Source organism: Maricaulis sp., assembly GCF_039978735.1.
In the GTDB taxonomy this organism is placed as follows: domain Bacteria; phylum Pseudomonadota; class Alphaproteobacteria; order Caulobacterales; family Maricaulaceae; genus Maricaulis.
On record NZ_JBDWAS010000057.1, the window covers coordinates 55,074 to 110,135 of the forward strand.

General features: G+C 64.9%; 60 protein-coding genes and 1 other RNA gene (2 of these 61 running past the window's edge). 21 read left to right on the forward strand and 40 right to left on the reverse strand.

The window, feature by feature from the left end; all coding sequences use genetic code 11:
- Both ABJO18_RS17085 and ABJO18_RS17090 read left to right on the forward strand, forming a co-directional pair.
- Positions 1-777 carry the end of a bifunctional aspartate kinase/diaminopimelate decarboxylase gene (locus tag ABJO18_RS17085; RefSeq protein ID WP_348509359.1) on the forward strand. It extends 1,797 nt beyond the left edge of the window, so only the last 777 of its 2,574 coding nucleotides appear in the window; its start codon lies off the left edge, out of view; its stop codon occupies positions 775-777.
- A 97-nt stretch (positions 778-874) separates the two neighbouring features.
- A complete protein-coding gene (locus tag ABJO18_RS17090; protein ID WP_348509360.1) occupies positions 875-1,456 on the forward strand; it encodes a nucleotidyltransferase family protein in 582 nt (193 codons plus the stop codon).
- A gap of 14 nt (positions 1,457-1,470) precedes the next feature.
- On the opposite strand, the gene ABJO18_RS17095 is transcribed toward ABJO18_RS17090, so the two are convergent.
- From ABJO18_RS17095 to ABJO18_RS17105, 3 genes are read right to left on the reverse strand one after another with little or no spacing between them, the layout of a single operon-like run.
- Positions 1,471-2,778 carry a serine hydrolase domain-containing protein gene (locus tag ABJO18_RS17095; protein ID WP_348509361.1) on the reverse strand — a complete coding sequence of 436 codons (1,308 nt, stop codon included), beginning with the start codon at positions 2,776-2,778 and terminating at the stop codon, positions 1,471-1,473.
- On the reverse strand, positions 2,775-2,987 hold the full coding sequence (locus ABJO18_RS17100; protein ID WP_271186325.1) for a helix-turn-helix transcriptional regulator: 213 nt from the start codon (positions 2,985-2,987) through the stop codon (positions 2,775-2,777). Before ABJO18_RS17100 ends, ABJO18_RS17095 begins: the two co-directional genes overlap by 4 nt.
- Positions 2,987-3,607, reverse strand: a complete 621-nt coding sequence (locus ABJO18_RS17105; RefSeq protein WP_348509362.1) for a hypothetical protein — start codon at positions 3,605-3,607, stop codon at positions 2,987-2,989. Before ABJO18_RS17105 ends, ABJO18_RS17100 begins: the two co-directional genes overlap by 1 nt.
- 165 nt (positions 3,608-3,772) lie before the next feature.
- Between ABJO18_RS17105 and ABJO18_RS17110 the strand changes: the two genes are divergently transcribed.
- On the forward strand, positions 3,773-4,078 hold the full coding sequence (locus ABJO18_RS17110; RefSeq protein ID WP_348509363.1) for a putative quinol monooxygenase: 306 nt from the start codon (positions 3,773-3,775) through the stop codon (positions 4,076-4,078).
- A 110-nt stretch (positions 4,079-4,188) separates the two neighbouring features.
- Here ABJO18_RS17110 and ABJO18_RS17115 read toward each other — a convergent pair whose 3' ends face one another.
- Positions 4,189-4,635 carry a DUF4396 domain-containing protein gene (locus tag ABJO18_RS17115; protein ID WP_348509364.1) on the reverse strand — a complete coding sequence of 149 codons (447 nt, stop codon included), beginning with the start codon at positions 4,633-4,635 and terminating at the stop codon, positions 4,189-4,191.
- A gap of 77 nt (positions 4,636-4,712) precedes the next feature.
- Here ABJO18_RS17115 and cueR point away from each other — a divergent pair, with 77 nt between their 5' ends.
- Positions 4,713-5,096 carry a Cu(I)-responsive transcriptional regulator gene (cueR, locus tag ABJO18_RS17120; protein WP_348509365.1) on the forward strand — a complete coding sequence of 128 codons (384 nt, stop codon included), beginning with the start codon at positions 4,713-4,715 and terminating at the stop codon, positions 5,094-5,096.
- A 338-nt stretch (positions 5,097-5,434) separates the two neighbouring features.
- Here the strand turns inward: cueR and ABJO18_RS17125 are convergent, their stop codons facing one another.
- From ABJO18_RS17125 to ybgC, 11 genes are all read right to left on the reverse strand, one after another.
- On the reverse strand, positions 5,435-5,935 hold the full coding sequence (locus tag ABJO18_RS17125) for a hypothetical protein (protein ID WP_348509366.1): 501 nt from the start codon (positions 5,933-5,935) through the stop codon (positions 5,435-5,437).
- A gap of 121 nt (positions 5,936-6,056) precedes the next feature.
- Positions 6,057-7,970, reverse strand: a complete 1,914-nt coding sequence (gene ftsH, locus ABJO18_RS17130) for an ATP-dependent zinc metalloprotease FtsH (protein ID WP_348509367.1) — start codon at positions 7,968-7,970, stop codon at positions 6,057-6,059.
- Positions 7,971-8,102: 132 nt separating this feature from the next.
- Complete coding sequence (gene tilS, locus ABJO18_RS17135) at positions 8,103-9,431, reverse strand: tRNA lysidine(34) synthetase TilS (RefSeq protein ID WP_348509368.1); 1,329 nt, start codon at positions 9,429-9,431, stop codon at positions 8,103-8,105.
- Positions 9,432-9,437: 6 nt separating this feature from the next.
- Positions 9,438-10,382, reverse strand: coding sequence for a tol-pal system protein YbgF (ybgF, locus tag ABJO18_RS17140; RefSeq protein WP_348509369.1), 945 nt, complete (start codon positions 10,380-10,382; stop codon positions 9,438-9,440).
- A gap of 126 nt (positions 10,383-10,508) precedes the next feature.
- The gene (gene pal / locus ABJO18_RS17145; protein ID WP_348509370.1) at positions 10,509-11,033 is read right to left on the reverse strand and encodes a peptidoglycan-associated lipoprotein Pal; all 525 of its coding nucleotides are present in this window, start codon (positions 11,031-11,033) and stop codon (positions 10,509-10,511) included.
- 131 nt (positions 11,034-11,164) lie between these two features.
- Complete coding sequence (gene tolB / locus ABJO18_RS17150; protein WP_348509371.1) at positions 11,165-12,520, reverse strand: Tol-Pal system beta propeller repeat protein TolB; 1,356 nt, start codon at positions 12,518-12,520, stop codon at positions 11,165-11,167.
- 24 nt (positions 12,521-12,544) lie between these two features.
- Positions 12,545-13,390, reverse strand: coding sequence for a hypothetical protein (locus tag ABJO18_RS17155; protein ID WP_348509372.1), 846 nt, complete (start codon positions 13,388-13,390; stop codon positions 12,545-12,547).
- 11 nt (positions 13,391-13,401) lie between these two features.
- On the reverse strand, positions 13,402-13,836 hold the full coding sequence (locus tag ABJO18_RS17160; RefSeq protein WP_271186314.1) for a biopolymer transporter ExbD: 435 nt from the start codon (positions 13,834-13,836) through the stop codon (positions 13,402-13,404).
- Positions 13,837-13,839: 3 nt separating this feature from the next.
- Positions 13,840-14,508: a protein TolQ gene (gene tolQ / locus ABJO18_RS17165; RefSeq protein WP_348509373.1), complete on the reverse strand. Its 669-nt coding sequence runs from the start codon at positions 14,506-14,508 to the stop codon at positions 13,840-13,842.
- Between the two features lie 163 nt (positions 14,509-14,671).
- Entirely contained in the window at positions 14,672-15,289 is a 618-nt protein-coding gene (locus ABJO18_RS17170) for a nuclear transport factor 2 family protein (RefSeq protein ID WP_348509374.1), read from the reverse strand.
- A 102-nt stretch (positions 15,290-15,391) separates the two neighbouring features.
- Entirely contained in the window at positions 15,392-15,865 is a 474-nt protein-coding gene (gene ybgC / locus ABJO18_RS17175; RefSeq protein ID WP_348509375.1) for a tol-pal system-associated acyl-CoA thioesterase, read from the reverse strand.
- Positions 15,866-15,945: 80 nt separating this feature from the next.
- Here ybgC and ABJO18_RS17180 point away from each other — a divergent pair, with 80 nt between their 5' ends.
- The gene (locus ABJO18_RS17180; RefSeq protein WP_348509376.1) at positions 15,946-17,733 is read left to right on the forward strand and encodes an ATP-binding protein; all 1,788 of its coding nucleotides are present in this window, start codon (positions 15,946-15,948) and stop codon (positions 17,731-17,733) included.
- 12 nt (positions 17,734-17,745) lie between these two features.
- Here ABJO18_RS17180 and ruvB read toward each other — a convergent pair whose 3' ends face one another.
- The 4 genes from ruvB to ruvC are packed head-to-tail and all read right to left on the reverse strand — an operon-like array spanning position 17,746 to position 20,744.
- Entirely contained in the window at positions 17,746-18,801 is a 1,056-nt protein-coding gene (gene ruvB, locus ABJO18_RS17185; RefSeq protein ID WP_348516027.1) for a Holliday junction branch migration DNA helicase RuvB, read from the reverse strand.
- Positions 18,794-19,597: an MBL fold metallo-hydrolase gene (locus ABJO18_RS17190; protein ID WP_348506418.1), complete on the reverse strand. Its 804-nt coding sequence runs from the start codon at positions 19,595-19,597 to the stop codon at positions 18,794-18,796. Before ABJO18_RS17190 ends, ruvB begins: the two co-directional genes overlap by 8 nt.
- Entirely contained in the window at positions 19,597-20,247 is a 651-nt protein-coding gene (gene ruvA, locus ABJO18_RS17195) for a Holliday junction branch migration protein RuvA (RefSeq protein ID WP_348506414.1), read from the reverse strand. Before ruvA ends, ABJO18_RS17190 begins: the two co-directional genes overlap by 1 nt.
- Positions 20,244-20,744, reverse strand: coding sequence for a crossover junction endodeoxyribonuclease RuvC (gene ruvC, locus ABJO18_RS17200; RefSeq protein ID WP_271186307.1), 501 nt, complete (start codon positions 20,742-20,744; stop codon positions 20,244-20,246). The genes ruvA and ruvC overlap by 4 nt, the downstream gene beginning before the upstream one ends.
- A gap of 405 nt (positions 20,745-21,149) precedes the next feature.
- On the opposite strand from ruvC, the gene ABJO18_RS17205 reads away from it, so the two are divergent.
- The 4 genes from ABJO18_RS17205 to ABJO18_RS17220 all read left to right on the forward strand — a co-directional run bounded on the left by ABJO18_RS17205 (position 21,150) and on the right by ABJO18_RS17220 (position 24,691).
- A complete protein-coding gene (locus tag ABJO18_RS17205; RefSeq protein ID WP_348506412.1) occupies positions 21,150-21,599 on the forward strand; it encodes a hypothetical protein in 450 nt (149 codons plus the stop codon).
- A gap of 16 nt (positions 21,600-21,615) precedes the next feature.
- Positions 21,616-22,164, forward strand: a complete 549-nt coding sequence (locus ABJO18_RS17210; RefSeq protein ID WP_348506410.1) for a hypothetical protein — start codon at positions 21,616-21,618, stop codon at positions 22,162-22,164.
- A 60-nt stretch (positions 22,165-22,224) separates the two neighbouring features.
- Positions 22,225-23,415 (forward strand): cupin domain-containing protein, encoded by a 1,191-nt coding sequence (locus ABJO18_RS17215; RefSeq protein ID WP_348506408.1) that lies wholly within the window; start codon positions 22,225-22,227, stop codon positions 23,413-23,415.
- A gap of 127 nt (positions 23,416-23,542) precedes the next feature.
- Positions 23,543-24,691 (forward strand): SMP-30/gluconolactonase/LRE family protein, encoded by a 1,149-nt coding sequence (locus ABJO18_RS17220; protein ID WP_348506406.1) that lies wholly within the window; start codon positions 23,543-23,545, stop codon positions 24,689-24,691.
- Between the two features lie 23 nt (positions 24,692-24,714).
- On the opposite strand, the gene tkt is transcribed toward ABJO18_RS17220, so the two are convergent.
- From tkt to ABJO18_RS17255, 7 genes are all read right to left on the reverse strand, one after another.
- Entirely contained in the window at positions 24,715-26,697 is a 1,983-nt protein-coding gene (tkt, locus tag ABJO18_RS17225) for a transketolase (protein ID WP_348516028.1), read from the reverse strand.
- Between the two features lie 52 nt (positions 26,698-26,749).
- Complete coding sequence (pgi, locus tag ABJO18_RS17230; protein ID WP_348508218.1) at positions 26,750-28,306, reverse strand: glucose-6-phosphate isomerase; 1,557 nt, start codon at positions 28,304-28,306, stop codon at positions 26,750-26,752.
- A 69-nt stretch (positions 28,307-28,375) separates the two neighbouring features.
- Positions 28,376-29,479, reverse strand: coding sequence for an AGE family epimerase/isomerase (locus ABJO18_RS17235; RefSeq protein ID WP_348516029.1), 1,104 nt, complete (start codon positions 29,477-29,479; stop codon positions 28,376-28,378).
- A gap of 37 nt (positions 29,480-29,516) precedes the next feature.
- Complete coding sequence (locus ABJO18_RS17240) at positions 29,517-30,278, reverse strand: YebC/PmpR family DNA-binding transcriptional regulator (protein ID WP_348509205.1); 762 nt, start codon at positions 30,276-30,278, stop codon at positions 29,517-29,519.
- A gap of 113 nt (positions 30,279-30,391) precedes the next feature.
- Positions 30,392-31,474, reverse strand: coding sequence for a mannose-1-phosphate guanylyltransferase/mannose-6-phosphate isomerase (locus ABJO18_RS17245; protein WP_348509206.1), 1,083 nt, complete (start codon positions 31,472-31,474; stop codon positions 30,392-30,394).
- Between the two features lie 94 nt (positions 31,475-31,568).
- Positions 31,569-31,844, reverse strand: coding sequence for a hypothetical protein (locus ABJO18_RS17250; protein ID WP_348509207.1), 276 nt, complete (start codon positions 31,842-31,844; stop codon positions 31,569-31,571).
- A gap of 261 nt (positions 31,845-32,105) precedes the next feature.
- A complete protein-coding gene (locus ABJO18_RS17255) occupies positions 32,106-32,921 on the reverse strand; it encodes a TIGR00282 family metallophosphoesterase (RefSeq protein ID WP_348509208.1) in 816 nt (271 codons plus the stop codon).
- On the opposite strand from ABJO18_RS17255, the gene ABJO18_RS17260 reads away from it, so the two are divergent.
- Genes ABJO18_RS17260 through ABJO18_RS17275 form a run of 4 tightly spaced genes read left to right on the forward strand, consistent with a single transcriptional unit; the run spans position 32,859 to position 35,354 of the window.
- Positions 32,859-33,005: a hypothetical protein gene (locus ABJO18_RS17260; RefSeq protein WP_348509218.1), complete on the forward strand. Its 147-nt coding sequence runs from the start codon at positions 32,859-32,861 to the stop codon at positions 33,003-33,005. The two genes, ABJO18_RS17255 and ABJO18_RS17260, sit on opposite strands and share 63 nt — an antisense overlap.
- Positions 33,006-33,035: 30 nt before the next feature.
- Positions 33,036-34,070: a glycosyltransferase family 2 protein gene (locus ABJO18_RS17265; RefSeq protein WP_348509209.1), complete on the forward strand. Its 1,035-nt coding sequence runs from the start codon at positions 33,036-33,038 to the stop codon at positions 34,068-34,070.
- On the forward strand, positions 34,067-34,924 hold the full coding sequence (locus tag ABJO18_RS17270; RefSeq protein WP_348509210.1) for a hypothetical protein: 858 nt from the start codon (positions 34,067-34,069) through the stop codon (positions 34,922-34,924). The genes ABJO18_RS17265 and ABJO18_RS17270 overlap by 4 nt, the downstream gene beginning before the upstream one ends.
- Before the next feature lies 1 nt (position 34,925).
- Positions 34,926-35,354 (forward strand): GtrA family protein, encoded by a 429-nt coding sequence (locus ABJO18_RS17275; RefSeq protein ID WP_348509211.1) that lies wholly within the window; start codon positions 34,926-34,928, stop codon positions 35,352-35,354.
- Between the two features lie 8 nt (positions 35,355-35,362).
- Here ABJO18_RS17275 and ABJO18_RS17280 read toward each other — a convergent pair whose 3' ends face one another.
- The 5 genes from ABJO18_RS17280 to metF all read right to left on the reverse strand — a co-directional run bounded on the left by ABJO18_RS17280 (position 35,363) and on the right by metF (position 42,698).
- Entirely contained in the window at positions 35,363-36,844 is a 1,482-nt protein-coding gene (locus tag ABJO18_RS17280) for a hypothetical protein (protein WP_348509212.1), read from the reverse strand.
- Positions 36,837-37,988 carry a dTDP-4-amino-4,6-dideoxygalactose transaminase gene (gene rffA, locus ABJO18_RS17285; protein WP_348509213.1) on the reverse strand — a complete coding sequence of 384 codons (1,152 nt, stop codon included), beginning with the start codon at positions 37,986-37,988 and terminating at the stop codon, positions 36,837-36,839. The genes ABJO18_RS17280 and rffA overlap by 8 nt, the downstream gene beginning before the upstream one ends.
- Before the next feature lie 72 nt (positions 37,989-38,060).
- Positions 38,061-40,721: a methionine synthase gene (gene metH, locus ABJO18_RS17290; RefSeq protein ID WP_348516030.1), complete on the reverse strand. Its 2,661-nt coding sequence runs from the start codon at positions 40,719-40,721 to the stop codon at positions 38,061-38,063.
- Positions 40,722-40,734: 13 nt separating this feature from the next.
- Positions 40,735-41,793 (reverse strand): homocysteine S-methyltransferase family protein, encoded by a 1,059-nt coding sequence (locus tag ABJO18_RS17295; RefSeq protein WP_348509215.1) that lies wholly within the window; start codon positions 41,791-41,793, stop codon positions 40,735-40,737.
- Positions 41,793-42,698, reverse strand: a complete 906-nt coding sequence (gene metF / locus ABJO18_RS17300; protein WP_348509216.1) for a methylenetetrahydrofolate reductase [NAD(P)H] — start codon at positions 42,696-42,698, stop codon at positions 41,793-41,795. The genes ABJO18_RS17295 and metF overlap by 1 nt, the downstream gene beginning before the upstream one ends.
- A gap of 241 nt (positions 42,699-42,939) precedes the next feature.
- On the opposite strand from metF, the gene metK reads away from it, so the two are divergent.
- On the forward strand, positions 42,940-44,106 hold the full coding sequence (gene metK, locus ABJO18_RS17305; RefSeq protein ID WP_348516031.1) for a methionine adenosyltransferase: 1,167 nt from the start codon (positions 42,940-42,942) through the stop codon (positions 44,104-44,106).
- A 114-nt stretch (positions 44,107-44,220) separates the two neighbouring features.
- Positions 44,221-45,648, forward strand: a complete 1,428-nt coding sequence (gene ahcY / locus ABJO18_RS17310; protein WP_348516032.1) for an adenosylhomocysteinase — start codon at positions 44,221-44,223, stop codon at positions 45,646-45,648.
- 66 nt (positions 45,649-45,714) lie between these two features.
- On the opposite strand, the gene ABJO18_RS17315 is transcribed toward ahcY, so the two are convergent.
- The 4 genes from ABJO18_RS17315 to ABJO18_RS17330 all read right to left on the reverse strand — a co-directional run bounded on the left by ABJO18_RS17315 (position 45,715) and on the right by ABJO18_RS17330 (position 47,227).
- Positions 45,715-46,290 carry a 5-formyltetrahydrofolate cyclo-ligase gene (locus tag ABJO18_RS17315; RefSeq protein ID WP_348508005.1) on the reverse strand — a complete coding sequence of 192 codons (576 nt, stop codon included), beginning with the start codon at positions 46,288-46,290 and terminating at the stop codon, positions 45,715-45,717.
- Between the two features lie 22 nt (positions 46,291-46,312).
- Positions 46,313-46,472: non-coding RNA, 6S RNA (ssrS, locus tag ABJO18_RS17320), on the reverse strand.
- 36 nt (positions 46,473-46,508) lie between these two features.
- Positions 46,509-46,931 carry a cell division protein ZapA gene (zapA, locus tag ABJO18_RS17325; protein WP_348508004.1) on the reverse strand — a complete coding sequence of 141 codons (423 nt, stop codon included), beginning with the start codon at positions 46,929-46,931 and terminating at the stop codon, positions 46,509-46,511.
- Positions 46,932-46,936: 5 nt separating this feature from the next.
- Positions 46,937-47,227, reverse strand: coding sequence for a DUF4164 family protein (locus tag ABJO18_RS17330; RefSeq protein WP_348508003.1), 291 nt, complete (start codon positions 47,225-47,227; stop codon positions 46,937-46,939).
- Positions 47,228-47,433: 206 nt separating this feature from the next.
- On the opposite strand from ABJO18_RS17330, the gene ABJO18_RS17335 reads away from it, so the two are divergent.
- The gene (locus tag ABJO18_RS17335; RefSeq protein ID WP_348508002.1) at positions 47,434-48,015 is read left to right on the forward strand and encodes a hypothetical protein; all 582 of its coding nucleotides are present in this window, start codon (positions 47,434-47,436) and stop codon (positions 48,013-48,015) included.
- A gap of 7 nt (positions 48,016-48,022) precedes the next feature.
- Here the strand turns inward: ABJO18_RS17335 and ABJO18_RS17340 are convergent, their stop codons facing one another.
- On the reverse strand, positions 48,023-49,018 hold the full coding sequence (locus tag ABJO18_RS17340; protein WP_348508001.1) for a glycosyltransferase family 2 protein: 996 nt from the start codon (positions 49,016-49,018) through the stop codon (positions 48,023-48,025).
- Positions 49,019-49,143: 125 nt separating this feature from the next.
- Between ABJO18_RS17340 and cysQ the strand changes: the two genes are divergently transcribed.
- Both cysQ and ABJO18_RS17350 read left to right on the forward strand, forming a co-directional pair.
- Positions 49,144-49,956, forward strand: a complete 813-nt coding sequence (cysQ, locus tag ABJO18_RS17345) for a 3'(2'),5'-bisphosphate nucleotidase CysQ (RefSeq protein ID WP_348508000.1) — start codon at positions 49,144-49,146, stop codon at positions 49,954-49,956.
- 94 nt (positions 49,957-50,050) lie between these two features.
- Entirely contained in the window at positions 50,051-51,370 is a 1,320-nt protein-coding gene (locus ABJO18_RS17350; protein ID WP_348507999.1) for a HAMP domain-containing methyl-accepting chemotaxis protein, read from the forward strand.
- An 11-nt stretch (positions 51,371-51,381) separates the two neighbouring features.
- On the opposite strand, the gene ABJO18_RS17355 is transcribed toward ABJO18_RS17350, so the two are convergent.
- Both ABJO18_RS17355 and ABJO18_RS17360 read right to left on the reverse strand, forming a co-directional pair.
- Positions 51,382-51,873 (reverse strand): GNAT family N-acetyltransferase, encoded by a 492-nt coding sequence (locus ABJO18_RS17355; protein ID WP_348507998.1) that lies wholly within the window; start codon positions 51,871-51,873, stop codon positions 51,382-51,384.
- Positions 51,866-52,417: a hypothetical protein gene (locus ABJO18_RS17360; RefSeq protein WP_348507997.1), complete on the reverse strand. Its 552-nt coding sequence runs from the start codon at positions 52,415-52,417 to the stop codon at positions 51,866-51,868. The genes ABJO18_RS17355 and ABJO18_RS17360 overlap by 8 nt, the downstream gene beginning before the upstream one ends.
- 174 nt (positions 52,418-52,591) lie before the next feature.
- On the opposite strand from ABJO18_RS17360, the gene ABJO18_RS17365 reads away from it, so the two are divergent.
- From ABJO18_RS17365 to ABJO18_RS17375, 3 genes are all read left to right on the forward strand, one after another.
- Positions 52,592-53,233: a MarC family protein gene (locus tag ABJO18_RS17365; RefSeq protein WP_348507996.1), complete on the forward strand. Its 642-nt coding sequence runs from the start codon at positions 52,592-52,594 to the stop codon at positions 53,231-53,233.
- Positions 53,234-53,434: 201 nt separating this feature from the next.
- Positions 53,435-53,692, forward strand: coding sequence for a YjhX family toxin (locus ABJO18_RS17370; RefSeq protein WP_348507995.1), 258 nt, complete (start codon positions 53,435-53,437; stop codon positions 53,690-53,692).
- Between the two features lie 119 nt (positions 53,693-53,811).
- Positions 53,812-54,000, forward strand: a complete 189-nt coding sequence (locus tag ABJO18_RS17375; protein WP_348507994.1) for a hypothetical protein — start codon at positions 53,812-53,814, stop codon at positions 53,998-54,000.
- Positions 54,001-54,058: 58 nt separating this feature from the next.
- Here the strand turns inward: ABJO18_RS17375 and aguB are convergent, their stop codons facing one another.
- Entirely contained in the window at positions 54,059-54,913 is an 855-nt protein-coding gene (gene aguB / locus ABJO18_RS17380; protein ID WP_348507993.1) for an N-carbamoylputrescine amidase, read from the reverse strand.
- 4 nt (positions 54,914-54,917) lie between these two features.
- Positions 54,918-55,062: the final stretch of a serine hydrolase domain-containing protein gene (locus tag ABJO18_RS17385; RefSeq protein WP_348508007.1), read on the reverse strand. 1,025 nt of this gene lie beyond the right edge of the window; 145 of the gene's 1,170 nt are visible here — the last part of the coding sequence; its start codon lies beyond the right edge, outside the window; its stop codon occupies positions 54,918-54,920.

Consider the following 55,062-nt stretch of genomic DNA (forward strand, 5'->3'; position numbering starts at 1 on the left):
CTGCACCCGCTGCGCGCCTGGCCGGAGATCTTCAAGGGCCGCAAGATCACGCTGCGGATCAATCCGCAGCGCCCGGAAGGCCATCACAAGCATGTCCGCACGGCCGGGCCGGAAGCCAAGTTCGGCCTGCATGCCGACGAGCTGGACGAGGCGCGCACCCTCGCCGCCCAGGCCGGCGCGATCGTCAACGGCCTGCACGTGCATTCCGGTTCGGGCATTTCCGACCCGGATCACTGGCGCCGGGTCGGCCTCTTCCTGGTGGAGACGGCACGCACGATGCCGGACGTGGAGATCCTCGATCTGGGCGGCGGCCTGTCGGTCGACGAGGCCTCGGGTGTGCGCCGTATCGACATGGTGGCGCTCGATGCGGTGCTGGGCGATCTCAAGACCGCCCATCCGCAATACCAGCTGTGGATCGAGCCGGGCCGCTATATCTCGGCGGAAGCCGGCGTTCTGCTCGCCCGGGTGACCCAGCTCAAACACACCCCGGATGCGCGCTTCATCGGCCTCAATACCGGCATGAACTCGCTGATCCGCCCGGCGCTCTACGGTGCGCGGCACGAGATCGTCAATCTCACCCGGCTCGACGAGGACGCCGCCTGGATCGCCGATATTGTCGGTCCGATCTGCGAAACCGCCGACCGTCTGGGCGCCCAGCGCCTGATGCCGGAAACGCAGGAAGGCGATGTCATGCTGATCGCCAATGGCGGCGCCTATGGCCGCGTCATGTCGTCCAGCTACAACATGCGCGAACCGGCGGGCGAGGTGGCGATCTAGCAATCGGGACCACGGGCGGCCGGCGTAGAAGCGCGCTGGCCGCCCGCCTGCCTTGCGGGCTGTCGAATCGCCTGTGGGCGCCTAGGCTCTCATTGCCATGACCCCGGACACCCTGCTCGATATCGCGGCATCGCTTCCCGCGAATGCCACACTGCTCGCAACGCTGCCGGAACTGGGCCTGCCGCAGGCCCATCTGACCGCCGGCTGCCTGTTCCAGCCCGTCTGGAATCACCGTTCCGGACGCGAGCCGGGCTGGGGCATCAAGGATTTCGACGTCTTCTATTTCGACAACTCCGACCTCTCCTGGGAGGCCGAGAACGCCGTGATCGAGCGGGCCAATGCCCTGCTCGGGCCGCTCGCGCCGCAGGTCGAGATCCGCAATCAGGCGCGCGTTCACCTTTGGTATGAGCAGCGTTTCGGACGGGCCATTGCGCCGCTGACATCGGCGCGCGACGGTATCGACCGTTTCCTGATCCCCTGCACATCGATCGGTGTGGAAGTGGCAACAGGCGAGGTCTATGCCCCCAACGGGCTGGATGAGACCTGGGCCGGCATCCTGCGACCCAATCCCCTGCTCGACGAGACGGAGCTGTTTCTCGCCAAGGCGGAAAGCTACCGCTCCCGCTGGCCCTGGCTGACCCTCGAAACCGGCACGCCGCACGCGTGCGCGCCGGTCTGAGATGGCGCGCGCTCCTACTCGCTGCGCACCAGTTCGTAGCGGTCTTCACCAACCAGAAGTTCGGCAGCGCCCGCATCGCCGAACCGGATTCCGGCGGGGATGCCGCGGATCCGGAACAGGCCGGGTTCGCGCTCGACAAGGCCGGTGCGGCGGACAAGCGTGCCGTCCGGCGCCGTTTCGACATAGATCAGGTCTGCCCCGCTCACCTCGATCCGGATGCGGTTGCCGTCCGGTTCGCTGGCAAAGCGATACTCGCCTTCATACTGCGCCAGCCCCTCTGCTGCGCCACCCGAGCCGAAGACCGGCAGCGGAACGGACGGATCGAGCAGATGCAGGGCGATCTGCTGCAGCCCGTCATCGGCCGAGGCATTGCTCAGCAGCACCACACCGGTCGCCGTGTCCTGACGGAAGCCGACAAAGACCTGATAGCCATTGGCATCGCCGCTGTGATGGAAGACCCGGCGCTGACCATTGTCATGCACCTGCCAACCCAGTGGCACGCCATCCGTGCCGTCGAGCGCCAGACTGACGATTGCAGCGGCGTCTCCTTCAGGTGCCAGATGCGCTTCGACCAGCCGCGCGAGATCCCGCGCCGTCGAATAAAGACCGCCCGTGCCGTGAGCGACGCTCACCGTCTGCGGGCGGCTGTCCGAGATATCGCGGCCGCCTGCATGAGGATGCGCCAGGCGCTCCGGCTGATCGATTTCGTAGACCGTGTCGGCCAGGCCAAGCGGCCCGGTCACCGCGACCGCCAGATTGCCGGCGATGCTCCGGCCGGTCGCTTCCGTCAGGGCAAGCGCGAGCAGGGCCATGCCCGTATTGGAGTAGGCCGGCGTGTCCGACGGCGCAGCCGACCGGGCCACTTCGATCAGCGCGTTGGCACCATTGGCAGACAGAACCTCGCCAGGGACTTGCCGCGGCAGGCCGGCGCGGTGTGTCGCCAGCTGGGCCAGCGTCACCGGATTGCCGGCCAGGCGGTCCGGCCAGATGGCCGAAAGGGGCGTGTCCGGCGATACGTCGCCCTGTACCGCCAGGCCGGCGAGGGTTTCAGCGGTGAAGAGCTTGGTGACGGAACCGAGCTCGAAAACCGTGTCGGGGCCGATGGCGGGAGATGCCGGATTGCCCGTGCGGCCATATGCGAGAAAGACGCTCTGCCCGTCGCGGACATAGCCGAGCACGACGCCAGGCCGCCCGCCCTGCTCGACCGCCGCCTCCAGGCTGGCAGCCACGGCCGGCGGGACGGCGTCCTCGGCGGTCGCCGGTGCACAGGCGACGCAAACACTCGCGGCCAGGATGGCCCACATGGAAGGCGTGCGGTTCATTCTTCGTCCTCTTCGATATCCAGAATGTCGCCGGGCCGGCAATCCAGCGCGCGGCAGATGCCCAGGAGCGTATTGAAGCGCACGCCGCGGACGTGCCCGTTCTTGAGCAGGGAAAGATTGGTGGTCGACACGCCGACTTCGGCCGCCAGCTGGTTCAGCGACATCTTGCGGCGGGCCATCATCTCGTCGATCCGCACGACAATCCGCATCACACGATCTCGTCGCTGTCGCGCTGCACTTCGGCACCGACGCGGAAAGCCTGGGCGACGACGAGCAGGACGAGGCCCGCGACCAGGAGACCGGCATCGATGTCCGGCATCATGCGCAGGGCACCGCCTTCCGGCACGCGAGCGAATGTGTGGATCAGGATCGTGTCTGACGGGGCGTGTGGCAGCAGGATGACCTGCCAGACCAGCGCGCGCACGGCCTGCCAGGCCGGAACCAGCAGGATCAGGATACCGGCAAGGATCAGCCCCTGTGCCGTGGCCGGCGCAAAGGGACGCCGGGTGGCGACCTGGCGGCAGACCCGGCGCAGCATCCAGATCGCCGCGATCCACAGCGCGCCGGTGATCAACACATCAGCCGCACGAAACAGGTCTGCAACCAGGCCTGCCCCGGTGACGATCAGGCTGCCCTGGCGAATGTCAGCATGGGCGCCGCCGGCGTCGGACTGAACGGCCGGAGCCCCTTCCAGACGCACACTGTAGCCCGCGTCCAGCGGCTGGCCCGCAAGCGGCGCGATGATGACGAATGCGAGGGCGATCACACTCGCCGCCACGGCGAGCATGAGAACGGCCGTCAGCAGCCAGTCGAGAATTCGGGCGGTCATGGGCAACTCCTTCGCCGCCCGGATCGCATTTCAGATTATGTTTTTCAAGAAAAATATTATGTTTTACGTAAAAATTTGACTCGGGTTTTCCCATCGCTTGCGCATGGAATTCCTGCCGGAGCCTTGCTAGCCTCGCGAGTCACGGGACACGCACAGGGGACACGCATGTACGGGCTGATCGGGAAATTCATCGCGGCGGAGGGGCAGCGTGATGCGCTGGTCGATATCCTGCTGGAGGGCATGGCCAGCATGCCGGGCTGTTTCAGCTATGTCGTCGCACGCGATCCGCAGGATGCCAGCGCGATCTGGATCACCGAGGTCTGGGACAATGCGGAAAGCCACCGCGCATCGCTGGAACTGCCCTCGGTGCAGCAGGCGATCGCCCGCGGCCGGCCCCTGATTGCAGGCATGGAGCGGATCGCCGAAACCGCGCCCGCAGGCGGGCACGGTCTGGCCAAGGAGCCGCTCTAGTTCACGCGCCTGGAGCGTGATCAGGTGAAGTGGAAGCCGGTTCATCGGTTCGATCACGCGACCACTCAGGACCATGGAGCAGGGACGTTTCCGCAGGAAACGATCCTGCTCTAGTGGCAGCTCTTCCCCAGCGCGGCGAGGCGCCAGTAATTATAGGGCAGGGGCGCCAGGAAGCCGGCCAGCAGCATGATGGGCAGCACCCACCAGGTCAGCTTGGCGCCACCGGTCAGCAGAACATCCACCGAATTCATCACCGCCTCCATGGCGATCATGGAGATGAAGGACATGCCGATGGCGGTCCGGAACGCGGTCTTCAGGGCCATCTGACGCGACAGGATGAAGGTCTCCAGCGCGATGGAGGTGAGCAGGCCGTTGACGATGGCCAGGCTCATGATCGCCATCGTCGGCCAGGGAATGCCTGTGGCCTGGAAGAAGGCGATCGTGCCGAAATCGCCGATGGAACAGCCCAGCAGGCACCAGGCGGTATTCTTCGAGGCCCGGCCCCACAGGGGCGCGCGTTGCCAGAAACCCGGCCGGGCAAGGGAGGTCGCAGTCATGATGATGGTCTCCGGTTTACATCAACTGCCGCACTACCTAATCTTTCCTGTAGCTGGAGAGTCAAGGATATCGCCGCATGAATATCGGAAGCGCTGCCAGGGCCGCCGGACTGCCCGTGAAAACCGTGCGCTATTATGCTGATATCGGCTTGGTCGAAGCGCCGGACCGGACGCAGACCGGCTATCGGCGCTATGACGAAGCGGCGGTCCGCAAGCTCGCCTTCGTGCGCCGCGCCCGCGATTTCGGCTTCTCCATCGAGGAATGCCGCGAGCTCCTGAGCCTGTACGAGGACAAGAGCCGGTCGAGTGCCGATGTCCGCGCCATAGCGGCGGCGCATCTCGAGGAGATCGAGGAGAAGCAGCGCCAGCTGGCCGCCCTGCGTGACGAGCTGGCCCTTCTGGTCACCGCCTGCCGCGGCGACGACCGGCCGGACTGTCCGATCCTCGACCGTCTGGCCTGAAGCATTTTCAGCAGAAGTGGAAACCGGTTCTGCGGTTCGAAAATGGGCCGCCCACGAAGGCCGGACCCCGGCACCCCGGGGATATCCAGCATCTTATCCCCGCCCCCTCAGCCTCGCCTATACTGCCTCCACGGTCCGGCGATGCCGGTGCACAGGCGGGCAGGACCGGGTGGCGCTGACGCGGGAAGCGATCGTCCCGCGGCTTAATCCGCTTCACCGGGTTGCAGACGATCCTCCGGGACTTCGCGTGCCCATATCAAGTACCAGATACCCCCGGCGGGTCGTCTGCAATGCCCGAACCTCCGGCGCCCGGCGCGTGCGGAGCCGTTGGCGCGATGTCAGTCCACCGCCGGCTGCGAACTCACATCGATCGTGAAGGTGGAGTAGATCTCGCCAGCGTCCTGCCCGAGATGCACGGTGGCGGTCTCGCCCATGGCAACACGCAGTTCCGGCGCGGCGGCAAGACCGAACGGGGTCTCCCCGGTGTCCTCCTGGAAAGCGAGATGGACGCGGTAGAGAACCTCACCCGTCTCCAGCAGCGAGGGCTGCACGCCGACCATCAGTGTCCGCTGCACGTCGCTGTCCATCTCAGACAAGTCGAAAAAGCCTGCGGGCACGTCCTCGAAAAAGGTGAAGAAGACCTCGTCGCTGCCGATTGCCGTGCGGAATTCGGTCTCGTGCCGGCGGGTCAGACGCTCCCCCTCGAACTGGGCCTCGAGGCCCACAGCATACGAGGTGAGAATTACAGCGGGCGCGGCCGCCGCCGTTTGTTCGTCCACATGTGAACATGCCGCCAGGAGCGATGCGCTCGCGCCGATTGCCAGAATACCGATCCGCATGATGCGCCCTCCGGTCGAAGCCATTCCGTGAACGACTTATGCGTGATTTCCCGGTTCGGGCAAGAAAAAGCCCGGAACCTTGCGGGGCCGGGCTTTCCGTTTTTCGTTCACACAGTAGCGATCAGGCGCCCTGCGGTTCCGGTCCGGTTTCCGGACCTTCATCCGTCGTCGGCACGGCGCTGGTCGGCGCGCTCGGCGGCGGGGTCGGATCGTCTTCCGGGCGGCTCGGCGGCTTGCCGTTCAGCAGGTCGTTGATCTCGGCACCGGAGAGGGTCTCGTACTCCAGCAGGCCTTCGGACAGGGTCTCCCAGTCCTTGCGCTTCTCGGTCAGGATGCGGCGCGCCTCATCCATGCCGGCCTGGACCAGACCGCGAACCTCTTCCTCGATCTTGCGGGCCGTGGTGCCGGAGACGGACTTGCTCTGTACCAGCTGCTGGCCCAGGAAGACCTCGCCCTGATTGTCGGCATAGTCGATCGGACCCAGCTCGTCGGAGAAGCCCCACTGGGTGACCATGGCCTTGGCCAGACGGGTCGCCTGCTGGATGTCGGACGCCGCACCGGACGTCACTTTCTCCTTGCCGAACTTCATTTCCTCGGCAACGCGGCCGCCCATCATGATGGCGAGACGCGAGGTCATCTCCTCGTGCGTCATCGACATCTTGTCGCCTTCCGGCAACTGCATGACCATGCCCAGCGCGCGACCGCGCGGAATGATCGTCGCCTTGTGGACCGGGTCGGCCGCCGGCACGTTCAGCGCCACGATGGCGTGACCGGACTCGTGGTAGGCAGTGAGCTGCTTTTCCTTCTCGGACATGACCATGGAGCGGCGTTCCGGCCCCATCATGACCTTGTCCTTGGCGTCCTCGAATTCCTGCATGGAGACAAGGCGCTTGTTGCGGCGCGCAGCCAGCAGCGCGGCCTCGTTCACCAGATTGGCGAGGTCGGCGCCGGAGAAGCCCGGCGTACCGCGCGCGATCACCTTGGGATCCACATCGGAAGCCAGCGGCACGTCGCGCATGTGGACTTTCACGATCTTCTCGCGGCCGGTGATGTCCGGATTGGGCACCACGACCTGGCGGTCGAAACGGCCCGGACGCAGCAGCGCCGGATCCAGCACGTCGGGACGGTTGGTCGCGGCGATCAGGATGATGCCCTCATTCGACTCGAACCCGTCCATCTCGACCAGGAGCTGGTTCAGCGTCTGCTCGCGCTCGTCATTGCCACCGCCCAGGCCGGCGCCACGCGAACGGCCGACAGCGTCGATCTCGTCGATGAAGATGATGCAGGGCGCGTTCTTCTTGGCCTGCTCGAACATGTCGCGCACGCGGGACGCGCCGACACCGACGAACATTTCCACGAAGTCCGAACCGGAAATGGTGAAGAAGGGCACATTGGCTTCGCCGGCGACAGCGCGGGCGAGCAGCGTCTTACCGGTACCCGGAGGGCCGACCAGCAGCGCGCCTTTGGGAATCTTGCCGCCCAGGCGCTGGAATTTCGACGGGTCCTTCAGGTATTCGACGACTTCCTGCAGCTCGTCCTTCGCCTCATCGACACCGGCGACATCGTCGAAGGTCTTGCGGCCGTGATGCTCGGTCAGAAGGCGCGCCTTGGACTTTCCGAAGCCCATGGCGCCGCCGCGTCCACCGCCCTGCATCTGGCGCATGAAGAAGATCCACACCCCGATCAGCAGCAGGAAGGGGAACCAGTTGATCAGCATCGTCACCAGGAAATTGCCGTCCCGGTTCTCTTCCTGAACGCGGATATCGACATCGTTCTCGCGCAGGATGCGGACGGTGTCATTGTCCTGCGGCGGCAGGGTGGCGATGATCGTCTGTCCGGTCGCGGTCTGCGCCCGGATCGTGTCGCCCTGGATGGTCGCCTGGGAAATCTCGTCGCGTTCCACACGGTTGAGGAATTGCGAATAGGTGACCTCGCTGGAAGGCGTCGCGGGGTCGGAGGAATTCTGCAGCAGCTGGAACAGCGCCAGCAGCAGCACGAAGACCAGGGCCCAGATCGCGAGATTTCTCATTTGCATGCGTCAGTTCCGTTCAAGTTTCGGCCGTACACGACCGATATATGGGCATTGCGGAGCCATCTTGCCAGCCGGTGCCGCGGTGGAAAAGCGCGATCGGTCCGGAGCCTGAAGGCCGGGTAACCCGCCGCTGCGTCAATCTGTATCAAACCATACCGCCGGAGCGGCCGATAGAAGCCGGGTGCAAAATCTGTGCGCCTGCAGCGGCTCGATCTGCACTCGGCTGTCCTGGCTGCCCGGCACGCCTGCCAGCGCGACGACGTTACCCTCTTCACGCCCGCCTTCGCGCACGGCCAGAAGGCCCGGCCGGGCAAAGCCGGGAATTGCGTCGAGTATATCACGGCGATCAAGGCCATCATATGTCCGGCCCAGAGGTCCGGCGTCGAGGCCGGCGCCCAGCCCCGTGACAGCGAAACGGCCGTCCCAGACACCGTCGGTGTCGAGACTGCCAATGCCCGGCCGGTCGACCCGGCCGGTAACGGCGCCCGGATCGCGCACCAGCCAGGTGCGGCCCTGCCAGGGCGCCAGCATGACCCCGCCCGCTGTCGCCCGTTTTCCCGCGGCCAGCGCCGTGGACAGCCGGACAATCGCGTGCCGGCCCGGCAGGCTTTCCCGCCCGGAGACGGCCAGCACGGCGGCTTCCAGCACGGCGCGGCGGATCACCGGTGCCGCTGCGTTGAGGGCATCGGGATCGATCCTCATCCCGCCCCAGGGCAGAAGCTCGCAGGCTTGCGCCGCGAGACGGGCCGCGGTTCGCAGTTCGGCATCGCGCAGGGCGGCAAGGTCGCCCGCCAGCTGCGCCAGCCGGGGGATGTCGAGACTGGCAGCTTCCAGAGCCGCAAGATGCTGGCGGATGCGTACGCGCGTGTAGCGGGTGTCGGCATTGGAGGGATCGTCGATCCAGCGCTCACCCTGCCCGGTCAGCCAGTCTCTCAGCGCCTGCCGGCGCATCGTGAGCAGCGGGCGGCACAGAATGACATCCCGTCCGTCCGGCCAGACCGGTGACGGGGCCACCGGGCGCATGGCCGCAGCCCCGCGCCAGCCGCCACCGGCCGCAAGCCGCATGGCGAGGGTCTCGATCTGGTCGTCGAGCGTATGGGCGAGGAGGAGCCCCCTCGCCCCGGCATCCCTGCAGGCCCGGGCCAGAAGATGATGGCGGGCTTGGCGGGCAGCTTGCTGGAGGCCGCTGGCCGGTTTGGGTCCGGTCCAGACGAGACAATGCGCTTCATGCCCCAGCGCTTCGGCGCGGCGGATGACGAAGGCGGCCTCACCGGCGCTTTCGCGGCGCAGGCCATGATCGACCGTCAGGACGTGAAGCGTGCGTCCGGCACGCCCTGCCCAGCGGCTCGCCGCCAGCAGGAGGGCCAGCGAGTCACTGCCGCCGGAACAGGCGATGGCCAGCGGCCCGGGCGGCGCATGCCGGTCGAGCCAGTCGCCGACAGCCGCCGCCGGATCGCCCGCCATGCGGGATCAGCAGCCGGCGCGAACCGCCTCGCGGGAGGCCCGGGCGCGCGAGGCCGCAGATGCGTTGGGGAATTGGCTGTCGAACCGCTCCAGCGTGCCGCAGGCATCCGCCCGCCGGCCCATACCGTTCAGCGAGGCGGCCAGACGCACCAGGGCGTCAGGCGCCTTTTCGCCATTCGGCTCGGTCCGCAGCGCCGCGATATAGGCGTCGGCTGCGCCGGTGAAGTCGGAACGCACGAAGAAGGTCTCGCCCAGCCAGTACCAGGCCTCGCCGGTGCGGGCATGATCGGGATAGGCGTTCACGAACTGCTCGAAATCGACCTGGGCACCACCGAAATCGCCTTCCAGAAGCTTGTCGCGGGCATCGCCATAGAGGGTTTCCGGATCCGGCGCGGCAGGTGCACGCGTGTCGCTGGACGGCTCGTCAACCGGACGGCGCGACGGAGCCCCCAGCACGCCCGTCGCTTCGGCACGGGCCTCGGCATAGGGATCGTCGGGATCGACCACGGCAATGTCGCGGCCGCTTTGACCGGCCTCGTCCAGGCCTTCGCTCATCCAGGCAACAGCGTCTTCGTCGAGATCGCCGCGGTCGACGCCCTCGGCGCCCGCAGCGTCAGGACCGCCATCCATGCCGTCATAGCCGCCGGTAGAGCGGCCGCGGCGGTCGAGCTGGGCCTGCAACGCTTCCACCTGGCTGCGCAGCTGGCGGTTCTCGAAGTTCAGCCGTTCGGTTTCGCTGGTCAGCTCGCGCATCTGGTAGTCCAGCTCGTCGAGCCGGCGCAGGAGCGTTTCGGCGACCGGGTCGCCGGCCATCGACGAGGTCTCGACCTCGGCGATCCGGGCTTCAACGGCATCGAGCCGTTCGGCCAGTTCGCGGCGGGACTGGGAATGGGCGGGCGCCGCAACCAGAAGGGCGGCAGACAGGGCGGACAGGCAGAGTGTCTTGATCATGGAAGGCACCATAATGACGAGCGCGGCAAAATTACGGCGTCCGGTGCGGTCTGCCGCCCCCGGACAAGCAGACGCCCGCGACATGATCTGCCGCGGGCGCCGGAATGCTTGCGGTCAGCGCGTCACCTAATTGGTGTAGCTGCTGCCGACGATGGAGGTGGTCGCATTACGGTTGATCGCCCAGCAACGTTCGCCCGACTGCGTGCAGCTCGGACGTTCCTTGCCGTAGGAGGTCGTGGAAATGCGGGACGGATCGACGCCCTGGCTGACCAGATAGGACCGGGCTGCATTGGCGCGACGGGCGCCGAGAGCCAGGTTGTACTCGCGCGTGCCGCGCTCGTCGCAATTGCCGGCGATCAGGATGCGGGCATCCGGATAGCTGGCAAGCCAGGCAGCCTGGCGGCGCAGGGTCTCGCGGCCTTCAGCCGTCAGATCATTGCGGTCCAGGTCGAAGAAGACGCGGTCGCCCGCAGCCTGTACGAAATGCTCCGGCGTGCCCGGAACCGGGCCGGCGGGCTGGTTGGACCCGGTATCGGCCGGCTCGACCGAGCGCGGCGGCTCGACCGGCGTGGTATCGTCCGCCGGCGGGGTCGATGCGCAAGCGGTCGCGAAAGCGCCCAGCGCTGCAATGGCAAGCAGTTTGATTTTCATGATGTTACACCCTCATCCGGCCAGCCCCGAAATGGGCACTGGCCTACTCTCTTCACGACACGCGTGACACGGTTTGCGCCTGCGGCTCCCCCAACTGGCGCCGCTCGGCGAAGACGTTAAGCGGAAACCGATTACTCGATCAAGGGCGACCACGCCGGGTCGGAGGCCATTCCGCCCGTTGCCAGCCGCCGCAGATTGAATCCCGCCAGATCGATACTCCAGATTTCGTAACGCGTACCGTCCGAGCGCGGTTCCCCCCGCGTGAACAGCAGGACACGCCCGTTCGGCGACCAGGCCGGCGTATCGACGAAATAGCCCTCGAACAGGATGCGCTCGATACCCGAACCGTCAGCGCGCACCACACCCAGCGAGAAGGTCCCGCCGCTCTGCTTGGTGAAGGCGATCAGATCGCCCCGCGGCGACCAGACCGGTGTCGTGTAGATGCCGTCACCGAAGGTAATGCGCTGCACATCCGTGCCGTTGACATTCATGGTGTAGAGCTGGGACCCGCCGCCGCGCGACGAGGAGAACACGATCCGCTCGCCATCGGGCGCAAAGGAGGGTTCCACATCGTCGGCCGGATGCTGGGTCAGCTGGGTGAGATTGCGCGTGCGCAGGTCGAACAGGTGGACATCATGGCCCGACCGCCCCTGGATCGACACAGCGAGCCGCTCGCCGTCCGGCGAAAAACGGGCCGACAGGCTCTGCCCGTCCGGATTGAGGCCTGCCTGGCGCATGGCCGAGGAGAAGAGCGCCTCCTGGCGGCCGGTCTCGAGATCGTAGAGATAGGTCGTCGCCTGCCCGTCCAGGAAGGAGACGTAGGTGATTTCCTGCGAGTTTGGCGAATAGTTCGGCAGGAGCGCCATGTAGGAACGGTCGGTCAGGAAGGACGGGTTGGCACCGTCCTGGTCCATCCAGGCCAGCTGGCGCAGCGGTTCGCCATCGGAGCCGCGGCCTTCGGACACATAAACGATGCGCGTATTGAAATAGCCTTCCTCACCGGTCAGGCGCTCATAGACCTCGTCGGCGACGCGGTGCGCCACGCGGCGCCAGTTTTCCGGTGCCGTGCGGTATTGCAGGCCCAGCAGCTGTTCTTCCAGACGCGTGTCCCAGAGACGGAAAGCGACAACCAGCCGGCCATCCTCCTGGATCGTCACACTGCCGACCAGGAGGGCCGATGCGTCGATCACCCGCCAGTCGGAAAAGCGCGGGCGCAGATCGATATTCTCGATATCCTCGATATAGGCCGCCTGATCGACCGGCGCGAACAGACCCGAAGAGGCCAGGTCATTCGTCACCACACGGGTGATATCCGCGCCACGCGCGGCCGCTTCGTCGCTCGAACCGACAAAGTCCGGCAGCGCGATCGGCAGGGGATCGAGATTGCCGCGGGTCACATCGACGCGCAGCGGCTCCTGGGCCACAGCCAGTCCCGCGAACGCCAGGCTGGCGAGAGCGGCGGTGAAGACGGCGATTAGTCGGCTCATGCGGCAAAACTCCAGTCTGATCGATCAGCGGCTGTATAAGGACGGCGCGAAATTGACCTCAATTTGACGCCATTGCGAATAATGCTCCGGAGGCAACGGATAGGGCGCACATTGGTTCGCGGCCCGCAAGGCCCGTTCGCCCGCGACGCGGAGATAGGGGTTGGGCGAGTTGAGCACGCGCGCCTGGTCGACCAGGCGCGGCGGGCTCGTCAGCTCGCCATTGCGGTCGAGGCTGAACACGATGCGCACGGCCAGCTCGTCCGGATCCGGCGCGTCGAGCGAATTGCGCCAGCAGCGCGCCAGATGGCTTTGCAGCATATCCTGCAGCGTTGCTGTCATACGCTCGCCATCACCGGCCGAGCGACGGCGCTCGCCGGTGTCGGGCGTGCCCTGGTCGCGGCTTTGGGCAACCTGGCGCTCGATATTGCCCAGCATGTCTTCCAGAGACGGCTCGGCGGGCCGCGGCGGCTCACGGCGCACGGGTTCCGGTTCAGGCTGCGGCTCGGGTTCCGGCTCGGGCTCTTCCTCAACGGGGGCTTCTTCAACCGGTTCCGGCTCAGGCGCCGGTTCGGCTTCAGCCTCGGGTTCCGGAGCGATGGGTTCCGGTTCAGGCTCGGGCTCCGGTTCAGGCTCCGGAGCGGGCGGCGGAGTCTCGATCGCGTCCTCGACGGTCTCCTCCTCGGCCGGTTCCTCTTCCACCGGTTCCGGCTCGGGCGCCTCGGCGCGCACATTGGTCACGTCGGACACGGTGACCAGTTCGATCGGCACGATCGGCGTGTTCTCGAACACCTGCGCCGCACGGGGCAGATAGACCAGCCCCGCCGCCAGAATGCCGGCATGTACAAGGAGGGAGAGAACAAGACCTCGCACGGATGGCTCCGCTACCGCTCGATCGGGTCCGTCACCAGGCCCAGATTGGTGAAGCCGGCCGCGTTGATGTTCGCCATCACGCGCGCAACTTCACCGTAAGCCGCGCCATCGTCGGCACGGATATAGATGCGGCTCTCATAGCCGGTACCCGCAATGGCGCGCAGGCGCGGCGCCAGCTCTGCGAGCTCGACTTCGGTTTCCTGCAGGAAGATGCCGCCTTCGGCCGTGATGGTGATGGTCAGCGGCTCCTCGCCCGACGGCAGGTTGCGCGCTTCGGTTTCCGGCAGATCGACCGGCACGCCGACGGTCAGCAACGGTGCCGTGATCATGAAGACGATCAGCAGCACCAGCATCACATCGACGAAGGGCGTGACGTTGATCTCCGCCTTGGGCTTCCAGCGGGCACGGCCGCGACCGGATCCGCCGCTGTCGAGGGAAACGGCCATGATCTAGTTCCCGTCCCGCTCGGCCAGCGCCGACAGCTCGTCGACGAACCCGTCCAGCCGGGCGCCGTATTTGGCGAGATTGGCGGACAGGGCGTTGAAGAAAATCACGGCCGGCACGGCCGCCAGAAGGCCCAGCGCGGTCGCGAACAGGGCTTCGGCGATACCGGGCGCAACCACGGCAAGATTGGTGTCCTGCGAGGCGGCAATCGAGCGGAAGGCGTTCATGATGCCCCAGACCGTACCGAACAGGCCGATGAAGGGCGCCGCCGAGGCGATCGTCGCCAGAATGCCCAGCCCGCCCTCGGTATTCGTCATCTGCCGGCCGGCTTCGGCACCGGCTGCCTTCGAGACACGGCCGCCGGCATTGTCGCCATTCCATTCACGCAGCCCCGCCGCGAAAACGCGCGAGAAGGGTTCCTTGGGGTTCTTTGCAAACTGGTCGGTCAGCGCGTCGAGCGAACGGCCGGCCCAGAATTCGCGCTCGAAATGGCGCGCCTTGGCGTGCAGACCGCGCAAATGAAAGGCCTTGTCGATGGCGATGGCCCAGGACCAGACGGACATGAAGGCAAGAATGCCCATCACGCTTTTCACCACCCAGTCGGCGCGCATGAAGAGCGCATAGAAGCTGAACCCTTCGACGGCCTGCGCAACCTCGACGACACTCGATTCCATGAACCTACCCTCTGGATCGGCCGCTCCGTTCCGACGCGGCCAGACTAAACCGGTATGACACCATGCATATTGAGTGCCTGACGGCTACCCGGTCCTGCGGTCCGGCCCGCTATGCACAGCGAATAAGGCGAATTTCGGGAGGGATAGCACATCCGCACGGCGATCAGGACTCGTCGTTGTGAGCCACCGTGTGCGAGGCGACCGGCTGGATCGCGTCCCAGTGTTCCACGATCATCCCGTCTGCCAGACGGAACATATCGCAGGCTCTGAAATTCTGGCCCGCATCGTCGAAACACGAAAAGACCGCGACGAAATCCCCTTCCGCGATCAGATCGTCGATCCCGTGATAGCGCACACCGTCGCGCGGTCCGCGCCGGGCAATGAGCTGATCCAGCCTTTCGCGCTCGCCGCTCGGCCCGGTTCGCAGAAGATCGAAGGCGACGCGATCGATAAAGGGTTCGAGCGTTGCCCGGTCCGCACCGGCCATCACGGCGTCGATAAACCCGCGCACCTGGGTCCGGCTGGTCTCGGTATTCTCGGGCGGCCCGTTCGGAATGGCATAGGCTGCCATCGACGAAACAATCCGCTCCTCACAGACCGGACTTACGGAAATCTGCCGGCGCACCGACATCAGACCGCTGTCATCGGTCCGGATCAGGCTCATCGTCAGCCAGGCCTCGGCACCGCCTTCCGGCTCATGAACGGCTTTCACGAAAGTATCCGGCCCGTCCTGCAGAACGCGGGTGACGGAAAAGCCGAAATTGGGCGGGCGACCAGACATGTCTGCCTGTTTGTCCTGTCCTTCGTCCAACCGAGGCTCCCTTTTGCCCAAGGGTAACCACCGATGTTGCTTTGCGGCAAGCCCCTGCGGAAACGAAGGAATTCAAACCGCCGGCCAGTCCGCGTCTGCCGGGAGGACAAATGACGCCCAACGCTCCGCCATCGACCGCGGCGGCCGCTTGGCCCGGCCTGTCCCGTCAATGCAGACCGCCTGCACCTGCGCACCGGCGATCGTTTCCTGACCGCGGCGGATCCTCTGGTCGATCATCAGGCGCGCGCCCTTCTGCGGCCGATAAAGCGTCTCCACGACAAGAACGTCATCCACCCGTGCCGCCTTTTCGAATTCGACATTCATCCGCCGGACCGCGAAGGCGAGCGGCTCGTCTGCAGCGGCCAGTTCGGAGTGGTGAATACCGATGGCGCGCAGGCTTTCCGTACGCCCGCGCTCGAAGAAGTGCAGATACCGTGCATGGTAGACGATGCCGGAGAAATCCGTGTCCTCGTAATACACGCGCACCGGCAGCCGGTGAATGCGGTCCGGCCCGAAACTGCCGGAGGCGGGCATCAAGTCTGTCATCGTTAATCCATTTTCAGCGTCCTGCCGCCAGAATGCGCAACGGGACGAGACAGGGATAGTCGGCAAGGGGGCCGGATGTCATGAGAAAGCTGTGGGAACTGGCATGGCCGCCGGTCCGCGACGGTGACATCCTGCGCGCGGCGCGCGAGCGGATGCTCAACATCATGGCGATCACGGTCGCTGTCCTTGGCGGCATTGCCGGCGCCCTCAATCTGTCGGCCAACATCCATACCTATCCGGTCCAGGCAATCGCCGGCCTCGTCATCCCCCTGAGCGCTATAAGCATTCCGGTGATCGCGCGCGATCCCCGGCTGGTCAAGCCGGCCGGAATTGCCCTCTGCATTGTCCTTTATGGTCTTGTTGCAGGCATGATCGGCACGATCGGCGGCATGTATCATCCGGCAGCCATCTATTTTGTGGGGCTGCCTGTTCCCGCGGCATTCCTGATCGGACATCGCGCCGGCCTGATCACGGCCGGCCTGTGCTGTCTGACCATGCTCGGCTTCTACTTTTTCGGAGGCGCGATCGAGAATCCGTTCCTCGGTCTCATTTCGGCCTATCAGGTCGGATGGATCACGATTGTCCTGTTCATCCTGACACTTGGCGTCGGCATCGCTGCGTCCGTCTTCCAGCACGAGCTGGAAGGCGCCGGACGCGCGCTCGACCGGGCGCGTCAGAGCGCCAACGCTGCCAATCGCGCCAAGTCGGATTTCCTGGCCGGCATGAGCCACGAAATCCGCACGCCCATGAATGCGGTGCTCGGCATGGCGCAAGCACTGGAACAGGCCGACATCCCCGAAGCACACAAGCGTCAGGCCGAAACCCTGGCGCGGTCCGGCCGGCTGTTGCTGCGCCTGGTCAATGATGTGCTGGATCTGTCGAAGATCGAAGCCGGCAAGCTGGAGATCGAGGCCACCCGTTTCAATCTCGCCGATGTCGCGGGAACCGTGGAAGCGCTCTACGGCCCGGCGGCCCGGGAAAAGGGGGTCGGTTTCTCCATCGCGCTGAGCGAGGGGGCCCAGGAGGACCTGATCGGAGACCCGGTGCGGATCAGCCAGATCCTGAACAATCTGGTATCCAACGCCATCAAGTTCACCGCCGAGGGCGAAGTTCGCGTCGAAATCGACTGCGAGCGCGCTCCCGGCTCGCCGGACCGGGACATCCGGATCACCGTGCGCGACACCGGGATCGGCATCGCCGCGCCGGAGGTTGAACGCCTCTTCCAGCCCTTCACCCAGGCCGAGCCGGGAACGGCGCGTACTTTCGGCGGCACGGGGCTTGGACTGGCGATCTGCCGGCGTCTGTGCGAACTGATGAGCGGCGAGATCGAGGTCGACAGCACACCGGGCGCCGGCTCGACCTTCAGTGTCCGGCTGCGTGTGGATCCGGCCGACACGGCGGCGCCCGTGCTGGATTGCGGCTGCCCGTCAGTCCTGTGCGACACCGCCCTGCGCGGCCGGCGCCTGCGCGTACTTGCAGCGGACGACAATCTGACCAACCGCATGGTGCTGAAAGCCCTGCTGGCCGATGTTACCGAGACTCTCGTGATGGTGGAGGACGGCCAGCAGGCCCTCGACGCACTCGCAAACGGCGATTTCGATCTGGTCCTGATGGACTCCCAGATGCCCGTTCTCGACGGGATCACCGCAACCCGGCAGCTGCGCGAACGGGAAGCGGCTGCAGGACGCACACCGGTACCGGTCTATGCCGTGACGGCCAATGTGATGCAGGCCCATGTCAATGAGTATGTATCCGCAGGAATGACCGGCGTGATCGCAAAGCCGATTTCGCGGGAAGCCCTGCTGGAAGTCCTCGGCCAGCATACACATAACGCCGTCTCACCGGCTGAGTTAAGACACAGCGCCTGACGGGACTGCGGTCTACTTGCCGAACAGGCCGGTCTGACCCGTGTTGCCGCTCTGCGGCGGCGCCAGCCCCAGATGTTCCCATGCACGCGCGGCCGCCAGACGCCCGCGTGGCGTGCGCTGGATAAAGCCCTGCTGGATGAGGAAGGGCTCGACCACGTCTTCCAGCGCATCGCGCGCTTCGGCGAGTGCTGCGGCGAGCGTTTCGACCCCGACGGGTCCCCCGCCAAAGCTCTCGGTCAGTGCCTTGAGATAGCGGCGGTCCAGACTGTCCAGCCCCAGCGCATCGACTTCCAGGCGTTTCAGTGCCCGGTCGGCGACCGGCGCCGATATCTCGGTTGCCCCCTCGGCCTCCGCGAAGTCCCGAACCCGGCGTAGCAGACGGCCGGCCACGCGCGGCGTGCCGCGGGCCCGGCGCGCGATCTCGCGAGCCCCGTCCGGCGTCGCGTCGATACCGAACTTGCTGGCTGCACGGGAAACGATGAAACCGAGTTCGGCCTCGTCGTAGAATTCCAGCCGCACGGGCACACCGAACCGGTCACGCAGCGGCGTCGCCAGCAGGCCGGCCCGCGTGGTCGCGCCGACCAGCGTGAAGGGCGGCAGTTCGATCCGGACCGTGCGGGCTGAAGGCCCCTCGCCGATCACGAGATCAAGACAGAAGTCCTCCATGGCGGGGTAGAGGATTTCCTCGACCGCGGGGGCAAGCCGGTGAATCTCGTCGATGAAGAGAACGTCGCGCGGTTCCAGATTGGTCAGGATGGCGGCGAGATCGCCGGCCTTGGCAATGACCGGCCCCGAGGTCGCCCGGAAGCCAACCCCCATCTCCCGCGCCACGATCTGGGCCAACGTCGTCTTGCCAAGACCGGGCGGGCCGGACAGCAGGACATGGTCCAGCGCCTCCTCGCGGCGGCGGGCCGCTTCGACGAAGACCTTGAGATTGGCGATCGCCGCCTTCTGGCCGACGAAGTCGGAGAAGCTGAGCGGGCGCAGCGCGCGGTCCCGTCCATCGCCGGTCTGCGGGCTCTGGTCGACAAGGCGGTCTGCGCCGGAGGTTTCTGGGGCGTCAGTCATGATCGCCCGGGTTTATCGTGATCCGCTCTCCGGGGTCCACGAGGACATGCCCCTCGCCGAATTTGGCGATGGCCTGCTCCCGATCAATCACCGCCGGTACATGCAGTGCGATGTGCCGCGCCTCGGCCCAACGCTCCTGAAGCACGGTCCGGCCGGCCTCGGAGTCCGCAAACCAGAAGTTATGCAGGACCACATCGATACCGACATCGTCCCAGACCGAAAAATCAGCATACCGCGGGTCAGCGTCGCCGAGATGCAGGATCGTGGTTCCGCCAAAGGTGACCGCGTAACTGAGATTTTCGTCCGTGTGATTGTGAAAGAGCGGTCGCGCCTCGATGGAGAATCCGCACTCTGCGTCATCGCCGCACAAGCGCGCCAGACTATCGGCGGCTTCGCCGGGAGCGGGTTCAGCGATCCAGTCCGCATCGGCGCTCGACGCCCGGAGTTCGGCACGGACCTGATCGGGTCCCAGTACGGGTATCGGCGCAGGCCCCCGCAACAGCGCGCCGACTTCGTCTGCATTGAAATGATCGGCATGCCGGTGCGTAACCAGCAAGGCATCCACGCCCTCGAACGCACCCGTTCCGTTGAGAATGGCATCCCGGTCCTGCGCCGATGGTTCGCGGAACACGCCCCGTTCGACGTCGGCGAACAGCGCATCGATCAGCACCTTGCTTTCGCCCTGGCTGACGAGCACGCCCATGTTGGCGACTAGCCGGATCTCGACGGGATCGTCGACGCCGGTCTGTGCCAGCAGGACGCCCGCAAGCATGGTTGAGAGGGCTGCGGAATGCATCACGGCGCCAGCTCCTTCAGCGAGAGGCGAATGACGTCATTCAGCGATGCCTCCTCACCCTTGTCCCGCAGAACGGTGGCGACAGCCTGACGGGCGAGGCTCTCATGATAGCCCAGATTGGTCAGGGCCGAGACCGCGTCCTCGCGCGAGGCGCCATTGACGGGCTTCACCGGCTTGTCCGGCGCGGCCCCGCCTGCTGCCCCCGTTTCCGGTGCGTGCGGCGCCAGTCCGATCGAGAAGCTGCGCCCCTGCGGCGGCGCCTTGTCCTTCAGCTCGGTCGCAATACGCGTCGCCAGTTTCGGCCCGACACCCTTTGCGCGGGCAAAGGTCGACTTGTCGCCCAGCGCCGCGGCATTGGCGATCTCGGAGACCGGAACCGTGTCGAGGATCGCAAAGGCCGCCTTGGCCCCGACGCCCTGGATATTCTGCAGGTGAACGAACCAGGCCCGCTCGATATCCTCAAGGAAGCCGAACAGACGGAAGGCGTCTTCGCGGACATGGGTTTCAATGTGCAGCGTGACTTGCTGGCCCGGCTCGAGCCGGGAGAGCGTGCGCGAGGCGCAGCCCACCAGATAGCCCACGCCGTTGACGTCGATCACCGCTTCGTCGGCGCCGACGGCCTCGACGATACCCTTGAGCATGCCGATCATGCTGCGCTCCCGATGCTGGCGGCCTTGCGATGATGGGCGTGACAGATGGCGACCGCCAGCGCGTCGGCCGCATCGGCCTTTGCTTTCGTGCCCGGCAGGAGCACACCGACCATCGCCGCCACCTGATCCTTGCCGGCCCCGCCGGTTCCCACGACGCTCTTCTTCACGAGCCGCGCCGCATACTCGCTGACCGGTAGCCCCGCGCGAGCCGGTGCGAGCAGTGCCGCAGCCCGGGCATGACCCAGCTTCAGCGCCGACGCCGCGTTTGCCGCCATGAAGGCTTCCTCGATCGCCGATTCATCCGGCCGGTACTCGGCGACAAGATCTGTCACGGCCTGGAAAATGTGATCGAGCCGCACCGAGAGCGCCGCCTCGGTCGGCGGTGTCACGACACCGTGCGCGACCGCGCTCAGCCGCGTGCCGTCCGCACGGATGATGCCCCATCCCATCCGGCGCAATCCGGGATCGATACCGAGAATAGTGACCGCTGCTGACATTCCGCCCCCTGTTCGCACCAGACTTAGCACCATCCGGCAAACCGGAACAAGCCGTGAACGCAAGCCGCACGATCTGCAAATGAGACGCACAAATGATCGCGAGTGAAAATTAATAGCAATTATTTTGCGATGCGTTCTCATTAAAGCTGATAAATTCCTGATTTATATAGAAAAATAATTGGCGCATTTCGTTTGACCAGATCAACGTGGCGGAGGAAGATTGAGTGATCGCATTGCGCACGCAGGACAGTCTGTGTGGCGATTGCGATAATGATGAGCAGACGGGACGAACACCCGGCCTTTGTTTGGCAGGACTTCGGTTTCGTCGACACATCAGCTCCGCGCAGGCGGACAGAGGGACAGGGCGGCCCCTGGGGAGGGACCGCAAAAGGCAGGGGAGCCGACATGGCCAAAAAAGGAAAGCTGAGCCGCCGTTCATTCCTGGCGCGCGTCGCCGGTGCTGCAGCAATGACAGGCGCCGCCTCGATCGTGACGGGTGGCGCACAGGCCCAGAACTATACCGGCCGTACGGACAGCGACACCGGCAGCTATGCCGACCGTGCCGGCTATGGCCGCACCGGCCTGACCGACAGCGATACCGGACCGAATGCAGACCGCGCGGGCTATGGCCGCGGCGGCTCGCGCACATCGGGCATCACCGACAGCGACACAGGCACCTACGCCGACCCGGCCGGCAATGGTCGCGGCTCGTCCGGCAACAGCTGGACCGATGCCGACAGCGGATCCTGCGCCGACCCGGGCGGACGCGGGCGCGGTCCGGTGCGTAACGGCACGACCGACAGCGACACCGGTTCTTGCGCCGACTCCGTGGGACGCGGCCGTCCCGGTTACTGATCGGAGGACCTGAACCATGGCCAAGCGCGGTAAACTCAGCCGGCGCTCCTTTCTGACCCGTGTTGCGGGCGCGGCGGTTTCCGTCGGCGCTGTCGGTACGATCACGGGCTGCGCAACGACCGGCTATACCGACAGCGACCCCTATGACCCCGTTGGTGGCGGCCGCGGCCACCGCGGCGGCGGCATCACCGACAGCGATACCGGCCGATACGCTGACCCCGCAGGTCAGGGACGCGGCGGGGGCATCACCGACCGCGATACCGGGCGCTATGCGGATCCGGTCGGACGAGGGCGCGGCGGCGGCGTGACCGATAGCGATACCGGCAATTATGCCGATCCGCCGGGTGCCGGACGTGGCAGTACCGGCGTGACCGACAGTGACACCGGCAGTTATGCCGACCCGGTCGGCCGGGGCCGTGGCGGCTATGGCTCGGGAATCACGGACAGCGATTCGGGACGGTATGCCGATCCGCCGGGCAATGGCCGTGGCGGCTACAATTCCGGCTGCACCGACAGCGACACCGGCAACTATGCCGACCCTGTCGGCAATGGCCGGTATTGCTGACCCCCGACGCTCCACAAGACACCCGCGCCCTTGATCGCACCAGACAGCGAGCCCTTCCCCATGTCCCGACCTGCCTGGCTGGACGACCCGATCGCCAGCCTCATTGCTCCGTTCGACGCCGAAACCTTTTTTCGTGAGTATCATGAGCGCAAGGCGCTGATCGTCCATCGCGATGAACCGGCGCGCTATGAAGGTCTGCTGTCCATCGAGCGTATCGACGCGATGATTGCCTCACGCGACCTTCGTGCCGGATCGCTGGACATGGCGCGTTCCGAACCGCCCGTGCAGCCGGAGGACTTCACGTTCGAGACCGGCTATATCGACCCGGGCGGTGTGGCCGACCAGTATCGCCGCGGCGCGACGATCATTCTGCCGCAACTCCACATGAGCGATCCGGTGCTCGGCGAGTTCTGCCGGGCGATGGAGGCGTTGCTCTCCTGCCATGTGCAGACCAATATCTATCTCACGCCACCGCACAATCAGGGCTTCCGCACGCATTACGACGACCATGACGTCTTCGTGCTGCAGGTCTCCGGCGAGAAGTACTGGCGCCTCTACGACACGCCCGTCGAGAATCCCTATCGCGGCGAAAGCTTCCGCCCGGACGATCACAAGGTCGGAGAACCGGTGGAGGAATTTGTCCTGAAGGCCGGTGAATGCGCCTATGTCCCGCGCGGTCTGATGCACGACGCCTCGACCCATGGCGACGAGCCCTCCCTGCACATTACACTCGGACTGATCGTAAAGACCTGGGCCGATCTGATGCTGGAAGCGGTGTCCGAAGTGGCGCTGCGTCACCCCGCTTTTCGCCGCTCCCTTCCCGTCGGCTATGCCCGCCCGGACTTCGATCGCGCCGAAGCCCAGGCCCATTTCGCCAGCCTGGCTGAAACCCTGGCCAGCGAGGCCAGGCTGGACGAGGCGATGGACCTGTTTGCCGACAGCTTCATCCGCTCGCGCATGCCCGATGTCCGCGGCACGATTTCCGGCTTCGCCGCGCCGTCCGAACCGGGACGCAACTTCCGCCTTCGCCCCTTCGTACCCTGGCGCCTGGCTGGCGACGGCGATGATGTCGTGATCGTGACGGCGGGCGGAGAGGTGCGCTTCCCGGCGGCGGCCGAGCCGGGCCTGCACACCCTGCTGGATGGCGGAACGATTTCGCTGGAGACATTTTCCGGCCTGGATCCGGATGCCGCGCGCGACGCGCTGGGCAAGCTGCACGCCTTCGGCCTGATCGTCCCGGACGCTGTCTGACACCTCTGGTCATAATTCAGTACCGGAGTTCGCCTTGCAGGGGATACAGCTCTAACTCTACATGCGCCCCCTGCGCACGGACCGCGACTGTCGGGACGTGCGATTCCTGTGACGAACCGGCGAGCGCATGCGTCTGAGACTGACCCTCATCCTGATCGGCTGCCTGGCCGCGTTTACCCTGTTATGGTCGATGTGGCCCTCGCCCATCAGCCCGACCTACTGGGACGAACCGCTTGCGCCGGAAATGACCGGCGCCCTGGAACCCGATGGCGCGCTGGCTGATGCCGTCGCCATTGACGTCGGCCTGCCGGGAAGCGGTGAAGGCATCGCCATATCCGATACCGGCGCGATCTATTTCGGCACCGCCGACGGCCGCGTCATGCGGCTTTCCGCTCACGAGGGCGTTGGCGAACCGGTCATCGAGGAAGTTGCGCAGGTCTGCGAGACACTGATCCTTGGCCTCGACTGGATTGCTCCGAACGTGCTGGGCGTGGCCGCGGTCTCCGGTCTACACGCGCTGGACATCGACAGCCGCCACTCCACGCTCGTCAGCTCCGGGGCGCCTGCGCACCCGTTCGGCTATGTGAACGATCTCGCTGCCGCACCGGACGGCCGGATCTTCTTTACCGACTCTTCCACCCGGTGGGGCCATGGCACCAATCGGGACGGCTATCTCCACGACATGCTGGAAAACCGTCCCAGCGGCGCGCTTTATGTCTGGGATCCGGCCACGCACCAGACCCGGCTGGTCCGCAGCCGGCTGCACTATCCCAACGGGATCGAACTGGCCGCCGACGGCCGTTCGGTCCTCGTGGCCGAGACATTCCGCTACCGCATCGTGCGGATCTGGATCGACGGGCCGGAGACGGGCAGCAAGGACATCTTCGCCGACAATCTGCCCGGCCTGCCGGACGGGCTGGCGACAGACAGCGAGGGCCGGCTGCTCGTCACCATGCCGTCACCGCGCGTACCGATGCTCGGCTTCCTGCATCGCCATCCGCGCATCACGCAATTGCTGATGAAAGTACCGGAATGGCTGCGTCCCGGCGCGACACCCGCACGCGCCTTCATTCTCGCGCTCGACCCGGAAACCGGAGAGGCGCTGGACAGCTGGCACGATCCCGATGGACGCCTGGGCTACCTGTCCAACACAGTCGAGGCGCCGGACGGAGACTTCTGGATCGGCACGACAGATCGTGGCCACCTCGTCCGGTTCTCCCCGGACCGGCCGGACACCGCCGGCGATACCGGCACTCCGGTATCGCTCGACGACTGACCGTCTCTTAGCCGCGGAAGCAGCTAGCCGCGCACAAGCCCGCGTGCAGCCGCCGCAATCGCCTCGGCGGTGATACCGAAGTGCTCGTACAGCGTCTCGGCCGGCGCACTGGCACCGAAACCGTTCATGCCGACAAACGCCCCGCCGCGGCCGATCACGGCATCCCAGCCATAGCGCAGCGCAGCTTCTGCCGCGACACAGGGAACGCCCTGCGGCAGGACCTCGTCCTGATAGCCGGCATCCTGGGCCAGGAAACGCTCGACACAGGGCGCGGACACCACACGTGCGGCGATACCCTCGCCGGCGAGCGTTCCAGCAGCCTCGACGGCCAGCGACACTTCCGATCCTGTCGCAATCAGCAGCACGTCAGGCGCGCCATCGGTGTCGACCAGCGTGTAGGCGCCGCGCGCCGACAGGTTCTCGGCACCATCGTCAGAACGCAGATGCGGCAGTTTCTGGCGCGACAGGGCAAGTACGGTCGGACCGTCGAGACGCATCAGCGCGGCTTCCCAGGCTTCAGCGGTCTCCAGCGCGTCGCAGGGGCGGAAAACCTCGACATTGGGGATCGCGCGCAGAGCGGCCAGCGTTTCCACCGGCTGGTGGGTGGGCCCGTCCTCGCCCAGACCGATCGAGTCGTGCGTCATCACATAGATGACCGGCTGCTGCATCAGCGCCGACATGCGGATCGACGGACGGCAATAATCGGAGAACACCAGGAAGGTCGCCACATGCGGACGGAAGCCGCCATGCAGCGACATGCCGTTGGCGCAGGCCGCCATGCCGTGTTCGCGCACGCCGAAATGGATGTACTGGCCGGCATAATCGCCCGCTTTCACCACGCCAACATCCGGCGTCTTGGTGAGGTTGGATCCGGTCAAGTCGGCGGAGCCGCCGACAAGACCGGGCCAGGTATCGATGATCGCGCCGAGGGCCTGACCGGACGAGGCGCGCGTCGCCAGGGACGGCTTCTCCGCGGCCATCTTGCGGCGCCATGTGGCCAAAGCGGCCAGCTCCGCTTCGCCCGGCTCGCCGGACAGCTGCGCAACGAAGGCATCGGCCTGGTCATGGTCGGCCAAGCGGTCACGCCAGGCGGCGTGGGCTTCCGGGGAGCCGGCGGCGCGCCAGGCCTCCAGAATGTCAGACGGCACTTCGAAGGCCGGGTGATCCCAGCCCAGAGCCTTGCGCGCGCCCGCGATCTCGTCCGGTCCCAGCGGCGAGCCGTGGCTGCCGGCGGTACCGGCCTTCGTCGGCGCGCCATAGCCGATCGTCGTGCGGCAGGCGATCAGCACCGGCTTGTCGCTCGTCTTTGCCGCCTCGAGCGCCGCGTCGATCGCCTCCATGTCGTGTCCGTCGATGCGCGACACGGCCCAGTTGGCTGCTTCGAAGCGCTTGAGAACATCGGTCGACTCGGAAAGCTGCGTCGGGCCGTCGATCGAGATCTCGTTATCGTCCCACAGGACGCAAAGACGGTTCAGCCCGAGATGGCCGGCCAGCGAAATCGCCTCGTGGCTGATGCCTTCCTGCAGATCGCCATCCGATGCGATGACCCAGGTGCGGTGATCGACGAGATCGTCACCATAGCGGGCATTCATCATGCGCTCGGCCAGCGCCATGCCGACAGACATGGAGATACCCTGCCCCAGCGGCCCGGTCGTCGCCTCGACGCCCGGCGTGTGGCCGTATTCCGGGTGGCCGGCGGTCAGCGAGTCGAGCTGACGGAACTGCTTGATCTGATCCATCGTCATGTCCTCGAACCCGGTCAGGTGGAGGAGCGAATAGATCAGCATCGAGCCGTGACCCGCGGACAGCACGAAACGGTCGCGATCGGCCCAGGCCGGTGCCGCCGGATCGAACTTCATGTGGCGCGACCAGAGAACGGTCGCCACGTCAGCCATGCCCATCGGCATGCCGGGGTGGCCCGAATTGGCCGCCTGGACGGCATCCATGGACAGGGCACGGATGGCGTTCGCCATCGCCGTGAGCGAGGTTCCGTTCGGTGCTTTCATGCGGCGATCTCCACTGGTCGGCCGGTCGGACACCGGCGCGAGACCGCCGGCACTAGTCCTGTATCAGACCCGTACGGGCAAGAAGGGCACGAGTCGAGGCGTCATACTCGGATATCTCGCCGTCCAAAATCCCCTTGGTCAGAACTTTTCCCAGCTCGACGCCCCATTGATCAAAGGGATTGATCTCGTACATCACGCTTTCGACGAAAACCTTGTGCTCGTGCAAGGCGATAAGCGCGCCGAGCGTGCGGGCGGACAGATCGTCGAGCAAAAGCGTGTTCGACGGACGCCCGCCCGGCATGGACTTGTGCGCCGCCAGCAGGGGCTCGGCCTCAGGGTCGACCTGCCGTCCATCCAGCAATGCAGCCCCCTGGGCCGCCATATTGGCCGCCAGCGCCCGCTCGCGCGGATCGGAACTGGCGAAATGCCGGGCGATGCCGATGAAGTCGACCGGCACGACATCCCTGCCCTGATGCAGCCACTGGAAGAAGGAGTGCTGGATCTCGGTGCCGTTGCCGCCCCAGACAAGCGCCCCGCCGGGTGTCGGTCCCGGGCGATTATCCAGCGTCACCGACTTGCCGAGCGATTCCATTTCCAGCTGCTGGAAATAATCGGCCAGCTTGCCCAGGCGCGCCGAATAGGCGGCGACACAGCGGCTGGGATAACCCAGCGCCACCCGGTTCCAGACATCGATCAGCCCTTTGAGGACCGGAATATTCTCTTCCAGCGGCGCGACGGCAAAATGCGCGTCCATATCGCGGGCGCCGGCCCGGAAATCCTCGAACAGGTCCGGACCCAGCCCGATCTCGAGCGCCAGTCCGACGGCGCTCCATACCGAATAGCGCCCGCCCACCCAGTCCGGGAAATCGAACACATGCTCCGGTGCGATACCGAACGCCCGTGCCTTGTCCGGGGCCGCGGACGCGGCAACGAAATGGGCCCCGGCGCGTTCGGGTCCGACATGCCCTTCCAGCCAGTCGCGCGCGGCCTCGGCCGACATCAGCGTTTCCTGGGTCGAGAATGACTTCGATGCGACGACAAACAGGATGGCTTCCGGCTCGACACCCGACACAGCCTGTTTCAGGTCGCTCGGATCGAGCGAGGCCACAAAGCGCAGCTCAGGCCCGTCACCGGCCAGGTCCGACAGGGCGTCCGCCACTAGCCGCGGGCCGAGATCCGATCCGCCGATACCGATATTGACGACGCGGGCAATCGGCTCGCCCGAAGGCGCGTAGTCTCCGGACCGGACAGTCTCCGCAAAGGCGCGCGTCTGCGCCTGGGTGCGATCGACGAGCTCCGCTTCCGGGGTGCCGGATATCCTGGCCCCATGCCGATATGCCATGTGCAGGGCGGGGCGACCCTCGGTCGGGTTCACCACACCGCCCGACAGGAGCTTGTCGCGCTTCGCTTCAAGCCCGGCTTCGCGGGCCGCCTTCAAAAGTGCGCTGAGCGCCGCCTCGTCCAGCCTCTGCTTTGACGCGTCGAACTCGATGCCCGCGGCGCTCGCGAGCAGGCGGCTTGACCGCGCCTCGCCGCTATCCGCCAGCGTGCGGAGCGAGACTTTGCCGAGGCGTTCGGCATGGGCGGCAAGGTCGGACGTCAAATCCATGAATATCCCGTCTTTCGATCAGGTCGAGACCGTAGAGTTAGCGTTCCCATGTGACAATATGAACAGCGCTCAGAGATGGCGTTCGACTTCCGCCAGAGCACCCACGAGGTGATAGAGTGTCGAGGCGGGCATGCCCGATGCCAGATCCTCGCCGTCTGCGCCCCGCTTGTCGATCCAGCCGCCAGAGACCACACCTTCCAGATGCCAGCGAACCAGTGCGCCGCAGGCCTGGTCGAGCTCGCTGCGGCTGCCCGCGACCGCGGCCGCGCGCACCCATTCGGTCTGCATCCAGGTGCGCGACCGGGCGTCGACAATATCGCCTTGCGCGGTCATGCCGGCCATCAGCAGGCCGGTCTGCGCACTGCGCCCCCGCTGCATGGCGCGCCGGTAGAGCACCGGCCCGGCTGGGTCCGCCGCGTGGCCCAGAAGGCGGCCATGCTCGGCGAGCAGCCAGGTCCATTCACACCAGTGCCCCGGCTCGACATGGGCGCCCCGTTCGCCATGCGGCTGCCAGTCCGGTTCGAAGAACTCCCGCAACAGCCCGGTCTCCGCCACAAAGAAGTGCCGGTCGAAAAGCCCCTTGATCGCATCGATCCGCGGCACCAGAGCGGTCTCGCCTGTCAGCTCATAAAGCGACAGCAGGGCCTCGAAGAGATGCATGTGCGGGTTTTGCCGGCGGGGCAGAAGTGGCGCCCCGATCGCCTCGCGGTAGCCGCCGTGATCGGCCGGCATGTGCGTGTCGAGAAAGACCAGCGTCTCGTGTGCCATGTCGAGGAAGCGCCCGGCACCGGTTGCTTTCCAGACCCAGGCCGCTGCCAGGATGATGAAGGCATGATCGTAGAAATCGCGCCGGCTGTCGGCGACCCGGCCATCATCGTGAACCAGATGCACCCAGCCCGGCTGGCCGTCGGGCGAGCGGGCAATCCGTGCGAGCCGGTCCAGGCCGGCTTCGGCCAGGTCGGTGCGATCCAGCCAGCCCTCGCAGGCTGCTCGCGCAAAGACATAGGCCTGACGTGCCTGGGCCCGCACACGCCGGATATCGCCGGTTATGCCGGCCCCGTCCAGGTCGAGCGTTTCGAAGAAGCCGCCATTATGCCGGTCCCAGCCCCGCTCTGCCCAGAATGGCAGAGCCTGGCTGCGGCCCCAGTCGGCAAAACGGCGTGCATGCTCCATGGATGTCCCCGGCAAACTGCCCCCAAAGGAGGTCCTATCAGCCCAGGGCGGCCATGTCCTCGTCGGAAACGTCGAAATTGGCGTAGACGTTCTGGACGTCGTCGCAGTCTTCCAGCGCTTCCATCATCTTCATCAGTGTCGCCACCTTGTCGCCGGTCACTTCGATGAGGTTCTGCGGCTTCCAGATCAGCTTGGCCGAGGAGGGATCTTCGAACGTGCCGGACAGGGCTGTCACGACATCCATCAGGTCCTCGCGGGCGGTGTAGATGATGTGTTCGCCTTCCTCGTCCTCGTCACCGGCTTCCGAAGTGACGTCCTCGGCGCCCGCCTCGATGGCGGCTTCCATCATGGTGTCTTCGTCCGCCTTGGAGAGCGGATAGCGGATCTCGCCGACATTATCGAACATGAAGGCGACGGAACCGGTCTCGCCCATATTCCCGCCATTCTTGGCGAAGGCCGTGCGCACCTCGGCAGCCGCCCGGTTGCGGTTGTCGGTCGACACTTCCACGATCACGCCGATCCCGGCCGGACCGAAGCCTTCATAGCGGATGTCTTCATAGGCTTCGCTGTCGCCGCCGGAGGCCTTGTCGATTGCACGCTGGATATTGTCCTTGGGCATCGACTGGCCCTTGGCGTTGGCCACCGCCAGGCGCAGACGGGGATTGGCGTCAGGGTCCGGGCCGCCCATTTTCGCAGCGATCGAGATTTCCTTCGACAGACGCGAGAACAGCTTGGAGCGCAGCTTGTCCTGGCGTCCCTTGCGGTGCTGGATATTGGCCCATTTGGAGTGTCCGGCCATGGTGACAATCCCTCTTCCTGCGGATTTGAGGGACACTGCATACTCAGATTGAGCGGCGATGGCCACTGCTCACGACACAAGAAGTACGCGCCCGGCCCCAGCCGAATTGCCCGTCAGAGCAGGTCTGCCCGTCCCTCGGCCTGCAGCGCTTCGACGATCGACTTGACCGACTGGCTGGCCTCCCGGCGCGTCACCAGGACAGCATCGGCGGTTTCCACCACGACAAGGTCGTCGACACCGACCACGCCGACCTTGCGGCCTGTCGACAGAACATAGCTGCCGCGCGTGTCGACCAGATCGACATCGCCACGCGTCACATTCCCCGCCTCGTCGCGCTCGGCAATGTCCCACAGCGCGCCCCAGGCGCCGACATCCGACCAGCCGATATCGGCCGGCACGACCGCGGCATTCTCCGTGCGCTCCATGACGGCATAGTCGAAGGAAATGGACGGGCAGGCCGAAAACGCGGCAGCGTCGAGCCGCAGTGTCGACGAGTCCCCGGCGGCGGCCTCGACAGCGGCCCGGCTGGCCGTCAGAACATCCGGGCAATGCTGCGACATCTCGGCGGCAAGATGGCCGGCCCCGAACAGGAATATGCCGGCGTTCCAGTAGTAGCCCCCATCGGCGAGGAAGCCCTTGGCACGCTCCAGATCAGGTTTTTCCGTGAAGGCCCTGACGCGGTAGCCGCCGTCCAGTGCCTCACCCCGGCGGATATAGCCATAGCCGGTTTCCGGGCGCTCGGGCTGGATACCGAAGGTGATGATGTGGCCGTTCTCGGCAAGTCCGGCCCCGGTTGCGACTGCCGCCCTGAAGCCGGCCGCGTCGCGAATATGATGATCGGCCGGAAGCAACAGGATCAGCGCGTCGTCGCCATACTCGCGTCGAACCAGCTCGGCCGCCACGGCTGCGACCGGCGCCGTATTCCGCCCTGCAGGCTCCACCACGAGGCGAACGGCGCCGGCATCCATCGCCTCGAGCTGAGACCGGGCCAGGTCGCACTGACGCTCATTGAGCACGACGATCGGCGGTTCGAAATGATAGTGCTCGTCCGCGCCGCTGACACGGCGAACAGTTTCCTGCAGCATCGTCTGACCGGAAACCAGCGCGTGGAGCTGTTTGGGGTGCGCGGTGCGCGAGAGCGGCCAGAGCCGCGTTCCGGAGCCGCCGGACATGATCACTGGTACGATACGGGTCACGCGCTCCCCCGGAGTTTCCTGCAGGCGCATCATCCCGCGCGACCGCTTCAGATCAAGGTCTTATCTCAGGAAACCAGCGGAGCTGGCCGCAGGCTCACAGATAATAACGCTCCTTGCGGAACCCGGTTTCTGCCGCCGGCGGGAAGTCGTGAACCGACAGATAGGCGAGGAAGCGGCCGAGCAGGTCAGCATTGTCCGTCTGAACGACACGGATATGAGCCCCGTCGTCCTCAAGCCGGGTCGTGAAGACACAGGCCTCCTCGTCGCCCGACGCGGTTTCCTTGTCGCACAGCCGGAGGAAGTCCGTCATGTGCCGGTCGAACACATAGGCGTCCTGTGCGCGTTCGAAGCGGATCGTCTGCTTGAACATGAATTCCCCTGCACTCACTGACCTGACTGGCATCACACGCAAGAATCATTCCCCCACCAGCGAACGCATGCCGGCCCAAAGCGATCCACCTGGAGCGCAGCCCGCTCCAACTGAGCGGAGCGCGCCTGGCCGGCACCGGACACTTTCGCAGGCAAGCCGCGAAAATCCGGTCTTGTCACGCTAGCGAAGGCGGTGAGACGATCAAGCGAGGCGAGCGGCTGGAAATGGAAGAAACCGCCACGACGCATCATTTTTGTCACATCAGTCGGGAATATATTCCGAAAGCTGGCCACCAATCCGCACAGGTTCGCACCGCACAGCCAGGCCGGTCGCATCGTCCGTTTCTACGAAAACGCCGCACAGCGTCGCCTCTCCGGTCGCCGGCTCGAAGCGGCCGGAGCGCATACGGGTGGTGAAACGGCGCAGGGGCTCTTCCTTGTCCATGCCAATGACACTGTCATAGTCGCCGCACATGCCGGCATCGGTCTGGTAGGCTGTGCCGCCCGGCAGGATACGCGTGTCCGAAGTCGGCACATGCGTATGGGTACCGACCACGAGACTGGCACGGCCGTCGCAGAACACGCCCATCGCCATCTTCTCACTGGTCGCCTCGCCGTGGAAGTCCAGCAGCACCGCGTCCGCAACCACGCCCAACGGCGCCGCCGCCAGCTCCCGTTCAACAGCCGCGAACGGATCGTCCAGCGTTTCCATGAAGAGATTGCCCATGGCGTTGATCACCAGGATGCGGCGCCCGTCGGACAAGTCGTAGAGATTGGCGCCAGCACCCGGCGTCGATCCCACCGGATAATTGGCCGGTCGCAGGAGACGGGGCTCCCGCTCGATATAGCTCAGCGCCTCGCGCTGGTCCCAGGCGTGATTGCCCAGCGTTATGACATCGGCACCCAGATCAAACAGCTGATTGCAGATCCGCTCGGTAATCCCGAAACCTGCCGCCGCGTTCTCGGCATTGATGACCACGAAATCGAGCGCCAGGCGTTCCCGGAGGTCCGGCAAGTGGTCCTCGACAGCGCGACGACCGGTCTTTCCGACAATATCTCCAAAGAAGGCGAGGCGCATATTCCATCCTTTTTCGTGCTCGATTGCGCGCTTGTGCCGCCAGCCGAAGGCGACATTGCAACCGTTCTTGTTCTGGTTCATTAGGAGGGCAAAGAAAAGAGTGGGTAACAATCCTTGAGCGTTCATCAGCCCGTCCCGCAGATTTCAGCGCCCCATGTCGGTGCAACGCCGGACGATGCCGACCTGCCGGAAGTCGCCGTCATTGTCCCTGTCTACAAGGGCGCTGCGATGCTGGGAGAACTCGTTCGCCGCTTGCGCGAAACGCTGCGCGGGATCGATGCCCGCTACCAGATCGTGCTGGTGGATGACCGCAGCCCGGACGAAAGCTGGACCGGTATTCTCGCGGAGAGCGCTGCTGATCCCGGCGTGCTGGGGGTAAGACTGAGCCGTAATTTCGGCCAGCACGCCGCGATCTCCGCAGGCATGGCACACGCCCGGGCGCGCTGGTATGTGGTGATGGACTGTGACCTGCAGGACCCGCCCGAGGCGATTGCGGATTTGTACCGTCATGCGATCGAGACCGATGCCGACGTTGTGATCGCCGAGCGCGAGACATCCGGATTGGGCGCCGGGCGCAATCTGGGCTCCACCCTGTTCAACACCGCATTGCGCTGGTCGTCCGGTCTCGAAGTTTCAAGCAAGTTCGGAAACTTCAGAATATTCTCCGACAAGGTTGCCGCGGCTTTCCGGGCCTATCCTGAGCAGCTGCGCCTCTTTCCCGCGATCATGACGCAGCTTGGTTTCGAAACGCGCCGCCTGCGCCTGCCACGCAATGAGCGAGCCGAGGGCAAATCGTCCTACAACCTGTTCAAGCTTGCCAAGCTCGGTCTGGAAACCATCATCGCCTATTCCGAAAAGCCGCTCTGGCTGATGACCGGGGTCGGTGTTGCGGTGTGTATCGCCAGCGTGCTCTTCGGCCTGACCATTACGGTCAACGCGCTGGTCAACGGTATATCCGTCCCCGGTTACGCCTCCCTGGCGAGCCTGATATCCTTCCTGGGTGGCCTGCAGGTCTTCCTGATCAGCCTGGTCGGCCTCTATGTCGGACGGGCACTGGCGGAGGCGAAACGGCGGCCGGTCTTCATCGTCGACAGGCTTGCAACGGCGGGCACTCCCGGCACCCCCCAACGTCCGAAGGACACGCCATGAGCGAGACGCGCTACCCCTCACGTATCGACGGCACGATCGAGGCTGATGAAGTCATTATCGGCGAGGGCGCAATCGTCGAGGAAGGCGCGATAATCCGGGGCAAATCGGGGCCGGCAAAGCGTGTCGTTATCGGTGACTTTGCCTATGTGGGGGCCGGCGCCAAGATCCTGTGCCCCGAATTCGTCATCGGCGACTATACCAAGCTGCACGAGCGCGCCTTCTGCCACGGCGTTCACCCCCTGCGTATCGGCCGGAATTGCTGGTTTGGCGGCAATGTGATCCTGGACACGATGGGCGGGCTGGATATTGACGACAATGTCGGGATCGGCGCGGGCAGCCAGATCTGGACCCATGCGCAATTCGGCGATGTCGTGGAGGGATCGCGCTTCTACTCCCACAAATACATGCACATCGGAAAAGACGCCTGGCTGGTGGGACATTGTCTGGTCTCTCCCGTTCGCATCGAACCGAAGAGCATGGCGATGCTGGGCTCGGTCGTTACCGGCGACATGCTGGAGAACCGGATTTATGGCGGCGCACCGGCCAAGGACCTTTCGGACAAGATCGGCTTCCAGTTTCTGGACCGCACGGTCGACGAGAAAATCGCCAAGCTGCAGGAGTTCATCGACGCGTTCGAAGCCGAGAACCCGCAATTTGCCGGACAGCTTGTCGCCGTCGACAGCCTCCCGGAGGCCCCCGACCCGCAGACATCCTATTTCAACCTGTCGGACCGGACCTATACCCGCCGCCGTTCCGCGGCAGAGACCGCTTTCCTCAGGAAGAATGTCCCGCTGATCAAGTTTGTGCCCCACGACGCGCCGGAGTTCTACCGTCCGTCTGCCCCGGCAGCCTGACATGTTTCCGGATCGGGTTTCATTGCCCCGGCCCGCCACCCATCCGGCGCTGTTCCGGCTGTTGCGCTATCTGGTGGTAGGTGGCGGAACCAATCTGCTGCTTTATCTGGCTTATCTCGGCATCACCTTTCTCGGCGTGTCGCCGGAAGTTGCGACAACCGGAGCCTTTGCGGCCGGCATGGCGATCACCTACCTGCTCAACCGGGGCTGGACATTCCGCAGCACCCACGCCTGGCAACGCACAGCTCCTCGCTATGTCGCTGCCTATCTGATGGGATACGTCGTGCAGATCAGTGCGCTGGCGGGGCTCTACCGACTGCTCGACATACCGCACCCGCTCGCCCAGCTTGTCGCGATGGGCCTGGCGGCTGTGACGATTTTTTTGTCACTGCAGTTCTGGGTCTTTGCAGAGCAAACGCCGCAAGACTGACGCGACACTCACTCGGAAATGCGCACGGCCCGCCTTTGACGCACGAGGTCGACAGCCGCCTGACACATCTCCAGCGGGCGGCGGCACCGCAGCGCCTGCGCGTCCTGTTCCGTGAGAACGGGGTGCCCGTAGAATATCTCGGCCTGGCGCGACATATAGCGGCGTGTGTAGCCGACCTGTTCCTGAAGATATGCCGCATACCCCCACATCGAAGCCAGGCTGACCAGCAGCATCGCACCGGCTCCGGCGGCTGCGGCGATGCTCGACCACCGCGCAAAGTGCTGGCGGGGCGCACTGCGTTCAACGACGAGTGCTCGCACAGCGAACAGGAAAGCCAGCAGGACACCGAGCCAGAAGAAGCTCAACACGCCTTGATAACGGGGCGCTTCGACCACGCCTCGCACCAGTCCCGCACCAATGGCGGCAAGCACCGCATGTCCCATGAGTGCCAGCACAACGATATGTCCGCGGGCGATCAGGAATGGCGCCACGGCCACACTGCAGATTGCGCACAACACCAGCAGCCCGGCCTTGATCGCCTCGGCCTTGTCAGTGAGCTCGAAATGCCCCGTCAGGGTCGCCCCTCCAAGGCTCTGATAGACCCCGGACCGAACCCAGCCGACGAGATCGGCCAGCCCGACACTGCCGGGATCCGGCGCCCGATAGCCGGTCTTCGCCAGAAGCGCGTCATACAGCAGCCAGCTGGCCGCGAAGCCGGCGATTACCACGCCATGGCGCAGATAGGCCCTCGGCAAGGAAGCCAGGTCTCCGGCCCGGGCCCGGACAAAAATATCCGGCAATGACACGAACACCATCGCCGCGAAGCCGGCAGCGTAGAAGGTCTTGAAAGTCGCCACGCCCACAATGAAGACAGGCACAATTGCCACGACGAGAAAGGTCAGGTGTCCGATCCGCCGGCGCAGATAAAGCGCGGTACACACCAATGTCGCCGTGAATGCGACATAGGCAAGATTGCCGTTCAGGGCGAGCATGTCATAGCTGAAGTCGACTGAACGCAGCGGCGTGAAAACAAAAAAAGCGACCATCACCGCGCCGATGGCCGTCCACACGGCCCGGTATTGCGTATTCACAGTGTCCGCATCTCGCTCGAACTCGGCGATATACCAGCGGATAAGCATCACCAGCCCGATCAGGGCGAGCGGACCGGTGGCCGAGAACACAAGCGTGTTATAGCCGAACTGCTCCAGGAGCAGATACGACATGATCTTGTAGGAAAAGTGGAAATGAGGCCCCTGGCTGTGCAGCAGGTAGTCGGGGTCCAGCATGCTCTCGGCGCCCATTATCGCCGGGATGAAAAAGTTCAGGTCGTCTGCGGAAGGAATGCCGCTCTTGAACCGGAACAGGTAGACCACCCACAGCAGAGCGAAGACAGCTGCACACGTGAAGTACACAAGCCCGGACGGCCCGGCGTTGAAATGGCTTTTCGCCGGCGACCCTGCCAACCGATTATCGCGACCGGCATCAGCCATGTCCGGCGGACCGCAACGCGGTTTCGATGATCCGGTCCAGGTTCTGGCCGACCCCCGGATAGAGCGGAAGACGCACCAGCCGGTCGGAAAGCTCGTCCGTCACCGACATCTCCCCGTGCACCCGCGAACAGGTCCGGCCGAAAGGCGACGAGTGAAGCGGAACATAGTGGAAAGGCGTGGTGATCCCGGCCGCCTTCATGCCCGCGATGAAGGCCGTGCGCGCATCCAGGTCCGGCATGAGCAGGTAGTACATATGCGCGTTGTGCTCGCACTCAGCCGGGATGACAGGGCGGCGAACGCCTGCCGTTCGCTCAAGCGGTTCGAGCGCCGCGTGATAGCGGTTCCAGACAGCAATCCGCTCGTTGTTCAACGCGTCCAGCTTTTCAAGCTGCCCGAACAGGAAGGCGGCCACGAGCTCGCCGGGCAGGAATGAGGAGCCTATATCCACCCAGCTGTACTTGTCGGTCATGCCGCGGAAGAACTGGGCACGGTTGGTGCCTTTTTCGCGAATGATCTCGGCGCGCAGCGAGAACTCGGACCGGTTCACGATCAACGCACCGCCTTCGCCGCTGATGATGTTTTTCGTCTCGTGGAAGCTGAACGCCGCCATGTCGCCGAACGACCCCGCGGGACGGCCGCCGCGCGTCGCACCGAGCGCCTGTGCAGCATCCTCCACCACCATGAGACCGTGTTCGGCAGCGATCGCGCAGATCGGATCCATATCCGCGACCACGCCGGCATAATGGACCGGGAAAATTGCGCGTGTCCGGTCAGTCACAGCATCCCGCACCTGCAGCGGATCTATGTTCAGTGTCTCCGGCTCGATATCGACAAACATGGGCGTTGCACCACGCAGCACGACTGCGTTGGCCGTCGAAACGAAGGTATATGAAGGCAGGATCACTTCATCGCCCGGACCGAGATCGCAAAGGATCGCGGCCATTTCCAGGCCGGCCGTGCAGGAGTGCGTCAGATGCGCCGAAGCTCCGCCGATGCGCTGCAACAAGGCTTGCTCGCACCGCTCGGTGAAAGGCCCGTCGCCGGCCAGCTGGCCGGAGTCGATCGCTTGCTTGATATAGTCCAGCTCCCGGCCGGCCAGAACCGGCTTGTTGAACGGGATCTTAGGCGCAGACATATCGTTCATTGAACTCCCCTGGATGAACGATGGTGTATCGTTTCCCCAAGGTAGCAACAACCACTAAGACAGGCGCAGCACTCAGGCGCTTTGCCGGACATCGCCCGGCGCATAGTCCAGGATCGGGGCCAGCATCCGCTCGCATTCCTCGACCGTCCAGCCCTTGCGCGCGGCATAGTCCTCGACCTGGTCACGCTCGATCCGGCCGACGGCGAAATAATGGCTGTCCGGATGAGAAAGGTAGACACCCGAAACCGACGATGCCGGTGTCATCGCGAAGGAGTTGGTCAGGCTGATGCCGGCATTCTCCGGCGCGTCGAGGAGTTTGAAGAGCGTGACCTTTTCGGTGTGGTCAGGCTGTGAAGGATAGCCCGGCGCCGGGCGGATGCCGGCATAGGCTTCCTCGATCAGCTCACGGTTGGAGTGGGCCTCGTCCGGCGCATAACCCCAATGGTGTTTGCGCACTTCCTCGTGCAGCCATTCCGCCGCAGCTTCGGCCAGGCGATCCGACAGCGCCTTGAACATGATGGCGCTGTAGTCGTCCTTGGCCTTCTCGAAGGCCGCAAGCACGTCGGGATTGTCACCGGCGGTGACGGCAAACCCGCCGATCCAGTCCTCATTGCCCTCAGGCGCAAGAAAATCGAACTGGCTGAGATGCGGCCGGTCATTCGACTTCGCGGCCTGCTGGCGCAGCCCGTAGAAACGGTCGAGCACAGTCTTGCGGCTGTCGTCCGTGTAGAGCACCACATCATCACCGTCGCGATTGGCCGGCCAGAGGCCGCAGACCGCGCGCGGCTTGAGCAGGCCCTCATCCACGATCTGCCTGAGCATGGTCTGGGCGTCGTCGAACAGCGACCGGGCGGCCTCGCCCCGATTGGGATCGTCGAAAATCGCCGGATAGCTGCCCTTCATCTCCCAGGTGAAGAAGAAGGGGGTCCAGTCGATATAGTCGACCAGCGTTGCCACGTCCGGTTCGAAGGTTTTCACCCCGGTCCAGTTCGGGCGGGGCGGTGTGTATTGCGACCAGTCGCAATCCCAGCCCTTGCGGCGTGCTTCGGCGAGCGGCACGCGCTTTTTTGATGAGCGGGCGGCGAGGCGTCGTTCGCGGATCTTGGCGAGATCGGCGCGCACATCGCGGGCATAATCATCACGACCGTCGGACAGGAGTTTCGACACCACGCCGACCGCGCGGCTGGCGTCGAGGACGTGAATCACAGGCGCGACCGAGATCGCCGGATCGATCTTCACGGCCGTGTGCGCCGGCGAGGTCGTCGCACCGCCGATCAGCAGGGGGATCTCGATCTGCTTGCGCTCCATCTCGGAGGCCACGAACACCATCTCGTCGAGCGAGGGTGTGATCAGTCCGGACAGGCCGATCACGTCGGCCTTCTCCTTGCGGGCTGTCTCCAGGATTTTCTCGCAGGGCACCATCACGCCGAGATCGATCACGTCATAGCCATTACACTGCAACACGACACCGACGATATTCTTGCCGATATCGTGGACATCGCCCTTCACCGTCGCGAGCACGATGCGGCCATTGGACGACTGTTCCTCGCCTGCCGCCTCTTTTTCCTCCTCCATGAAGGGAATGAGGTGGGCCACGGCCTGCTTCATCACGCGCGCCGATTTCACCACCTGGGGCAGGAACATCTTGCCGTCACCGAACAGGTCGCCGACGACATTCATCCCGTCCATCAGCGGACCTTCGATCACATGCAGGGGCCGATCGAACTGCTGTCGCGCCTCTTCGGTATCCTCGACAATGAATTCGTTGATCCCGTGCACGAGGGCGTGCCGGATACGGTCTCCGACCGCGGCCTCGCGCCAAGACAGGTCGCGTTCCTTGCCCTTGCCGCCGCCCTGCCCGCGATACTGTTCGGCCGCCTCGAGCAGGCGGTCCGTGGAATCGTCGCGGCGATTGAGGATGACGTCCTCGACCAGCTCGCGCAGCTCGGCATCGATATCGTCGTAGATGTCGAGCTGGCCGGCATTGACGATCCCCATATCCATCCCCGCCTTGATGGCGTGATAGAGGAAGACCGAGTGCATGGCCCGGCGGACCGGCTCATTGCCCCGGAAGGAAAAGGAGATGTTCGACAGGCCGCCGGAGACGTGACAGCCGGGCAGGTTCTCGCGGATGCGCTTGGTCGCCTCGATGAAATCGACCGCGTAATTATTGTGCTCCTCGATCCCCGTCGCGACAGCGAAGATATTGGGATCGAAAATGATGTCCTCGGGCGGAAATCCGATCTCGTCGACGAGGATCTTGTAGGCCCGCTCGCAGATCTCGAACTTGCGGTCGGCGGTATCGGCCTGCCCGGTCTCGTCGAAGGCCATGACCACGACGGCGGCGCCATAGGCCAGGCATTTCCCGGCGTGTTCGCGGAACTGGTCCTCGCCCTCTTTCAGGCTGATCGAGTTGACGATGGCCTTGCCCTGCACATTCTGCAGACCGGCCTCGATCACCTCCCATTTGGAACTGTCGATCATCACCGGCACACGGGCCACATCGGGCTCGCCGGCAATCATGCGCAGGAAGACGGTCATGGCCTCGACGCTGTCGAGCAGACCCTCGTCCATATTGACGTCGATCACCTGGGCACCGTTCTCGACCTGCTGGCGGGCGACGGACACGGCCTCTGCGTAGTCCCCTTCCGTGATCAGCTTGCGGAAGCGGGCGGAGCCAGTGACATTCGTCCTCTCGCCGACATTGACGAAGGTGGGTACAGCAACAGCCATGGAATAATTGCCCTCAGGCGGAAAGTTCGAAGGGTTCGAGGCCGGACAGGCGCATGGCCCGCTCGCGCCTGGCCGGGCGGCGCGGCTTGGCGCCCTTCACGGCCTCGGCGATGGCCCGGATATGCTCAGGCGTGGTGCCGCAGCACCCGCCCAGAATATTGACCAGGCCCGACTGCGCCCACTCGCCGACGAAGCCGGACGTCTCGTCCGGGGTCTCGTCATACTCGCCCATATCATTGGGCAAGCCGGCATTGGGATAGGTGATGATGCGGGTATCCGCGACCCGGGCGATCTCGGCGATATAGGGCCGCATCTCCTCGGCCCCCAGCGCACAGTTCAGCCCGACGGCCCAGGGACGGGCATGGCGCACGGAATACCAGAAGGCCTCGGCCGTCTGCCCGGACAGGGTGCGGCCGGAGCGGTCGGTGATCGTGCCGGAAATCATGATCGGACGGTCAATACCGGTTTCGGCCTTCAGATCGAGCAGCGCCTTGATGGCGGCCTTGGCGTTGAGCGTGTCGAACACGGTCTCGATCAGGAAGAAATCGACATGTTCGGCCATGGCCGCGGCCTGTTCGTGATAGGCCTTGCGAATGGTTTCGAAGTCGATGTCACGGAAGCCGGGATCGTTCACGTCGGGCGAGATCGAGAGTGTCTTGTTGGTCGGCCCGATGGCCCCAGCCACACCGCGCGGCGTTCCGGTTTCCGCCTCGATCTCGTCGGCGGCCTCGCGGGCCAGACGCGCGCCTTCGCGCGCAATCTCGGGCGCCAGCTCCTGCATGCCGTAATCGGCCTGGGCAATGGAGGTGGCCGAGAAGGTATTGGTCTCGACGATATCCGAGCCAGCCTTGAAATAGGCCTTGTGGATCGTCTTCACCGCCTCGGGCGTGGTCAGGTTGAGGATGTCGTTATTGCCCTTGATCGCCGACGGCCAGTCGGCAAAGCGCTCGCCGCGATACCCCTCTTCATCCAGCTTGAGATCCTGGATCTGGGTCCCCATCGCACCGTCGAGGATCAGGACACGCTCGCGCCCCAGCGCTGCAAGCGCTTCAACCCGTTCGCCTGATGTCATCACGCAACCCCCACCGGTTCACGCTGCTCGGCCTTCACGCCAAGCAGCTGGCAGGTGGAGAGCGCCAGCTCCGCCCGGTTGAGCGTGTAGAAGTGGAAATTGTCGACACCGCCAGCCTGCAGCTTGCTGCACAGCTTGGCCGCGACATGCGCGGTGACCAGCTTGCGCGTGCCGGCATCGTCGTCCAGCCCGTCATAGGCCTCGTGCAGCCAGACCGGCAGGCTGGCACCGCACAGCCCCGCCATCCGCTTGAGGCCATTGAAATTCGCCTGCAACATGATGCCCGGCACGATCGGGATGGTGATGCCGGCGCGCTCCGCCCGCTCGCGGAAGCGGAAATACACGTCCGGCTCGAAGAAGAACTGCGTGATGGCGCGCGTCGCCCCATTGTCGATCTTCTGCTTGAGCAGGTCGATGTCATAGTCGAAGTCGCGGCTCTCCGGATGTTTTTCCGGATAGCAGCCGACGGAAATTTCGAAATCGCCGATCTTGCGGATCCCGCCCGCCAGCTCGGCGGCGTTGGCATAACCGCCCGGGTGCGGCGTGTAGGCCTCGCCGATACCGTCCGGCGGATCACCGCGCAGGGCGACGATGTGACGGATACCGGCCGACCAGTAGTCGCGGATCACGTCATCGATCTCGCCCCGTGTGGCCGAAACACAGGTCAGGTGCGCAGCGGGACGTATATCCGTCTCGCGCACGATGCGTCGTACGGTACGGTGGGTCCGGTCGCGGGTCGAGCCGCCGGCGCCATAGGTCACCGACACGAAGTTCGGCGACAGGGGCTCAAGCCGGGAAATCGACTCCCAGAGCGTCTCTTCCATCGCCTCGGTCTTGGGCGGGAAGAATTCGAAGGACACGTTCAGTCCGTTCCGGGGCTGTATCGTACTGCCATCCGCACTCATGGGTCACCTTCAGCTGGCCCTGCCGGCGCGCGGCCGGTGTTTCAGGGCATGTCGAATTCGCTTGCGCCAACCTATAGCGCAATAACATGACGACATAAAGATATCTTTATGTGAGATGGATTGAAAGGGGGTGGCTGCAGCCGGACCGGTGGGCATGTTTTCACCAAGAGACTTGCATCCGGTGCGCGTATCTGTTCTACCCCACGCGATATAAAGCGATCTTTATATGAGGATGTGCGCAGTGAGCAGACCTTCTTATATCTTTACCTCCGAGAGCGTTTCCGAGGGCCATCCGGACAAGGTGTGCGACCGTGTCTCCGACACGATCGTCGACCTTTTCCTGTCCAAGGACCCCGAGGCGCGTGTTGCGTGCGAGACCCTGGCCACGACGAACCAGATCATCCTGGCGGGCGAAGTCCGCTGCGCGGCGGAGATCGACAATGACGAAATCGAGCAGGCCGCCCGCGAGGCAATCCGCGATATCGGCTATGAGCAGGAAGGCTTCCACTGGAAGCACGCCAACTTCCAGAATTTCCTGCACGAACAGTCCGCCCACATCGCGCAGGGCGTGGACGCCGGCGACGACAAGGATGAGGGCGCAGGCGATCAGGGCATCATGTTCGGCTATGCCTCGGACGAGACGCCGGAGCTGATGCCGGCACCGATCCTGTATTCCCACAAGATCCTCAAGCGGATGGCCGAGCTGCGCAAAAGCGGCGAACGGCCGGAGTTCGAACCGGACGCCAAGTCCCAGGTGACGATGCGCTATGAGAACGGCATTCCCGCCGGGATCACGTCCGTCGTCGTCTCGACCCAGCACCAGGCCAATCTCAACCAGGCACAGGTGCGCGAACTGGTCCGTCCGGTCGTCGAGGAAGTCCTGCCCGATGGCTGGCTGCCGCCGGAGGACGAGTTCTACGTCAACCCGACCGGCACCTTCGTGATCGGTGGTCCCGACGGCGATGCCGGCCTCACCGGCCGCAAGATCATCGTCGACACCTATGGCGGTGCTGCCCCGCACGGCGGCGGCGCCTTTTCGGGCAAGGACCCGACGAAGGTCGACCGCTCGGCCGCCTATGCCTGCCGCTACCTGGCCAAGAATGTCGTGGCCGCCGACCTGGCCAAGCGCTGCACCATCCAGGTGTCCTATGCGATCGGGGTCTCGAAGCCGCTTTCGCTCTATGTCGACTGCCATGGCACCGGCCAGGTCGACGAGGTGAAGCTGGAAAACACGCTGCGTCAGCTGGTGGACCTGTCGCCCCGCGGCATCCGCACCCATCTGAAGCTGAACCGGCCGATCTATGCCCGCACCGCGGCCTACGGCCATTTCGGCCGCAAGCCGGCCGAGGATGGCGGCTTCTCCTGGGAGAAGACCGACCTGGTGGACGCGCTGCGCGGGCTCGCCTAGACGACGCCAAACCGATAAGACGGGGCCGGCCGCAGCCATGCGCCGGCCCCGGTATTTCCGGCGCCCACCCGGCGCCCCGTCAGAAACCCGAAACACGAAGAGGACCTGAAGGTCATGACTGCTGTTGCGGATAAAACCCAGTTCGCCGCCGACCACCCCCACGTCATCAAGGACATCTCCCTGGCCAAATGGGGCCGGACCGAGATCGAGATGGCCGAGATCGAGATGCCGGGCCTGATGTCCCTGCGCGAGGAGTTCGGCAAGGCCCAGCCCCTGAAGGGTGCGCGTATCGCCGGCTCCCTGCACATGACGATCCAGACCGCGGTTCTCATCGAGACCCTGGTCGCGCTGGGCGCCGAGGTCCGCTGGGCCTCGTGCAATATCTTCTCCACCCAGGACCATGCCGCGGCGGCGATCGCCGAGCAGAAAATCCCGGTCTTCGCCTACAAGGGCGAGACGTTGGAAGAGTACTGGGACTATGCCGACGCCATCTTCCATTGGCCGAACGGCGAAACCGCCAACATGATCCTGGACGATGGCGGCGATGCCACCATGTACCTGATCCTGGGCGAGAAAGCCGAAGCCGATCATTCGCTGCTGGATCACCCGAAGTCCGAGGAAGAGACCGCGCTCTTCGCCCAGATCCGCAAACGCTTCGAAGCCACGCCGGGCTGGTTCACCAAGGCCAAGAACGCCATCCAGGGGGTCTCCGAGGAGACCACGACGGGCGTGATGCGTCTCTATCAGATGGCCAAGCGCGGCGAGCTTCCCTTCCCGGCCATCAACGTCAATGACAGCGTGACCAAGTCGAAATTCGACAACCGCTATGGCTGCCGCGAAAGCCTCGTGGACGCTATCCGCCGCGGTACCGACGTGATGATGGCCGGCAAGAAGGCCGTCGTCTGCGGCTATGGCGATGTCGGCAAGGGCTCGGCCGAGTCGCTGCGCGGCGCCGGCGCCCGCGTCTATGTCACCGAGATCGATCCGATCTGCGCCCTGCAGGCCTGCATGGACGGTTTCGAGGTCGTACGTCTGGACGATGTCACCGCCGATATGGACATCTTTGTTACCGCGACGGGCAACAAGGACATCATCACGGTCGACCACATGCGCGCCATGAAGGACATGGCGATCGTCTGCAATATCGGCCACTTCGACAACGAGATTCAGGTGGAGAGCCTGAAGAACTTCCAGTGGACCAATGTGAAGCCGCAGGTCGACCTCGTACAGTTCCCCGACGGCAACCGCATCATCCTGCTGTCGGAAGGCCGCCTGGTGAATCTGGGCAATGCGACCGGCCACCCGTCCTTCGTGATGTCGTCCTCCTTCACCAACCAGACGCTCGCCCAGATCGAACTCTGGACGAAGGGCGAGGAATACAAGAACGAGGTCTATATCCTGCCCAAACACCTGGACGAGAAGGTTGCCCGCCTGCACCTCGACAAGCTGGGCGCCAAGCTCACCGAACTGTCCAGCGACCAGGCCGACTATATCGGCGTGCCGCAGGCCGGTCCGTTCAAGGCGGAACACTACCGCTACTAGGCGAACGCCGGATTTCGAGAAGATGTGGAACGCCCTGCCTTTCCGGCGGGGCGTTTCCTTTTGGGCTCAGGCGAAGGCCTGCCAGCCTTCGTCGGTGACCAGCGCATCGAGCCGCTCGTCATGATCCTCGCAAGGCAGGCGGTCGACGCATTGTTCGGGATAGGCCAGGCCAACCACGCGCACCTCGCCGGCTTTGCGCAGCCGGGCCAGCGTTCGATCATAATAGCCCGCGCCGAAGCCCAGGCGCACACCCCGGCGATCCACACCGACCAGCGGAACGAGAACCAGATCCGGCACAGCTTCAGGCGCCCGGTCGGTCGGCTCCTGCACGCCGAAGCCCCGGGCTTCCAGCGTGTCGCCAGGCCGCCAGCACCGGAAGACCAGCGGCCTGTCGCGACCTTGCATGACCGGCAGACAGAGCTGCGCGCCAAGCGCGGAGAACGACTGCATCAGGGGACCCGGGTCGATCTCGTGCGGCAGCGGATGATACCCCGCCACGACCATGCCGGCCTGCGGCCGCCAGTTGGGAGCGAAATGATCGACCAGCCTCGCTCCCGCATCCGGCCGTGCGGCCGATGCGGCAATACGGTCGGCGATCAGGCGGCGTCTCAGAACGGCTTTTGCGTCAATCGTTTCAGTCATGATCCTGGCGGACAGCGGGTGTGACGGCTCCACTTGCGCCGGTGGTGCGTGTGTATCCCCACGGACCCGACAATTCAGGTGGGCGCCGCGTGAAAGGGACCACGGTCCCGAACAGAGGCAGCTCCCTCGTGGAGATGTACGGTCAGCGGGATAAACGCTCCTATCGCACGCAGCAGATAACCGTCACGGTTTCTATGTGGCGTTTTCCGGCGTCAGTCTCAAGCGCGCGCATCTGCGAGGTGTGCAGCAGCGGCATCGCTCTCCTCGCCCGGACCGGCCGGCGGCTCGCCCTCCAGATCGGTGGCAAAGGCCTCCAAACGCTCAGCTACATCGATCAGACAGCTCACCATGCGCTGGCGTTCTTCTGCCTGCAGGCTCGCCGCACCGTGACGTTCGTGGCGCAGACGCTCGATATGGTTTTCCAGCGCCTCGGTCCGCCGCTCGGTCTCCTTCTGCTCGTCGATGAGCATCAAAGCCGCCATCAGCAAAAGCCGGACATCGCCGATCTGGCCGACCTGTTCGACAATTCCGCCGACGCGTTCGTCAAGCTGTCCGGCAAGCTCGCGCAGATAGGCTTCCTGGCCGTCCTCGCAGCCGATGGTGAATTCGCGGCCATTGAGCGTCACGGTGACCTTGGACATGCCGCCTACTCCTCACCCGCCAGACCACGCAAGTCCTCGATCGCCCGGTCGAGCGCATCGGACGCTTCCTGGGCGGCCTGATGCAGCGCGGCCTCGCGACCGCGCGCCTCGTCCAGAGCTTGGGCCAGCCGTGCCCGGTCATCATCAGCATTGCGGGCCTGGTCGGCCGCCGTCTCGGCCCGCTCGACGCGCGCCCGCATACGGCCGGCCACACGCTCGACGCGCGTCATCGCGCCGTCCAGCCGGGCCACGGCCTCCTTGAGCGGATCTGAGGGCAATTCCAGACGCACGTTCATACGTCCAGAATCGGCTGCGTCGGTGAAAAGTTCAAGTGACCTCTCAAGTTTTCCGCCGGACACACTGGCGTTCGTGGCAGATGTCATCATCAAAACGCGGCCATTTTGAGTCCGTTGCATACCATGCACGGGCGAGACGGCGCGATTGACCTTCAGCGCATCAAGGGCCAAACAGTCGCACCGGTAACGCGATCACGGGATGCGCGATGTTCTCCTTGCCCGACTGGGCCTTTTACCCGATCGCCGCCCTCGTCACGGGCGGCATGGTCGCCGGCGCCCTCGCCTTCGGCGACTCCACCAAGCGAACGCCGGAACAGATCCAGGCGGAGGGCCTGGTCTATGAAGGCGACACGCTGAATGCGATCGGCACGGGCAACGGGCTGGAAGCGACCTTCCTGACCGAGGGGCAGACCGCCTTCGTGCGCATCGCGGCATCGCGTGGCCCGCTGGATGGCATGCAATCGGCCGGCGCATTTTTCGCGCTGGCTCCCAATGAGCTGGAAGCCTTGCAGGGCCACCGCCTCCGCCTGACTTTCCGCGTACGCGCCGCCGGTGACCAGCCGGCGGAGGGCGTACGCTTCAACGTCTTCCTGCCGGGCATCGGCCAGGACGGATGGGAACGCCATGCCGTCGGTGAAGACTATCAGAACATCACTTTTGACGTATCGCCGCCCACCTGTGTCTGGGATCACGGCTATATCGGCATCTGGCCCGACTGGGATTTCGAGCGCAACACGATCGATCTGCAGCGCGCGGAGCTGATCGCGCTCGAGGAAATCGAGTGCTGAAGCCCGGTCAGCGCTGAACCGGCCGGATATCCGGCTCGCGGGTCAGAAGCGCGCGGGAATTCCAGCACATCATCCGCGCAAAAACTGACGGCTTTACCGTACGCGCCGCCTGAAGCCCGCGGCGCTCGCGCATGAGCCGCGGCCAGTCGGCCAGGGCGTCCCGGACGGCCCGGCCATAAAGCCCGAACTGGCCCTGCCGCGCCGACGCCCCCCAAAGGGCGAGGTTGGCGATAATGTGAAACGGTGCCAGCACCGGAAACAGCCAGCCCGGCATGTCGCGGGCAAACACCCAGATCCGGTTGCGCACGCCGTGATAGGTGGCAAATTCCGACCGCCGCCCCGACGAGGCATAGCCCATATGATCGACGGCCGCGTCACGCAGCTGGACTGCCCGGTGACCGAACAGGCGGGCGCGGAAGGCGAGATCGACATCCTCATTGTAGCAGAAGAAGCTCTCGTCGAAGCCGTTCAGGGCCTCGAAGACGTCGCGCCGGACCATGGCGGCCGCGCCGCAGGGCCCGAACACCTCGCCCTCCTCCGGCAGAAGGGAGATGGGCCGCATATAGGCCGCCCGATAGGCCAGCCCGGCCGCGTGATAGACATCGCCGGCCCCGTCCAGCAGGTCCGGCCGTTCGGCGCTGTACTGGGTCGAACCGAACAGGGCGATATCCGGATAACGCTCGATCGCAGCTGCCAGCTGCTCGATCCAGTCAGGCCGCGCGAAGGCATCCGGATTGAGAAAGACCACCCAGCGCCCCGAGCTTTTCTCGACCAGCCGGTTATTGCCGGCAGCAAAGCCCAGATTGGTGTCGGACTCGATAAAGGTCACCCAGTCCGGCAGGTCTGAAGCCGTCACCCGCTCGCCGTCGGGCGACCCGTTCTCGAGCACCAGCACCTCGCCCGGACGCACAGTCTGGGCCTCAAGCGCGGCGAGGCAGCGCCCGATCGTCTCATGGCTGCGATAGGCGACGATATGTACAGAAATGTCCGGCGCCTGTGGCACACCCTGCTCCAGTCCTGATCCGGCCCGCGCCGGCATCCCTGCATACAGGCTTGGCGCGGCAGGGCAATTCCCCTATGCCCCCGGGGTCACTTCTTTACGCCGTTTCTCACCAGGTTATGCCGACGATGTCCCTGCCCGCCGACCGCAATGCGCTTGCCTTCGAATTCGCCCGCATCTGCAGCCTTGCGGCGGTGAAGGTGATGGAGGTCTACAACAGCGATTTCGACACGCGCGGCAAAGCCGACCGCTCGCCGGTCACCGATGCGGACGAGCTCGCCGAAGCCATTATCCTGGAAGAGTTGGCAAAGTGCGTGCCGGATGTGCCGGTACTTGCCGAGGAAAGCTTCAGCGCCGGCCTGCGTCCGGATACGGGCCGCGCCTTCATCCTGGTCGACCCCGTCGACGGCACCAAGGAATTCATCAACAAGAACGGCGAGTTCACCATCAATATCGCGCTGATCGAGGACCGCACTCCGACCGCGGGCTGCGTCTATGCGCCCGCGCGCGAGCGCATTTTCGTCGGCGGCGAGACCGCCTGGGCCGGCGCGCTCAAGCCTGGCCAACCGGTCAGCCGCGACACGCTCGAACCGATCACCACGCGCCAGGCGCCCGAAAACGGCCGGACGGCCGTGATGAGCCGCTCCCACGCCGACGAGAAGACCGTCGCCTTTGCCGACAGTGTCGGCGTCACCGAAAAGGTCTCGGCTGGGTCCTCGCTGAAATTCTGCCTCGTGGCGGAAGGTTCGGCCGATGTCTATCCGCGTTTCGGACCGACCTGCGAATGGGATACCGGCGCCGGCCACGCCGTGCTGAAAGCAGCCGGAGGCGATGTCCTGACGCCGGACGGTGAACCCTTCCTCTACGGCAAGTCGGACACCGATTATCTCAACGGCGCCTTTGTCGCCTGGGGCCGGCTGGACTCTTTGACGCAGGGCTGATCGCGGTTACCCCATTTTTACGCTCACGGCGCACAAGATCGGACCCAGACCGGAACACCCGGAAGTCCACTCAGCAGCCAGGGGCGTCTTCACCGTGACCCTTTCGATCAAAGGCCGTTTCGTCGTGATGGTGGTCACCGCAGGTGCCATCATGATGGGCGGCACTGCCTTCGCCTTCTATGCCTTCCGCCAGGCCATGCTCGGTCAGCTCGGCTCGCCCGAAGCCGCCCAGACCTTCGTCTCCGGTGATATCGCCGCGCATATCGACGGGCTGATTGCCGACCAGATGCTGGTGATCGGCCTGACCTGTGCGCCGGTCGGCCTGGCATTCCTGGGACTGGCCGTCTGGCTCGCCCTGGGCGTGGCACGCCCCCTGGGACGTTTGCAGACGGGACTGGACAGGCTGCGTACTGGCGATCTCGACATCGAAATCAATGGGGCCGACCGCGGCGACGAGATCGGCGCCATTGCCCGCTCGGTGATTGAATTCCGCGCCAATCTGGCTGATCGCGCCCGTGAAGAGGCCGAGCGGCAATATGCCCAGCAGACGGAGATCGCCCGCGAACGCGAGGCCCTGATGCGTCAGGTTGCCGAGGATTTCGAGCGCTCGGTCCTTAGCGTCGTCAACACGCTGACCGATGCTGCCGGTACGGTCGGACGGCATTCCGGCGACCTGCAGACGGCCGTGGAACAGTCGCTGGCCTCCCTGCAGGAGGTGCGCACCGCGTCCGGCGAGTCGCGCACCCAGGTGGAAACGGTCTCCCGCTCGGCGGATGCGCTGTCCCTGTCGGTTGCCGACATCAACACCAATGCCGGCCAGGCCGCCGAGATCGCCGCGACGGCGGTTGCGGAGGCCCGCAAGACCGACGAGATCGTCGGCCGGCTGTCCGAGACGGGCCGCACGATCGGCGAGATTGTCGAACTGATCAGCCAGATCGCCAGCCAGACCAATCTTCTCGCCCTCAACGCCACCATCGAGGCCGCTCGCGCAGGCGAAGCCGGCAAGGGCTTCGCCGTCGTGGCCAGCGAAGTGAAGGCCCTTGCCGAGCAGACCACGAAAGCTACCGAAGACATCACGGCTCAGGTGGCCTCGGTGCAGGACGTCGCCCGTCAATCGGAGACCGCGATCCGCAATATCGCCGCGACAATCGACCGCATCAGCGCCCTGTCCGGAACGATCCGCCAGGCCGTCGAGGATCAGTCCAGCGCTACCCATCAGATCGATGACAGCGCCCGGATCGCCAGCACCAGTTCGGAACGGGTTGCGGAGAATGTCGCCCGGCTGGACACGGCGATGACGTCGAGCCGGAATGCAACGGCAGGGATGCAGCGCGCCTCGAGCGACCTCACCTCGGCCTCCGGCGAGCTGCACGTCCAGGTCACCCAGTTCCTAGAGAGCATCCGGGCGGCCTAGGTCAGTTCCGCCTATTGCTCGCGCAGGAAGACTTTCGAGACGGCGCGATAGCCCCGCCCCTCGAAGAAGCTGTGGGCGCTATCATTGGCAATGCCGCTTTCCAGCATGATCCGGTCGGCATTGTTTTCGCGGCAGAGCGTCTCGGCAGCCTCGAGCAGCCGGGATCCCAGCCCATGGCCCCGCCCGTCTTCGCCGACCAGCAAGTCCTCGATCGTCGCGATCCGGGTGCCGGCAGCACTTTCGAGCGCAACCGCGCACAATCCTGCGATCGAATCGCCCCGCCGCGCGGCAAGCACAAACCCGCCGCCTTCCAGGCACGCCGAGAAATCCTTCGCCAGCACGACATCCAGATCCTCCGCCCAGCGCTTTCCGTCCGGACTGCGGCCGGACAGGATTTCCCCGTGCGAGATATAGGCTGGCATCGGCCGCAACTGTGCGGCCGCCCAGGCGGCGGCCCCTGCAATTCCGGCGGGTTCGAGCGGGCGGATATCGATATCAGGCATTGTCGAGCCACTTTCTGACCGTGCGGCATTTCATCTGCTTCGCCGCAGCCTCGAAAAAGTATTTCCGGCGCTCTTCGAAGGGAATGGAGAGGTCCGGAACGGTACGGAAATAGGTGTCGAATATACCCCGCATGTCCGGTGAATAGTGCAGCCGGTAGTCAGGCCAGTTGCGCCGGAACCAGCCCATCTCCGACACTTCGAGAAACCAGGACACCCAGGTCCCGAAAATCATCGGATCGAGATTACCCCGGCTGCGCAGCCGCACGGCAATCTCGAACAGGTTCAGGATCTGGAGGAAGTAATTGTTGGCGACGACGGTCTCCTCGTCGTCCAGATCGACCGGCTTGTCCTCGGGCTCGTTGAAGATCCGGGCCAGAACCGCACGATGTTCCGCTTCGAAGCGGAAGATGTTCAGCGCCTCGGTCTCCAGATTGATATAGGTCGAACGCCGGGTCTCCCGCGCATTCCACATCACGCCGATGATCAGCGCGGCAAATGCCGCGATGTCCAGCGTCCCGAGTATCGGTGGCAACCAGTCCGGCATGATCCCTCCCCCGTCTGCGATCTGCAGAATATCCGCCCGCTGCATGCTGGACACATCTTTCCTCAGCCCGCCCACGGCCAATTTGCATGACTATCCTGCAAGGCCATGCGCGAGAAAATCCGTGACCTTTCTGCGCCCTCCGGTTATGCGGGCGGCCACAGACAGGACACCGACATGCTCGAACTCTTCACCTCCGCCCTGGTCACCTTTTTCGTGGCCATCGACCCGCCCGGCGTGGCGCCGATCTTTGCGGCGCTGACCGATGGCGCGCCGAAATCGCATCGCCGCTCGATGGCGATCCGCTCGGTGGTGATTGCCTCCGGTGTGCTCCTGGGCTTTGCCCTGGGCGGGGCCTGGCTGTTGAACGCCATGCACATCTCGCTGGACGCTTTCCGCGCAGCCGGCGGTGTCCTGCTGTTCCTGATGGCGCTGGAAATGATCTTCGAGAAGCGCACCGAGCGCCGCGAGGAGCGCGCCGAGGAAATCATCGGCGAGCACGACACGCACCCGGAGAAATGGGACGACATCTCCGTCTTCCCGATGGCCATCCCGATGCTGGCCGGCCCCGGCGCCATCGCCACCATGATGCTGTTCATGTCCGACGCCACCAGCCTGAGCGAGCAGGGTATCGTTCTGGCGGCAGTCGCGATCATCCTGGTCTTCTGCCTGGTCGTTTTCCTGATGATCGGCCCGGTGATGAAGCTGATCGGCGAGTCGATGGCCGCCATGATCACCCGTATCCTCGGCGTCATCCTCGCTGCGCTGGCCGCGCAATTCATCTTCGACGGCATCAAGGGCGCCCTGATGGGCGGCTGACCGCCCTCATCCCGCGTACCCGCTTGCACCACAATGCCGAAGCGACTATTTCCGAAAGCCTGATTTTCGGAGACTTTATGTCCATCAGCCAAGAGGCCCGGTAGGGCCCGGTCACGGACGACCGGGCCTGATCGATCAACGCTGCCGCATGCGTGAGCTGCGGCCGGCGTTTTCGTGTGCCTTTTTCAAGCTGACATCACCATGGACATATCCAAGCCCGAGCAGCGGGTCCTGCACCTGCTCGCCCAGGGCGGCCGTATCGATTTCGAGAAGGACGAACGCGGCCGCATCATCGACATCACCACCGTCACGCGCGACGGATGGGCCTGGAACGGCTGTTCCCTTGCCCTCTTCGCCAAGCTGCGGCGCCGGCGCTATATCGCGTCCCACTGCAGCGGCCCCTACCGGATCACCCGGCTGGGCCTGAAACGCGTCCGGTCTCAACCCGACAACCGGTAGCAAACCGCCGCCGGCGTCCTCGCGGCGCCGGCGGCGGAAACCGATCGTTAGCCAACATCTGCCATGATGAAGCCCTGAAGGACCGCTACCGGTCTCTTGAGGGGGGACTGGAGGAGTAGATGGCATTCCGCCTGATCGTGCTGCTCACGGCAGCCGCCCTGTCATCGGCCGGCTTCACCGCCGCCGCCTGGAGCCTGACCCGCGGCCAGACCGACCAGGCGATCGCGTTCGGCTGGCCGGCCATAGCAGTCGCCATCACCGTTGCCATCCTTGTTCCCATGGGCAAGCGCCCCGGCTCGTCCGGCTAAAGCATTTTCAGCAAAAGTGGAGACCGGTTTTGCGGTCCGAAAATGCGACCACAGAAAGCTAGACCTTCGGCGAAAAGAACGGCGCATAGAGGTCCTGACGGCGATCGCGGAAGAAGCCCCAGGCCGCGCGGTGACGCTGCAGGAAGTCCAGGTCATAGGTCGCTGAGACCACGCCGGTCTCGTTCCGGCCCAGCTCTTCCAGCTTCTCGCCGGTATGGTCCGTCACGAAGGACGAGCCATAGAAGACCTGGCCATCCTCATTGCCGATCCGGTTGGCGGCGATCACGGGAATGACGTTCGAGACAGCATGCCCCTGCATCGCCCGCTGCCAGCGGATGGCGGTGTCGAGGCTGTCATCATGCGGCTCCGAACCGATTGCGGTCGGATAGAGCAACACTTCAGCGCCCAGCATCGTCATGCAGCGGGCCGCTTCCGGGAACCACTGGTCCCAGCAGATACCGACGCCGATCTTGCCGGCCTTCGTGTCCCAGACCTTGAAACCGGTATCGCCGGGGCGGAAGTAGAACTTCTCCATATAGCCGGGCCCATCGGGAATATGGCTCTTGCGGTAGATACCCAGCGCCTTGCCGTCGGTATCCAGCATGACCAGCGAATTGTAGTAGTGCGGCCCGTCGCGCTCGTAGATCGAGACGGGGATGACCACGCCGAGTTCCGCGGCAAGCGGCGCCAGCGCCGTCACGCAGGGGTGTTCCATCGCCGGCCAGGCCGTCGCGAAGAAGCGCTCGTCTTGCACCTTGCAGAAATAGGGTCCCTGGAAGAGTTCCGGCGGCAGCACGACCTGGGCGCCGCGGCCGGCAGCCTCGCGCACGAGTTCTTTCACGGTCGCGATATTGGCGTCCATGTCCTCGCCGAATGCCGCCTGCAGGGCAGCCACCGAAATCGTACGGGCCATCCCGTCAGTCCTCCATAACCTCTTCGATCCAGTCGCCCGGCCCGTCGCCGGTGCGCAGATCCATCACGGTCGGCCACAGCCACCAGGCCGGCCGGTTATCCGAATTCCACAGCGCCACAAAGGCAAAGCCGGTCTCCGGCTCGAGCACG

Coding starts and splice junctions, on each gene's coding strand:
- ABJO18_RS17235 (WP_348516029.1), bottom strand. CDS start 29,479: ATGGAGCATGCACGCCGTTTTGCCGACTGGGGCCGCAGCCAGGCTCTG.
- ruvA (WP_348506414.1), bottom strand. CDS start 20,247: ATGATCGGCATGCTCAAGGGTATCGTCGAGGCCGTCGGCGCCGACGAA.
- ABJO18_RS17160 (WP_271186314.1), bottom strand. CDS start 13,836: ATGGCCGTTTCCCTCGACAGCGGCGGATCCGGTCGCGGCCGTGCCCGC.
- ABJO18_RS17355 (WP_348507998.1), bottom strand. CDS start 51,873: ATGCCTGATATCGATATCCGCCCGCTCGAACCCGCCGGAATTGCAGGG.
- ABJO18_RS17315 (WP_348508005.1), bottom strand. CDS start 46,290: ATGACTGAAACGATTGACGCAAAAGCCGTTCTGAGACGCCGCCTGATC.
- pgi (WP_348508218.1), bottom strand. CDS start 28,306: ATGGATTTGACGTCCGACCTTGCCGCCCATGCCGAACGCCTCGGCAAA.
- cysQ (WP_348508000.1), top strand. CDS start 49,144: ATGTCCCTGCCCGCCGACCGCAATGCGCTTGCCTTCGAATTCGCCCGC.
- ABJO18_RS17220 (WP_348506406.1), top strand. CDS start 23,543: ATGCGTCTGAGACTGACCCTCATCCTGATCGGCTGCCTGGCCGCGTTT.
- ABJO18_RS17115 (WP_348509364.1), bottom strand. CDS start 4,635: ATGACTGCGACCTCCCTTGCCCGGCCGGGTTTCTGGCAACGCGCGCCC.
- metF (WP_348509216.1), bottom strand. CDS start 42,698: ATGAGTGCGGATGGCAGTACGATACAGCCCCGGAACGGACTGAACGTG.
- ABJO18_RS17125 (WP_348509366.1), bottom strand. CDS start 5,935: ATGCGGATCGGTATTCTGGCAATCGGCGCGAGCGCATCGCTCCTGGCG.
- pal (WP_348509370.1), bottom strand. CDS start 11,033: ATGAAAATCAAACTGCTTGCCATTGCAGCGCTGGGCGCTTTCGCGACC.
- tkt (WP_348516028.1), bottom strand. CDS start 26,697: ATGAAAGCACCGAACGGAACCTCGCTCACGGCGATGGCGAACGCCATC.
- ABJO18_RS17270 (WP_348509210.1), top strand. CDS start 34,067: ATGAGCGAGACGCGCTACCCCTCACGTATCGACGGCACGATCGAGGCT.
- ybgC (WP_348509375.1), bottom strand. CDS start 15,865: ATGACAGACTTGATGCCCGCCTCCGGCAGTTTCGGGCCGGACCGCATT.
- ABJO18_RS17090 (WP_348509360.1), top strand. CDS start 875: ATGACCCCGGACACCCTGCTCGATATCGCGGCATCGCTTCCCGCGAAT.
- ruvB (WP_348516027.1), bottom strand. CDS start 18,801: ATGACTGACGCCCCAGAAACCTCCGGCGCAGACCGCCTTGTCGACCAG.
- tilS (WP_348509368.1), bottom strand. CDS start 9,431: ATGGCGGGCGATCCGGCGGCGGCTGTCGGCGACTGGCTCGACCGGCAT.
- ahcY (WP_348516032.1), top strand. CDS start 44,221: ATGACTGCTGTTGCGGATAAAACCCAGTTCGCCGCCGACCACCCCCAC.
- ABJO18_RS17240 (WP_348509205.1), bottom strand. CDS start 30,278: ATGGCCGGACACTCCAAATGGGCCAATATCCAGCACCGCAAGGGACGC.
- ABJO18_RS17190 (WP_348506418.1), bottom strand. CDS start 19,597: ATGCATTCCGCAGCCCTCTCAACCATGCTTGCGGGCGTCCTGCTGGCA.
- ABJO18_RS17250 (WP_348509207.1), bottom strand. CDS start 31,844: ATGTTCAAGCAGACGATCCGCTTCGAACGCGCACAGGACGCCTATGTG.
- ABJO18_RS17275 (WP_348509211.1), top strand. CDS start 34,926: ATGTTTCCGGATCGGGTTTCATTGCCCCGGCCCGCCACCCATCCGGCG.
- metH (WP_348516030.1), bottom strand. CDS start 40,721: ATGGCTGTTGCTGTACCCACCTTCGTCAATGTCGGCGAGAGGACGAAT.
- ABJO18_RS17105 (WP_348509362.1), bottom strand. CDS start 3,607: ATGACCGCCCGAATTCTCGACTGGCTGCTGACGGCCGTTCTCATGCTC.
- ABJO18_RS17095 (WP_348509361.1), bottom strand. CDS start 2,778: ATGAACCGCACGCCTTCCATGTGGGCCATCCTGGCCGCGAGTGTTTGC.
- ruvC (WP_271186307.1), bottom strand. CDS start 20,744: ATGTCAGCAGCGGTCACTATTCTCGGTATCGATCCCGGATTGCGCCGG.
- ABJO18_RS17255 (WP_348509208.1), bottom strand. CDS start 32,921: ATGCGCCTCGCCTTCTTTGGAGATATTGTCGGAAAGACCGGTCGTCGC.
- tolB (WP_348509371.1), bottom strand. CDS start 12,520: ATGAGCCGACTAATCGCCGTCTTCACCGCCGCTCTCGCCAGCCTGGCG.
- ABJO18_RS17335 (WP_348508002.1), top strand. CDS start 47,434: ATGTTCTCCTTGCCCGACTGGGCCTTTTACCCGATCGCCGCCCTCGTC.
- ABJO18_RS17375 (WP_348507994.1), top strand. CDS start 53,812: ATGGCATTCCGCCTGATCGTGCTGCTCACGGCAGCCGCCCTGTCATCG.
- ABJO18_RS17210 (WP_348506410.1), top strand. CDS start 21,616: ATGGCCAAGCGCGGTAAACTCAGCCGGCGCTCCTTTCTGACCCGTGTT.
- ABJO18_RS17295 (WP_348509215.1), bottom strand. CDS start 41,793: ATGACATCAGGCGAACGGGTTGAAGCGCTTGCAGCGCTGGGGCGCGAG.
- ABJO18_RS17180 (WP_348509376.1), top strand. CDS start 15,946: ATGAGAAAGCTGTGGGAACTGGCATGGCCGCCGGTCCGCGACGGTGAC.
- ybgF (WP_348509369.1), bottom strand. CDS start 10,382: ATGATCAAGACACTCTGCCTGTCCGCCCTGTCTGCCGCCCTTCTGGTT.
- ABJO18_RS17215 (WP_348506408.1), top strand. CDS start 22,225: ATGTCCCGACCTGCCTGGCTGGACGACCCGATCGCCAGCCTCATTGCT.
- ABJO18_RS17370 (WP_348507995.1), top strand. CDS start 53,435: ATGGACATATCCAAGCCCGAGCAGCGGGTCCTGCACCTGCTCGCCCAG.
- ABJO18_RS17110 (WP_348509363.1), top strand. CDS start 3,773: ATGTACGGGCTGATCGGGAAATTCATCGCGGCGGAGGGGCAGCGTGAT.
- tolQ (WP_348509373.1), bottom strand. CDS start 14,508: ATGGAATCGAGTGTCGTCGAGGTTGCGCAGGCCGTCGAAGGGTTCAGC.
- cueR (WP_348509365.1), top strand. CDS start 4,713: ATGAATATCGGAAGCGCTGCCAGGGCCGCCGGACTGCCCGTGAAAACC.
- ABJO18_RS17170 (WP_348509374.1), bottom strand. CDS start 15,289: ATGTCTGGTCGCCCGCCCAATTTCGGCTTTTCCGTCACCCGCGTTCTG.
- ABJO18_RS17205 (WP_348506412.1), top strand. CDS start 21,150: ATGGCCAAAAAAGGAAAGCTGAGCCGCCGTTCATTCCTGGCGCGCGTC.
- aguB (WP_348507993.1), bottom strand. CDS start 54,913: ATGGCCCGTACGATTTCGGTGGCTGCCCTGCAGGCGGCATTCGGCGAG.
- ftsH (WP_348509367.1), bottom strand. CDS start 7,970: ATGCAAATGAGAAATCTCGCGATCTGGGCCCTGGTCTTCGTGCTGCTG.
- ABJO18_RS17360 (WP_348507997.1), bottom strand. CDS start 52,417: ATGCCGGACTGGTTGCCACCGATACTCGGGACGCTGGACATCGCGGCA.
- ABJO18_RS17280 (WP_348509212.1), bottom strand. CDS start 36,844: ATGGCTGATGCCGGTCGCGATAATCGGTTGGCAGGGTCGCCGGCGAAA.
- ABJO18_RS17330 (WP_348508003.1), bottom strand. CDS start 47,227: ATGAACGTGCGTCTGGAATTGCCCTCAGATCCGCTCAAGGAGGCCGTG.
- ABJO18_RS17100 (WP_271186325.1), bottom strand. CDS start 2,987: ATGCGGATTGTCGTGCGGATCGACGAGATGATGGCCCGCCGCAAGATG.
- ABJO18_RS17365 (WP_348507996.1), top strand. CDS start 52,592: ATGCTCGAACTCTTCACCTCCGCCCTGGTCACCTTTTTCGTGGCCATC.
- zapA (WP_348508004.1), bottom strand. CDS start 46,931: ATGTCCAAGGTCACCGTGACGCTCAATGGCCGCGAATTCACCATCGGC.
- rffA (WP_348509213.1), bottom strand. CDS start 37,988: ATGAACGATATGTCTGCGCCTAAGATCCCGTTCAACAAGCCGGTTCTG.